The sequence below is a fragment of the Terriglobus albidus genome, from assembly GCF_025685425.1.
Taxonomy (GTDB): domain Bacteria; phylum Acidobacteriota; class Terriglobia; order Terriglobales; family Acidobacteriaceae; genus Terriglobus; species Terriglobus albidus.
In genome coordinates, this window is sequence record NZ_JAGTAS010000026.1 from 1 (window position 1) to 57,671 (window position 57,671).

The window sequence follows — 57,671 nt, forward strand, 5'->3', positions numbered from 1 at the left end:
ACGCACTGTCAAACGGGCATGATGGTGATAGTCCATCTGGCCTCCGAAGATTTTGGATTGCTCTCACAATCAGCTTCTTCGTTCTCGGTCAGATGGACAATAACCTATTGAAACTTCACATTTAGCCGCTGAGGGCTCTGCCTGGGAGAAGCAGATTTCTCCGCTCCCTTCGGTCGCTGCGAAATGACAAACAAAAAATGCTTGAACCGTCGTGTGCACCCATGGTTGGCTTCTCCGAAGCAGGCGACTACCATAGCGCCATGAAGAGAGCGCTGCTGCCTGCGGTCTTATTGCTGCCGTCCTTCGTTCACGCACAGAACGGTATTCCCGCCGCGGAACGCAAGGGATTCGATCGCATCACGCAGAGCGATTTGCGCAGAGACCTGGCGTATATCGCGAGCGATGCATTGCGCGGCCGGTTGAGCCTGCAGCCGGGTGACGATCAGGCCGCTGAGTGGGTCGCGAAGCAATTCGCCGCCGCGGGACTGAAGCCGATTACGAAAGAACCGGGAACGCGCGGTTACTTCCAGCCATTTCAGTTGGTCGAGTATGCTCCGGACCGCGCAGCAAGTTCGGTTACGCTCATGCGCGCAGGCAAAGAGACCATCTTCCATGCGCCGGAGGTGACGGGAGCGTTCAAGCGCGCGGTCGATCTCACTGCTCCGGTGATCTTTGCGGGCTTCGGCATTACCGCGCCGGAGCTCGGATATGACGACTACAAAGGCATCGACGCGCAGGGGAAGATTGTCCTGGTCTTTGACCATGAGCCGCAGGAAGACGATGCTCATTCGGTCTTCAACGGCACCGGCAATACACGTTATGCGACCACGCGCGTGAAGCTGAAGAACGCGCAGGCTCATGGCGCTGTGGCGCTGCTGGTTGTTGCCGAGCCGAATCGCAAACATCTCACCAACGCGGAACGTTCCGCCCGCATCGGTGGCAGCGTGACACGTACGCAGCCGCTTCCATTGCAGGCGATTCAGGATGACGAGGTTGATATCCCGTCGATCCTGATTCGCGATGAGGTGCTGCAGCAGTTGCTGGCTACAGCAGGGGCCACGGGCAGTGAGCTGCAGATGGCGATCGATCGCGATCTGAAGCCGCAGAGCCGATTGCTGCCAGATACGCAGGTCACGCTACATCTGCGCAACACCAGGGAGCACGTGGGGACGACGTTGAATGTCGCCGGTCTGCTGCAGGGCTCCGATCCGAAGCTGGCGGCGGAGACCATCCTGATCACGGCGCATCATGATCACGACGGAGCAACTCCCTGCGCCGCAGGTAAGGGCGATCTGGATGAACAGGGAAAGCCGACGCCCGCGGGTCCGGAGTGTCTACAGGTCTGGCATGGAGCGGACGACAACGGCTCCGGCACGGTAGGTGTGGTGGAGCTGGCGCGTGCGTTTGCGGCGAATCCGTCGCGGCCGAAGCGGTCAATTCTGTTTGTAGTGTTTGCCGCGGAGGAGCGCGGTCTACTGGGAGCGTACTGGATGGCGGCTCACCCGGTGCGTCCGCTGGCGACAACCCGCGCACAGATCAACTTCGACATGATCGGGCGCGATGAGAAACCTAGTCCGCAAACCGATGGGTTGATCGAGATTCCGGCGGATACATCGAACCGCCTGAACCTGATCGGCGCGCTCTACTCTCCGGAGTACAAACGCGTGGTGGTGGAAGAGAACAAACAGGTTGGGCTGGTGTTGGATGATCGTTTCGATCATGAGTCAGCGTTGAACGTCTTCTTCCGCTCCGACCAGTTTCCCTTCGTGCTGCACAACATTCCGGCGTTCTGGTGGTTCACCGGTTTTCATCCGGACTATCACCACACGTCGGATACGGCAGAGAAGATCGACTACGTGAAGATGGAGAAGATCCTCAAGCTTGCGTATCTCTCGGCGTGGAGGTTCGGCAGCGATGTGAAGACGCCGGAGTTCATCGCGTCGCCGAAACCGTAAAAGCGCGGGATCAAAATAAGAGAAGCGGTGTCTCTTAGAGAGACACCGCTTTATGCTCCGACGAGAGTTTCTAGGTTCGTTTGCTGCGTCTCTTGTGGCTCCGGTTCTTCCCTTGAGCCGAGGCGAGAAACTTGCACAGGCGGCGCGGGCGCAGATCGGCGTGACGATCAGCTATGACCCCAGCTATGTGCGGCTGGTGTATCCCAACGGTGACGTGCCACGCTCGACCGGCATCTGCGCCGATGTGGTGGTGAGGGCATGTCGTGATGCGATCGGCCTCGACCTGCAACAGTTGGTGCATGAGGATATGGTCCGCGACTTTGCGGCGTATCCATCGCGACAGACATGGGGGAATAAGAAGGCGGACTCCAATATTGATCATCGCCGCGTGCTGAATCTTGAGGTCTTCTGGCGGCGTGCCGGAGGGCTTCTGTGGGCTCCGGCGGAAAAGAGTGCCGGCGACGCATTCCCCAAACCCTTGCTGCCCGGCGACCTTGTGACCTGGATGCTGAACGGTCACCTGCCCCATGTCGGAGTGATCAGTACCGCAAAGCCCGGGTTGGAGACGGTGGTGCATAACATCGGACGAGGTGCGGAGGAGACGCCTCTGGTCGCATTCGCACCTCACCCGGCGCACGGTCACTTTCGCTGGCCTTCGTAAGGGATTTTGGAGTTGCACAATGCATGGTGCAACCTGATTTCACGCCTGATCCCCCATTTGCACCGGGCCCTAAAGTGGGGTAAACTTTCTAAGTTTGGCGATGCGGCCGTTTGTCCTGGGGCTGGAGTCCTGAAGAGTGGACCTGGTGAAGGATAGAAGGCGGCTTGGAAGCAGGCCTGTTTCGCCCCTTGCAATACCAATGAGATTCCGGGCAGCGTGCCATAGGGTGCGACTGTCTGTGGAGGGTTTGACATGTACGCAGTGATCCGCACCGGCGGTAAGCAGTACCGCGTTGCTCCCGGCGAGACCGTGAAGATTGAGAAGCTGGCCGCCGACGGCGCAGTTGAGTTTTCTGACGTTCTGGCTGTTAGCCCGGAAGAGGGCAAGTTCGAGAAGCTGGACGGCGCCAAGGTGCTGGCCGAGGTTGTCAGCGAAGGTCGCGGCGACAAGATTCTGGTCTTCCACTACAAGCGGAAGAAGCAGTACAAGAAGCTGCAGGGTCACCGTCAGAGCTTCGTTGAGGTCAAAATCAACGAGATCCAGGTGAACGGCAAGAGCTTCAAGGCTTAAGATTTGATTTCGGCCGGAAACGCCCGGCCCACGAACGAGGTTCAAGGCAATGGCACATAAAAAAGGTGGCGGTAGTTCTTCTAACGGACGCGATTCAAACGCACAGCGGCTTGGCGTCAAGGCATTTGCCGGCCAGGTTGTGACCGGCGGCAGCATCATCGTGCGTCAGCGCGGTACACCGCTGAAGGCCGGTCTGAACGTCGGCCGCGGCAGCGACGACACGTTGTTTGCCAAGATCGGCGGCCGCGTGAAGTTCACCGACCGTGGCCGCCTGGGACGCTTCGTCTCGATTGAGGCTGTCTCGGCCTAAGCAGGTTCGCAGTTAAGCAAAGCCCCGCTCTGCGGGGCTTTTGCTGTTTAGGGATTTTTCGCTTCGGCCACCTTCTCCGCCACATCCAGCGGGGGAGAGGTATGGCGGTTCCTGAGCCATTCCACGGTGACGCCCTTGGCGGAGCGCTTCTCCGGCGGCAGATTCTTGAGGTTCGGCATGTAGATCTCCACACCGGCCTTCTCGGTCATGCGGGTGGTTCCATAGACAAGTTGAGCCTGATAGTTCGCCAAGTCGAGCTCGAACCAGGGATCATCGGTGGCATCGATCATGGTGAGGTCGGCCTGCCGCATGCTGAGCTTGCCGAAGTCGAGCGAGCCGCCCACCAGCCGCAGAAAGTTATGCCACTGAGCCAGCTTCTGCTCGTCCGTGTCTGCATTGCCATAGATCACCTTCAGTTCATCACCAGAAGGCGACACGCTGCTGATCTGCCCATGAATGTGGGGCGGTGGAAGGAAGCGTTGCGTATCCAGGTAAAGATCGTTCTCAGAGACCTGGACACCGGCTACACCGGTGCTGGGGACGAGATCTTCGGCGTTGACATGGAAGATGCGGAGCAGGCCCTTCATCGGGATCTTCAAGACGCTGATCTTGGTCAGATGAAACTTCAGGCGCCCGTCAGGAAGAGGGGATGGAACGCCCTGGAGCTGTACCGGAAGCGGCATCAGCTTGTGCAGCGTTCCGTGGACATGGAGTTCTCCGTCTTTGTTCTCAATGGAGATGCCGGTCAGCGGCGACTTTCCCGTCTCTCCAGAGTTGAGGTAGTCGGCGATATCCGCGAGTTTGACGTTGATGACACCTTTCTCGATCTCCAGGAGGAATGACTCCGGCAGATCGAAGGAGGGGTTCTGGTCCTTGCGGGTAGAGCGCATTTGCCCACGAATCCAGCGCACGTAGACACGGAAATGCGGGCCCTTGCGAAGGATGAGGTTGTGCGCGTAGAGGCGCGTAGGCTCGTGACTGTCCATAGCGGGCAGTGTGCCGGAGGGAACTGCGGCATCCGGGTGCAGAACGTATGCCCGGCTTTGCCGTCCCAGCCAGAAGACGATGGCGAACGCTACCAGAGCGATCAGGCCCCACGCGATGGGGCGCGGAGGAGGGCGCAGAATCATCCGAAGATAGATGCGGAGATGGAGTTTTCTTTTGGTTTCGCCCACATGAAAAAAGCGACTCGAACAATAAACGATGCAGTGTTGTGTCGGCTGGTGGTCATTGCCGCGGTCGCTCCTGTACCCTGCTGGGCATGGCCATAAAGACGTTTGTGGCGGCGCTGGCCGCCCTACTCCCCCTGTCTGCGGCGGTGTACGCCCAGAATGAACGGAACCCGGCAACTCCTCTCATTGCGTTTGATCCTTACTTCAGCGTCTGGTCGATGGCTGACCATCTTACGGACCAGAACACAAAGCATTGGACCGGGACGGAGATGCCGATGCGTGGCTATCTCCGCGTCGATGGCACCTCCTATCGCTGGATGGGACGGAGCCCGGGATCGATCGCGGCGATGGAGCAGAAGGCTCTGCATGTAACACCGACGCAGACGGAGTACACCTTTGAGGGTGGTGGAGTCCGGCTGCGGGCGATCTTTCTTTCCCCAAGTCTGCCGACAGATCTGGACGTGCTGGCGCGTCCGGTAACCTATCTGACCTGGCAGGTTTCTGCCGTGGACGGCAAGCCGCACGCGGTTGAGCTTTATCTTGGCGTCGATACGCGTATTGCGGTGGACACCTCCGATCAGCAGGTAACGTGGCAACGCGCCCGCGTGGGCGGGATGGATATATTGACCACCGGTTCCGTGGAGCAAAGAGCTCTGGCGCGTGCGGGCGATAACCTGCGCGCCGATTGGGGTTATTTCCATCTTGCTGTGCCTGCGGAGGCGCAGGTGGTGACCTCGCTCGGAGCCGACAGTGCGGCGCAGTTCCTGAAATCGGGCAGCCTGCCGCAGGATGATGATCTGGATCAGCCGCGTGCCGCCGGGCGAGCGCCGCAGCTTGCGGTGGAGATGAAGCTCCAGGTCTCCGCATCGCAGGTAGCCGAGCGCCACGTTGGCCTCGCCTTTACGCAGCCCCTCGCAATCGAGTACCTGAACCGTCGTCTCAAGCCCTATTGGGCACGTGACGGTAAGACGCCGCAGGCAATGTTGACCCAGGCGATGCAGGAGTACGCGTCGGTGATGGCACGTTCAAACGACTTCGACGAGAAGCTGACTGCGAAGCTCGTGAAGGATGGCGGTCCGGTGTATGCGCGTCTGGCCACGCTGGCCTTCCGGCAGACGCTGGCCGCCAATGGGCTGGCTGCGGATCTGGATGGTTCGCCGCTGCAGTTCCCGAAGGAGAACTTCTCCAACGGCTGCATTGCAACGGTGGATGTGCTGTATCCATCCTCGCCGTTCTTCCTGTACTTCAATCCGGCTTTGCTGGAGGCGCAGCTCAAGCCGGTGATGGAGTATGCCGCGCTGTCGCGATGGAAGTTTCCATTTGCGCCGCACGATCTGGGAACGTATCCGCTTGCCAATGGACAGGTCTATGGCGGCGGAGAGCGCACCGAAGACGATCAGATGCCGGTGGAGGAGAGCGGCAACATGCTGCTGATGATCGCCGCGATGGGCCGCGCGCAGGGCGACTGGCACTTCGCCAAACGGTACTGGCCCCTGCTGGTGAAGTGGGCGGCGTATCTCAAAGACAAAGGCCTGGATCCGGAGAACCAACTCTCAACCGATGACTTCGCCGGCCACCTGGCGCATAACGCCAATCTGTCCATCAAGGCGATCGATGCTCTGGGGGCGTTTGCGGAGATGGCCAAAGGCGTGGGCGACGACAAGCTGGCAAAGGAGTATGCCGGAGTTGCGGCGGAGATGGCGAAGAAATGGAACGACCTTGCCCGCGAAGGCGACCACTACAAGCTGGCTTTTGATGCGGCCAATACGTGGAGTCAGAAGTACAACCTGGTGTGGGACGACCTGCTGGGACTGAAGCTCTTCCCGGCGTCGGTGAAGAATGCCGAACTGGCGTTTTATAAGACGAAGCTGAATCAGTATGGACTTCCCCTCGACAGCCGCAGAGACTACACCAAGCTGGACTGGGAGCTGTGGACAGCCACGCTGGCCGATGACGACGCGACCTTCCACACGCTTGTCGATCCACTGGGGAAGTGGCTCGATGAGACTCCAACCCGCGTTCCGCTAACCGACTGGTACGACACGAAGACCGGCAAGCAGGAGGGCTTCCAGGCCCGGTCGGTCGTGGGCGGAATCTTCATCAAGTCCCTTCGCGAGAGCGGGTTAGGACATAAGTAGGCGGTTTGTTGCGAGCATGACAAAGCCCCGCTCGACGCGGGGCTTTGTCATGTTTCGAAGAAAACTCATTCTGTAAGGAATTTGGGTATAACCTGCCCGCCCTAGCGTTGCGAGCGTTCACCCCAACGAACAAGTTCGTCGGGAACCCCGAGGGTGGGCGCCCGGGACAATAAAAACTCCAGCCGGAATCAGGCTAGTTGACCTTCAGATTGATCTGGAAGGCGTTTTTGCTGTCGAAGGAGCTGACCGTCTTGGTGTTGCTCTTCTTGCCGTCGTGTACGGCCCAGAGCTCGTAATCGGTGTTCTGCGAGAGCTGGCCGAAGCGGTAGGCTCCGTCTTCGCTGGTGATAAAACTCTTTACGGACTGGGTGCGGGTGTCCTTGAGATAGACCACGGCCCCCTTCAGGGCGCCGTCAGAGCCGTCGATGACCTTGCCCTCGACGGTGCGCTGCTTTTGCTGCGCCACAGCAGCGGTAGGCGTTGCGATCGGCAGAGCAGCCGCGGCGGTGAGGCCGGCGGCGACGACAAGGCGAATTAAGTGCAGACGACGCATATCACTGAGTATAAACACCCGGTAAAGCGGGAAGATGCGGTGAATCGTACCGGATAGCCGGCCGGCAGAAGAGCTCCGGGGAAGGCCGGGACGGGGGCCGGGCCGCTGTGATGAAATGGAGTGCATGCGCAGCACCGGACCCATCACGCTGAACCTGCCCCACTTTTCCGGCGCGACCCGCAAGCTGATCCTCGTCCACCTGGCGTCCTTCTTCGGCTTCCTTGTGCTGGGATGGGCAGCCCGGGATATCGCACACCTGCTAACCGCATATACGGTGCTGGTGCCGCAGGCTGTCTTCCACGGCTACATCTGGCAACTGCTGACCTACATCTTCCTCCCGATTGGCTTGCTGGGGATGATCTTCGCGTTGCTCTCGCTGTGGTTCCTGGGCGTATGGATGGAGGGAACCTTCGGCAGTCGTCGCCTTGTGGAGCTCTATCTGTTCACTGCTGCCGGCGCCGGCCTGCTGGCTTCAGCGATCTGCTACACGCATATCTTTGGGTTGCGTCAGGATCTTGCCACTCTGGGGCCATGGCCCGCGGTTATGGGGCTGATGACGGCATTTGCGTCGCTGATGGGCGACAGCGAGATGTATGTCTTCTTCGTCATCAAGATGAAGGCCAAGTATGCGGTCGCGATCTTTATCCTGTTGCAACTGGCAACGGTGATCCAGGGTGGCGATCGCCTTGGTGCGCTGGCGGAGCTCTGCGGAGCTTTGTGCGGTTGGCTCTACTTCAAGTTCGCGCCGACGCGTGGATTTGTCTTTGGCGCCAGCGAGCGTTACTTCGGTCTGCGCAATGGCTACTATCGCTGGAAGCGCCGCCGGGCCGCGCGTAAGTTTGAGGTCTACATGCGCAAACAGAATCGCGTGGTGAAGTTCGATGAAGAGGGCCGTTACATTGCGCCTGATGACGAGCGCCGCGATCCTCGCGACAGAAAGTGGATGAACTAGGAGAACGTTGGGATGGAGAAGAAGCAGCTCGGCCGCTCAGGCCTGATGGTTTCACCGATCTGCCTGGGTGGCAATGTTTTCGGTTGGACAATCGATGAACAGAAGTCCTTCACCATCCTGGATGCATTTGTCGATCGCGGCTTCAACTTCATCGATACCGCCGATGTTTACTCGCGCTGGGTTCCGGGCAACAAGGGTGGCGAGAGTGAGACGATCCTCGGCAACTGGTTTGCCCGCACCGGCAAACGCGACAAAGTCGTTCTGGCTACCAAGGTCGGCATGGAAGTCGCCGAAGGGAAGGGCCTGCGTAAGGCGCACATCATGACGGCCGTCGAGAAGTCGCTGCAGCGGTTGCAGACCAGCTATATCGATCTCTACCAGGCACACAGCGACGATGTAGAGACACCATTGGAAGAGACACTGGGAGCCTTCGCTGCGCTGGTGCAGGCAGGGAAGGTGCGTGCGATCGGAGCCTCAAACTACACCGGCAAGCGTCTTGCCGTTGCTCTGGATATCGCGAAACAAAATGGTTTTCCGAGATACGAGTCGATCCAGCCGCACTACAACCTGGTTGTTCGTCAGGAGTACGAAGAGGGCGTAGAGCCGGTGGTGGACAAACACAACATTGGTGTGATTCCTTACTTCTCACTGGCTGCCGGATTTCTTACCGGAAAATACAAGTCGAAGGCAGATGCAGAAGGCGCGGCGCGTGCCGGTTATGTGACCAAGTACTTCGATGAGCGCGGAGAGCGCATTCTAAAGGCGCTTGCGGAAGTGTCGGCATCGACCGGAGCAAAGCAGGCAACGGTCGCGCTGGCATGGCTGCTGAGCCGCCGTACTGTCACTGCTCCCATTGCGAGTGCGACGAGTCTTGAACAGTTGAATGAAGTGCTGGCTGCGGCGGAGTTGAAGCTGCATCGCGATGACACGGTGAAGCTGTGTAAGGCGAGCGCTCTGTAGAGCCGTTGCTGGTTGCTAGTTCCTGGATGCTAGTTGGTAGATTCGGCACCATACACTGGGTGCCCCATTCACCGGGTCTCCAACGAACGTGGCGTTGACTTACGATCTCATTCGGCCTATGCATCGTTTAACGATGCATCGGTAAACGATATGCCGAGACGAAAACTTGATCCGCTGCCGACGGTTGCGTTCCATATCCTCCTCGCCCTGGCGAATGACGAACTCCATGGCTATGCCATCATGCGCGGAGTCGAAGAGCAGACCGAGGGGCGGATGCGTCTGGGGCCCGGGACTTTGTACGGATCACTCAAGACGATGCTTGAGGCGGGTCTCATCGAAGAACTCGACGAGCGTCCCGACGAAGAAAACAGCACGGAGCGTCGTCGCTACTACCGGCTGACCGCCGCCGGGCGAAAACGAGCACAGTTAGAAGCTGAGAAGCTGGTCGATCTGGTTCGTCTTGCCCGCACTAAGCGCATTCTGAGGGGGCTGCATGTCTGAGAAGATCTACGCCTGGCTCCTAAAGCTCTATCCGCGTCCCTTTCGCAAGGAGTATGCCGCTGCCGCTCTGCAATTGTTCCGGGATCGGAATCGAGTGGAGCGAGGCCCATTAGCGCGCGTTCGCTTGTGGGTGGATATCTTGATGGATCTCGCCCTGTCACTTCCCAGAGAACACTGGCGGCGAGATTCCGATTGGACGGAAGTGGAAGGAGCTTTCCATCTCTCCGAAGAAGCCGTCTGCAGGCTAGCCAAACGGGACCTTGTACACTCACTCCTTATTAGTCTTTTCATTGCGCTCGGCATGACTGCGGGCTGGCTTGGAAACGCGAACCGTGTGTGGCTCTTCAGTGTGTATCTTTCATTCGCGATGATTGCGATCTGGAGACTCGTCTGGATCCCGCGGAATGAGCGGCGGTGGCGGGCCTATCGACTCATTGTTGGCACCGATCGGCTTCAGCAAATGCAGCATGGCAATGACGTCACCATTTTCAAAAACCAGATCATCAAGATTAACGAGGACCAGTACGGCTTGCGCATTTTCGGCCTTCGCGAAGGCAGCCAAACTGCGATTACCTTCCCACTTGATCATCACCGCATTCGGCAGACTGCTTCGTCGATCTGGATCCCCGTTGGGTTGGCAGGTTACGAACAAGCCAGAGCTAAGATTTTCGGGTGGACCAATCGAATTGGCACGTTGAGGGCGCCGGGGTTTCAGGATATGAAGCCCGTCTTCTTCTGCGCTGCAAGCTTGCTGCCTGCAGTCCTGCTCGTGCATCTCACCTCATGGCTCCTAGTAATTGTGGCGGCTTACTACGGGCTTGTGCTGTTTGCGGTGGGAGCCGATTTCAGCAGACCTCTTCGACGGCCCTCCGCCCACGAGCAGCGACATCTCCTCCGGTCCTGTTGTAACCTCCCATTTCTCGTTCTTCTGATCTTGCCGATGATTCGGATATTTCTACCGCTGTAGAAGTCAGGGAGAATCAATTGCCAGGTTCATTGCCCCGGCGGGCATTACCCGAGCTGCGCGTTTGATGAAAGGAGTTCAGATGCTTGAAACCTCTTCGGAATTGCGGCGCTTCTTGATGGCGTAGTTCATCACCGCGCCAAAGACGGACATCTCAAAGCGGATGGCGCTCCTCCTCGCGGTAGACCGACGCACTTTGCTGGCGGCGCGGATCGTAGCTCTGACTCCGATCCCGTAGGGATCTGCTTTTATGTTTTGGGGTCAGTAAGAAGCATCGGTAGAGAAGCAGATTTCTCGCTCCGCTACGAAATGACAAACAAAAAGACGATCCGAGCTTCGCTCGAACGTCCCAGCCATCGCGTTATCACCCCAACGAACAAGTTCGTCGGGGACCCCATGCGATGGATGGGGCACCCAGTTCCGTGATTGAAATGAACTTGCACGATTTTCCCAGAAATGCATAATAGACAACTAAGCAGTACAACGGAGCAGATGTTTTGAAGACCTATCTTCACAACAAGGCGATGAGTGCAGACCGGAACACAATGTTCCTGGTGTCCGCACGCGTTTTGCCCGTTGCGCCCACGTTCTGTGGTTGTTGCCTCCCACGATAGCTTTCCCGATCGACGGGAGTGTGAGCGCGTGTCTACGCATGCTTCATGCCGTTGATCACCCTCTGACAATCTGAAGCGATTTGTCGCGGAGTCTGTCTTCCGCCATGTCGCATCGTCTTCCGGTGTTGTGTGCGCCAGTGTGCGCGTGCAGCCCAGAAAAGGTCATGGACCAGATGGCACGGTTGCGTCTGCCTGTTGTGGTGTCGTTGTTGTCGGTTGCGTTGTTCGCCGTAAGCGTTGGAGCATGGAGCGCGCGCGGACAGATCGCTGTGAAGCGTCAGGGATATATCCCCTATACGGATGCGCCGATCCATTATCTGCAGGATGAATTGCATGATCCCGTAGCGGAGCTCGAGAAGAAGCTCGAAGCGGGAACGGTGAAGCTAACGTATGACGATCGCCTGGGCTATCTGCCTTCGGTGCTGAAGGCGCTGCACATTCCGCAGGACTCGCAGACGCTTGTCTTCTCCAAGACCAGCTTCCAGTACAAGAAGATCTCGCCGGAGCATCCGCGGGCGCTCTACTTCAACGACGACGTGTATGTCGGTTTTGTCCATGAGGGCAAGGCGCTGGAGATCGTCTCGTTCGATCCGAACCAAGGTGCTGCTTTCTATCTGCTGGACGCCAACAAGGCGGACCATCCGAAGTTCGAGCGCGCCGAGCTGGACTGCACGCAGTGCCATATCGCACCTGGTACACGCAACGTTCCCGGTGTGCTGGTGCGTTCGATCTATCCTTCCCCGACGGGCACGTTGGCGAACTCGACAGAATCGTTTGTCACCGGTCAGGAGACACCGATCGCAAAGCGCTGGGGCGGATGGTATGTCACCGGCTCAGCCGGCAGCGAACGAACGATGGGCAACGCGATCATGCCGGCGGGATACGGCACCGCCAATGGACCGCACGGCGATCCCGATCAAAGCCTGCAGCCGCTGGAACAGAAATTTCTCAATGCGGAGTATCTGAATCCGCAGAGCGATATTGTGGCGCACCTGGTGCTGGCGCATCAGACGCAGATGCACAACCTGATTACGCTGACGAACTACAAGACGCGCATTGCGTTCTTTGAGCATGCGAAGAAGAACAATGGTGTGGAAAGTCCGCTCACGCCCGAGGAGCGCGCCACGTTTGAGAAGCCTGCGGAAGAGCTGCTGCGGTATCTGCTGTTTGCCAACGAAGCTCCATTGCCAGGGCCGGTGGCAGGAAATAACAGTTTCGCGCGGACCTTTGCCGCGGCGGGTTTGCGTGACAACAAAGGGCGTTCGTTGCGCGACTTCGATCTGAAGACACGGGTCTTCCGCTATCCCGTCAGCTATCTCATCTACTCGGATCAGTTTGACCAATTACCGCAGGAGGCGAAGACCTATGTCTATCACCGCCTCTATGAGGTGCTGAGCGGAGCGGACCAATCCCTCGCATTCCAGAAGATCTCCGCGGCCGATCGTACCGCCGCGTACCAGATTCTGCTCGCGACCAAGCCACGTCTACCGGAGGAGTGGCGACAGTCGGCTGCTGCAGCAGCACGGGCAGAAAGGCTATCCCGCCGAAGGGCGGGATAGCCAAACCCTTACTCATCGCCCGTATGGCTGCAGTTTGCAACGACAACCTTTCGCAACAGAAATTCAGGAGAAGCTTCGCCATGACATTCCGCAATCGAACCATCGCACTTGCTGCCGTGGTCCTCAGCAGTTCTGCCGTCTTCGCACAAAACTCACTCGCAGGCCGTTGGGACGCGGCCTTTACGCTCAATGGAACGGAGATTCCGTTCCGTCTCGACATCTCCCAGGATGGCCAGCAGATCAAAGGCACGCTCTTCAACGGAGACAAGGAGACCGAAACCACAACCAGCGCAAAGCGCAACAACAATGAAGTCGTACTCGACTTCGAGCACTATCTGACAACGATCTCTGCCAATGTGAATGGCGACACGCTTACGGGTAAGTTGCGCGGCCGCTTTGAGCGCGAGAAGTACATCGCCGATTATCCCTTCCACGCAACTCGTCACACCGATGCCACAGCAGCGGCCTCTGCGCAGGCGCCGAACATCGCGGGCAACTGGGAGATTCCGCATGAGACCGCAAAGGGCGAGAAGGCGTGGCGCTTCATCGTGAAGCAGAACGGCGCGGAAGCGCAGGCGTCGATTTTACGTGTCGATGGCGATACCGGAGCGTTGACCGGTACGTACAAGAACGGAAGCTGGTTGCTGAGTCATTTCGATGGAGCTCGTCCTCTGCTGGTGCGGGTGACGCCGAAAGAGGACGGTACGCTGGAGGTGAAGACCGAAGGCGCATACACACCGACGGAGGCGTTGATTGCGTATCGGCCGGAGGTGGCGCGCAGCAAAGGTTTCGCGGAGCCGGAGGACTACAGCAAGCACACCACCGTACGGGATGCGAACGAGCGGTTCAGTTTCAAGTTTCCGGATGTGAATGGCAAGCTGGTTTCCAGCGACGATGCCCGGTTCAAGAACAAAGTAGTTCTCGCAATCGTGACTGGAACCTGGTGCCCGAACTGCCATGACGAAGCACGCTACCTGGTCGAGCTCGACAAGAAGTATCGCGATAAGGGGCTGGAGATCGTTGCCCTGAACTTCGAAGAGCCCGAGCAGCAGGACTCTCTCGCTCGCGAGAAGGCTTTCATTCAGCACTATGGCGTGAAGTACACCTATCTGCTGGCCGGCGCTCCGGCAGAGATGTGGGAGAAGGTGCCGCAGGCGGTGAACCTGAACACCTGGCCGGCAACGTTGTTTGTTGGCAAGGACGGCCGCGTGCGGTTGGTGCACTCCGGCTTCGCTTCGCCTTCGAGCGGAGCCTTCAACGATCAGCTCAAACAGGAATTCACTGCGGAGATAGAAGCGCTCCTCGCAGAGAAGGACGTCAAGAACCTCGCGGACAACGGGACTGCACCGTTGTCTCCGCACACGACGGCGTCGACAAACCATAACGCTTCTTATTAGACCCCTCACGCAGGCAGCGGAGGCCGCGACACCTCCGCTGCCGATTTTTATGGGGGATTGAAGAATTGAATGATTGAAGGAGTGAATAAGAAAGGCACCAGCTCCGCTGCGGCGGGGCTTTGTTATTTGCCGTAGGATGAGGTCGTGCAGAAGTCGGTGCTGGTGATCGGAAGTCTCAACCTGGATCTTGTTGTGCATGCGGAGCGCATTCCGCTTGCCGGGGAGACCGTTCGTGGCAGTGGATATGATTCCCTGCTGGGTGGTAAAGGCGCCAACCAGGCCGTGGCAGCCGCGAAATTGGGAGCACAGGTGCGTATGGCAGGTCGTGTCGGCAGCGATAGTTATGGCGCAGCACTCCTGGAGGGGCTGGATGAGGTTGAGGTGGATGTGGCCGGTGTGCAGGTGACTGAAGGGCCGTCAGGCCTGGCGGTAATTACTCACTCCTCCGACGGGCAGAATGCAATTGTCGTGCAGTCAGGCGCGAACGGTCTGGTAACAGCGGCGGATGTCAGTGCGCTGGAGTTCGCGAATGCAGGTGTGGTGTTGCTGCAGCTGGAGATTCCGATGGATGCAGTGGTGGCCGCGGCGCAGGCATCGCACAAGGCCGGGGCAGTGGTGATCCTCGATCCTGCTCCGGTTGCTGCGTTGCCGGAGGAGTTGTTGCGTGCGGTGACTTGGCTGACTCCGAATGAGACGGAGGCAGCGCAGCTTGTTGCAGGCTCGATGGAGCCGCGGCAGACAGCCGAACGCCTGTTGGCGATGGGATGCCGGAATGTGGCGCTGAAGTTGGGCGAGCGCGGAGCGTTTCTGATGGGAGCTGATTGTGAGCCGACGCCAGTGCCTGCGTTGCCGGTTAAAGCAGTTGATACTACGGCCGCAGGGGATTGTTTCAACGGAGCGTTTGCGACGCGGTTGCTGGCAGGGGATTCGCCGGAGGTAGCGGCGCGGTATGCGAATGCTGCCGCGGCCATCTCGGTGACGCGGCTGGGTGCACAGGTGTCGATGCCTTCGCGGAACGAGGTTGAGGGGTTGTTGGGGCGTAGTCCGCAAATACCTTTGGTGTGAAGAATGAGACAGTCCCAGAGCTGGGTGGAGCAGCGGGCTTCAGCCCGCTGATAAAGGCATAGAAATGAATGGGCTTTAGCCCTGGGACTCTTCTGTCAGTCAGGAAAAAGTCCAGGGCTAAAGCCCATTTCTACATTGAACCAATAGACCGTGGGCTAAAAGCCCACGGCTCCCACCTATTGCTACGCAATGGATAGGGCACCCAGTTTTGTGGCTCATGAAGAAACCCGCCCTCATGGGGCGGGTTCTTGTTGTTTGCGGTTCGATTTACGTGCGCACGGTGGGACGCAGATGAAGTTCCTTCAACTGCATGTCCGTGGCGTGGCTGGGAGCGTCGACCATCAGGTCGATGGCCTTCGCTGTCTTTGGGAATGCGATGACTTCGCGCAGGCTCTGGGCGCCGGCCAGCAGCATGACGATGCGGTCGATGCCGAGGGCAATGCCGCCGTGCGGAGGTGTGCCGTATTCCAGCGCATCGAGGAAGAAGCCGAAGCGCTCCTTGGCCTCCTCATCGCTCATGCCCAGCGAACGGAAGATCTCTGCCTGCACGTCCTTGCGATGGATACGGATAGAGCCCGAACCGAGCTCGAGACCGTTGAGCACCACATCGTAGGCCGAGGCCCGGACCGCTCCCTTGTCGTTGAAGAGAGCGCCGGAGATGATGTCCTCTTCATGCGGCGAGGTGAAGGGATGGTGCGCTGCATCCCAGGTCTTCTTCTCCTCGTTCCACTCGTACATGGGGAAGTCGGTGACCCAGAGGAACTTGTAGTCCTCGGGCGTGCCCTTCTTTTCGAAGAGACCGTGCTTGTCGGCGTACTTCTTCGCCAGTTCCAGGCGGAGTTGGCCGACACGCTTCCAGATCCACTGGCGGTCGAAGTTCCACATCTCCGGCGTTTCCAGCTTGGGCGTGACGACGACAGCGAGATCGTTGGTCGTGAGGCTCGACCCATTGAAGGCTGCGAGCTCCGCATTCAGCTTCTCGGAGATGGCATCGGCGAGCGGAACAAACTGCTCGGCGGTGCGCAGGCGGACGAGGTCGAGCAGGTCGAGGCCGCTGTCTCCGAACGAGGCCCGAACCTCGCTGAGCAGCGACTTGCGGGCGGTGCCGGAGAGCTCGCCGACGGACGGGATCACAAAGCCAAGTACGGGCAGCTTCTGCTCGATCTTGAGAGTGGTGCGAAGCTCAGGCGTCAGCACCTCGGTCAGATCGGCCATCGCCGGCAGACGCATGTCGGGCTTGTCGATACCGTACTTGCGAATGGCTTCGTCGTAGCTCATGCGCAGGAAAGGGGTATTAATGGTCTCACCCACTGCCGCAAAGGAGGCGGTGAGGAAGCGCTCGACGACGGCAAAGACCTGGTCCTGCGTGGGGAAGGTCATCTCCAGGTCGATCTGCGTGAACTCCGGCTGGCGGTCGGCACGGAGGTCTTCGTCGCGGAAGCAGCGGGCGATCTGGAAGTAGCGATCGAAGCCGGAGATCATCAGGATCTGTTTGAAGATCTGCGGCGACTGCGGCAACGCGTAGAAGGTGCCCGGGTGGACGCGAGAGGGAACCAGGTAGTCACGTGCACCCTCCGGGGTGGAGCGCGTCATGAACGGTGTCTCAATCTCGAGAAAGCCTTCATCGGAGAGGGTCTGGCGAATGGCCTGGTTGACCTTATGGCGCACGAGGAAGTTCTGTTGCATCTCGGCGCGGCGCAGGTCGATGTAGCGGTACTTCAGCCGCATCTCTTCGTTCTGAATGGCGTCATCGGCCGGCGAGAAGGGCGGCGTTTTGGCGTCGTTCAAAATCAACAGTTCGGTGGCCAGCACCTCGATCGCGCCTGTCGGCATCTTGGGGTTGACCAGCGACTCATCGCGCAGGCGAACCTTGCCGATGGCGGCGATAACGTACTCAGGGCGTGAGGCCTCGGCCTTGGCCAGAGCGTCGTGGCCGGAGAGCGACTTGTCGAGCACCACCTGGGTGATGCCGGTACGGTCGCGCAGGTCCAGGAAGATCAGGTCGCCATGGTCGCGGCGGCGATTGATCCAGCCCATCAGGACTACGGGTTTGCCGGCATCTGCGGCGCGAAGCTCTCCGCACCGGTGTGTGCGGGTAGTAGAACCTAGAAAATCCAGTGTCACGATAGGGTCTATTGTACGAATTCGGAGGAGTTAAATCGAAATGGCCCGCAGATTCGCGGGCCATTTCAGGCTAATGGACAGAATTACTTCGGTTCTTTCTCGAACTCCAGCGATGCGGAGTTGATGCAGTAGCGAAGACCGGTGGGGCGGGGACCGTCGGGGAAGACGTGGCCAAGGTGGCCGCCACAGCGGGCACAGGTCACCTCGATCCGGCGCATGCCGTAGCTGCTGTCCTCATGCGCCTCAATCACATCTGCCGAGATGGGCAACCAGAAGCTGGGCCAGCCGGAACCCGAATCGAACTTCTTGTCTGAAGTAAACAGCTCCGCGCCGCACCCTGCACAGCGATAGATGCCATCTTCGTGGTTCTGATACAGGGCGCCGGAAAATGCCGGCTCTGTGCCCTTCCGGCGCAGAATATGGAACTGCTCCGGTGTGAGCAGCTTGCTCCACTCTTCTTCGGTCTTATGGATCTTGCCGCCGGTCGTCTGCACGTCGAGCATAGGGGTTTCGGCCATCGGAATCTCCTTTTACGTATTAGACGCCCACCGTGCTTAAGCGGATTCCTTGGCAATCACCTCGATCTCAACCAGCGCGTCTTTCGGCAATGCTGCCACCTGGATCGTGGAGCGGGCCGGAGCCACAGTGCCGGCGGGAGCGAGATACGTGGCGTAGATCTCGTTCATCGCGGCGAAATCCTTCATGTCCTTGAGGAAAACGGTGGTTTTGACCACGTGCACCATATCCAGGCCGGCGGCAGCGAGAACAGCTTTCAGGTTTTCCAGCACTCGGACGGTCTGCTCTTTGATGCCACCTGGGATCAGGTTGCCGGTGGCGGGGTCGAGGGCGACCTGGCCGGAGGTGAACAGAGTGTCACCCACGCGGATAGCCTGCGAATAGGGGCCGATAGCGGTAGGAGCTTCTTTGGTGGAGACGGCGGTCTTATTGGTGTCGCTCATGTTGTCGAGTTTACTGTGCCCCGTTTGGTCCGGCCCAGTAACTCTGGCGGGCGCGGAGTTTGGCGTCGGGGTAGTCGGGGATGGAGATGGTGATACGGTGCAGCCCGGGTTCCACGTTCGCGGGCGGCTGGAAGCTGAGCAGATAGTAGTCGTGGATGTGGTTCGAAAGCCGCAACATGCCGTTGTCGAAGCCCTTTTGCGTGGTGAAGTTGATGTATTCACCGCCTGAGAGTTCGGATAGCGTCTTGGGGACGTTTTTCTTCAGGGCATTGACCGCCATGACCAGGAGACCGAGTGGCCCGGAGCCCATCTGGCCGTGAAAGAGGCTGTTCACGATCTCGGTTTTGCCGGGGTTGAAGCTCACGGAGTCGACGACGACGTTAGAGCGGCCGAGTTCTTCGATCACAGCTTCGGGTTTGATCTTGCTGCCATGGTCGCGTGTCTCTCCGACGAGCAGAATGGCGCGCCGGTAGCGGCTGGGGCGCTGGCCCAGAGCCTCCGCGGCATATTTCACCGCATCAAGCGTGTTGGCGCCGCTATCCTCGCAGGGCTTGAGGGCATTCAGCGTCATCGTGGTCTTTTCCATGTTGCCGGTGAAATCCTGCAGCAGTTCCGGGCCGGAGGCGTAGCGGGCCACAGCGATGAGTTTGGGGGCGCCACCGATGATGCTTTCCACCATGGTTGCCAGTCCGCTGATGTTGCCGAACTGCATCATGGATTCGCGGCCGCACTCTACCAGGACAAACAGAGCGATGCCCTGCTGATCGGCGTCTTCATCGAGACGGATCTTTTGCTCGACGCCATTATCCTGCACCACAAACTGTTCAGGCCTCAGGCCATAGAGCCGCTCGCCCTTGTAATCGACTGAGACCGGCACCTGCACCAGGTTGGTGTTGACGCGGATGGTCGGGGTTTCCTGCGCATGGGAGAAGGTGACGGCGAGGAGAAGCGCGGCGAGGAGGCTCTTCTTCATGGATGTTCAGAATAACCTGTTTCGCATTTTGCCGTTGTTTTCGTGGCATAATGTTGGTATGAATACCGCATTAGTCCAGATCGGCGATTGGCTTGGTCTCGGTGCTCCGGTGACCGAGGCGGCTGTCCTGAAGATCGTTGAAGCGCGGCTCGCGCCGACGGTGGTTGGGCGCCTATCGGAGCTTGGACTGGAGCGGGCGGAGATCGATGAAGTTGTGATCCCGTCGCGCACCCTGCAGCATCGCAAAGCGAAGCGGGAGAAGCTGACGCTGGAGGAGAGTGACCGGGTGCTGCGGGTGATCCGGGTGCTCTCGGCGGCGGAAGCAACCTACGGCTCGCGCGAGCGTGCGTTGGCGTGGCTGCGCCGGCCGCACACGCGTCTGGATGGGCGAGCTCCCTTGTCCCTGCTGAAGACGGACACCGGCAGCCGGATTGTGGAAGAGATGCTGGTACAGATCGACGAAGGCTTCTTCGTCTAAACAAGTGATTCTCTGGCGCATCAGCCGTTTCAAAGACCTGAGGGGTGTCGGCGGACAGCGTGCTCCCGGGCGCTGGCATTTCGCCGGCCAACCGGTCGTCTATCTGGCGGAGCACCCAGCGGCTGCCCTGTTGGAGGTTTGTGCGCATACGGCGGCCAATGATGTCCCGCCGGAGTTCACGCTGTTGCGCATTGTGGGTCCGACGGTGAAGCTGGATGAGGTTCGCGCATCACAGCTTGGCACGGGATGGCAGCATGATCTCGAACGCACACAACGTCTGGGAACCGAGTGGCTGCGCAAGGCGGAGACGGTGCTGCTGAAGGTGCCGAGCGCGATCGTGCCGGAGACGGCGAACTATCTTTTCAATCCACTGCATCGCTCAGCGAAGCGATTCCGGATCGCAGAGAGTTATGCGTATCCATTTGATGAGCGGTTGAAGCGATAGTGAATTCTCTTAGCCGGGGGCCCCACCTTCACAACGTGAGGGTGGGCAAGGAAGCCACAAAAGCTAAAGCGGATCGAGCTCCGCTCGATATCCCACATCTCGGCTGCGCCGAGATACGGGGCACCCAGTGCATGGGCTGCTACAAAGCAGGTCCTTCCCTAGATCTTGTTCACGCGCTGGACGTCGCGGACACCGTGGACACGGCGGAGATCGTTCACCAGTTTGTTCAGGTGTTTTAGGTCGACGGTCTCGACGACGAACTCTACGGTGGCGGTGCCATCGTCGTTCGAGCGTGACTCCACACTACGGATGTTGGTGTCGTCGTCGGAGATGATGGCAGTGAACTCCTTCAACATGCCGGTGCGGTCGTCGCAAGTGAGGATGAGTTTCACCGGATAAGTGGTTTGGCGGGCGTTTGCCGATGGAGTTGCCGACCACTCCACATTAATGCGCCGGTCGCTCTCGTAGAGCAGGTTCTGCACGTTCGGACAGCTTCGTGCGTGTACAGCCACGCCTTTACCGCGGGTGACATAGCCCACGATCTCTTCGCCGCGAATGGGATTACAACATCGTGCGCGGTAGACAAGCAGGTCGTCCTGGCCCTCCACCTGCAACGAGTCCGATCCTTTGCCGAAGAAGACGCGCTTCACTGTCTCGGACATCTGCCCGGGCGTGGGAAGGGTTGGTCCCGTCTCGGTTTCAACCGGCATGGTGCTACCCGGCTCCAGCTTGTTAAGCACCTGGCGTGCTGAGAGCTTGCCGAAGCCGAGGCCGGCGTAGAGGTCTTCTCCATTGCCGAGACCGTACTCATTGGCAACGCGAGTGAAGTCGGCATCGGTCAGCTTGGTGATGGCCACCTTGAACTTGCGGCCTTCGCGGTCGAGGAGCTTGCGTCCGATCTCGACGGCGCGCTCGCGCTGGTGCACGTTGATCCAGTGCTTGATCTTGTTGCGAGCGCGGGAGCTCTTGACGAAGCTCAGCCAGTCACGGCTGGGTGTGTGGCCGGTTTGGGTGGAGATCTCGACGATGTCGCCGTTGTGCAGTTTGGTGCGGAGAGGAACGATACGGCCGTTCACCCGGGCGGCGACGGCGGTGTTGCCGACGTCGGTGTGAATGGTATACGCGAAGTCGATCGGTGTGGCGTCCTTCGGGAGCACCACCACTTTGCCCTTGGGGGTAAAGGTGTAGACCTCCTCGGGGTACAGGTCGATCTTGAGCGTCGACATGAACTCGTTGGGGTCTGTCATCTCGCGCTGCCACTCCATGATCTGGCGCACCCAGGCGAGACGCTGTTCGTCCTTATCGGTGACGGACTCGTTGGCCTTGTACTTCCAGTGCGCCGCGATGCCTTCTTCGGCGATGCGGTGCATCTCCTCGGTCCGGATCTGCACCTCGAACTGGTGCCCGCCCTCGGCGATGAGGGTGGTATGCAGCGACTGGTACATATTCGGCCGCGGCATAGCGATGAAGTCCTTGATCCGGCCTGGGACAGGACGCCAGGTGGAGTGCAGCAGGCCGAGCATGGCGTAACACTCACCAACGGTTTGGGTGATGACCCGAACGGCCAGCAGGTCATAGACCTGGTTCAGCGGGAGCGTCCCATCCTGCAGCTTCTGCTGGATGGAGTAGAGACGCTTGATGCGGTACTCGACACGGCCGTGGATGTGGTGTGAGGCGAGCTTTTCTTCCAGGATCTTAGCGATTCCCTGCAGGAAACGTTCGCCCTCGTCGCGGACCTGGTCGACCTCTTTCTCGACGTTCTGATAGGCGACGGGATCGACGTAGCGGAAGGCAAGGTCTTCGAGCTCGCCGCGAAGTTTACCCATGCCCAGGCGGTGGGCGAGGGGGGCGTAGACGTCGAGAGTCTCTCGGGCGATCTTCTGCTGTTTCTCGGGCCTCAGGTGCTCCAGCGTCCGCATGTTGTGCAGGCGATCGGCCAGCTTGATGAGCACGACGCGAACGTCGGTGACCATGGCGAGAAGCATCTTGCGGATGTTTTCGGCCTGGTGGTCTTCGCGATTGGCGAACTTGATCTTGTCGAGCTTGGTGACGCCCTCGACGATGTGGGCGACCTGATCGCTGAAGCGGGTCGAGATCTCGTCGGCGGTAACGTCGGTATCTTCCACGGCATCGTGGAGCAGGCCGGCGGCGATGGCCGTGGCGTCCAGCTTCATCTCCGCCAGCAACTGGGCGACCTCGAGCGGATGGATGACGTAGGGCTCGCCGGAGGCACGTTTCTGGTCGGCGTGGTTCTCCAGGCAGAAGATCCACGCCTTGCGGATGACCTCCAGGTCATCACCGGGGCGGTATGTCCGAACGGTTTCCAGCAGGTGAGCGAACTTTACATCAATGCGCTGAGCCGAGGCGCTATCCAGCCAGGTCAGGTAGGGTGTGACGGACGTCGGTTTGATGGCCGGAGCTGAGGGTTTTTCCGCCAGAATGCCGCTGGGAGAAGCCAGAGAATCATGGACCGACGAATCTTCCGGAGCTTTAGGCACAGAGATTGACTGCTCCAGATCAACGCCGTTGGCGGCGGAGACTGCGCTGGAGGTGATCTCGGGAGGCGTCAATCCGGACCCAGCCTGCGTGGAAGCAGGCCGCGCGATAGCCATATCTGATTCTAGAGCGTTTTCCCTGTTGCGGGGTATCCCGGAATGGACGTGCGTGGCGTTTTCATCGCGGAAAACGCCCACCGATGCGGGAACCCTGGTCTATACCTGCAGGAAAACGCTCTATCCCCTTAAAGAAAAGAGCGGAGAGCCGTTTCCGGCTCTCCGCAAGGTTGGTTACTCGTGCTTCGGTTAGAGCATTTTCCCTGTTTCTGGGTACCCCGAAAAAGGCGTGCAGCGGCGTTTTCATTGCGGAAAACGCCCATAGATGTGGATGCTCTGGACTACACCTACAGGGAAAATGCTCTACTGTCGTGGAGACAGGCCGATGGTGAAGGAGACCATATAGCTGCGTCCGGGCAGGAGGCCCAGGGTGTCTCCTGAGGCTGGCGCGAAAGCGTAGCCGGTACGGTTGAGCGGAACCGAACCCGACGGGTTCACGCTGGTGATGTTGTGCTGGTCGAAGAGGTTGTTGACGCTGAAGCGGAGTTTGGTCTGATCAAAGATGGAGCCGCGGCGCACGGTGAAGTTCACGTACATGTTGGTGACGTTGAACGGATCGATCGGCACTGCCTGGTTGGCATTGGTGCCCAGGACCGGGTTCAGTTGCGGACCGGTCGTTGAAGTCGGAGCGGCGTATTTGCCGTCATTCCACATCGGGCCGATACGCTTGTTGAAGATACCGAGGTTCAGGTACTTGTCCTGGAAGGTCATACCCAGGCTCTCGGTATTGGACGGCGTACTGGCGACCCAGAGGTCATAGTTGGGATTCGGCTTGCCGCCAACCGTATCACTGACGTACTTCGCGGAACCTGCCGTTCCGTTGGCAAAAAAGCTGATGCCTTTGCCGAAGTAGAGATTGGTCTCTCCCTCGAAGCCCTTCGTGACCGAGTCGCCCTGCGAGGTGTAGTTCACAAAATTCGGATCGCTGGGGGCCGAGTAGGCGTTGCCAAAGCGGACATAGTAGACATCGGCATTGAGCGTAACCCGGTGCAGCTTAAGGACCGAACCGGTCTGGTAGCTTTTGGCGTAGCTGGGATCGGGCAGCGTCTTGAGCACGGCGGCGGCGGAAGTGCTGGTCGAGGTCTGGTTGATGTCAAAGACGCTGCTCGGCGGAATCACGCTGCCGGTGGCGAACTGCCCATAAACCGACCAGTTGGGACGGATACGGTAGTTGGCGTCCACCGAGGGAAGCACGGAGTTATAGCTGGCGTTGTTCCGCACGTACGGAGCGCCGTTCAGATTGCCGACCGTGTTTCCGTTATCAGCGTATTGCTTCAGATCCATGGTGTAGTGCGCGAACTTCAGGCCGCCGGTGAGTGTGAGCTTACTGGTGGCGTGATACTCGTATTCGGCATAGGGCTGGTAGGAGTTGGTCCAGAACTGCTCGTGGAAGTTAGGCAGCGGGCTGTCCGCCTGGGTAATGGGATCCTGTGGGATCTGGTAACGGTCGGTCGTTGCCCACTCGTACCACATACCTACCCGGAAGATGCCGAAGCGCGAGACCTGGCTCAGGCTGGTGATTTCACCGTATTTACGATAGCTGTTCAGCTTATCAGTGCCGCAGGGCAGAGCTCCGCTGACAGGTGTGGAGCAGTTCGGTTCGCTGACCGTGCCCTTCTTCGGTGTAGCCGCGTAGTTCTGCTTGTTGTTGTAGCTGTAGGTATACGGTTTGGTATCGAGCGACCAGCCATGACCGAGCTGCTGCTTGTAGCCGACGTACTCGAAATCCGTAGGCACATGGTAGAAGTTGTACTTGTAGTAGTTGGCCTGCGTCGGGTCAGTGTTCTGCAGCAGGAAGTTATCGCCGTACTGGGCTACCTGCGCGCGTGTGGGGCCCTTGATGTTGGGTGTGTTGGAGTCCAGCCAGAGTACGCTGGCAAAGCCCGTCAGAATCTTGTTCTCAGAGAACTTGAACTGGTACTTCAGAGCGCCGGCATTGCGTGTCTGGTAGTTGAAGGTCTGGTAGCCATCGGAGTCCATGTGGTGGACATCGATAAAGACGTTGTTCCGCTTCGATGCGCCGCCGAAGTTACCCGAGTCATAGTTCACGTCGATCAGCTTGGTATTGAACGAACCGTAGCTGATGCCGCCGCGGATGTTCTGGACGTCGGGCATCTCCTTGGAGAGCAGGTTGATCGAGCCGCCGAAGGGGGTGGGTCCGACGGTCGAGGCCGAACCCGGAGAGCGATCGAAATCTACGCCGCCGAGAAACTGCGATGGGAAGAAGGCCCAGGAGTGGTGCGAGGGCGAGTTGGTGTCGTTCCACGGAATGCCGTCGAAGGTGATGTCATAGTTGCCGTCCGAGAAGCCGCGGAAGAACATCTTCGCATCACCCAGACCTACGCCATTCGCATTCAGGCTGTAGGTACCGGGTGCATTCTGCAGAACTTCGGTGTAATCGGCAGTCGGTGCGACGTAGTTCTGGATATAGGTGGAGTTGACCTCGGTGCGGGCACTGCGGGCATCAAGCACGCCATCCATCACGGCGTAGGCGGCAGCGATGGAATTAGCGTTGGCGGCATCCACGGTGATCTGCTCGTTGGCGCCGCCGACCTTCAGGGTCAGTGTGACGTCCTGCGTGTTGCTGGCGGTGAGCTGTACGCCCTGGCGCGTGGTGAGGGCAAAGCCTGGTGCGGATGCTTCTACGGTATACGTTCCCGCGGGCAGGCCGCTGGCGTTGAAGTGGCCTTCCGCATCGCCGCGTATATTGCGGACAACCTTCGTCGTTTCATTGCGCAGCACGATGGTTGCGTTCGGAATGGACGCACCAATGGCGTCTTTCAGGTTTCCAGAGAGAGTTCCAGTCTGCTGCGCGATGGCAGGCAAACCAAGGGAAACGGCGACAAGCGCCACAGCAAAGGCAGCGCGCGTACTGGCTAAGAGAGAATGTCGAAGCACGAGAGTATCTCCTGATTTTTTGTTGTTACTTGGGCCGGAAGGTGCAGGTGGAACATTAGTGCGTGTTGCCTGAGGCGAGGCGCAGCTCCTCGCGTGCGGCGGCGAGGTCTGTCTGAAACTTCGGATTGGCAAGCATGTTGCCGAAGGCGACATAAGCGATACGGCGGCTGGCTTCGGTATCGGCGCGATAGTGAACGCCGCATACCAGTCGGTTGTGCGCATACTCATCAGCGCGCGCCAGAATGGCATCGCGCTTTTCGGGAACCAGCTCCGCGAGAGTGAGCGCCAGCATGTAGCCAGAGAGGGAATGGCCGCTCGGATAAGAGTTATGCACCTCGGTCAGTTTGCAGACCGGATGCAGCGTCTTATCGGACTGATAAGGACGCGGGCGCTGGAACAGCGTCTTCAGCTCTCCGCCCAGAAAAGATTGGTCGCCTTTGACGTGGGTTGAAAGCTCCGCGATGAGCGGCAGCTTTGCCGCCGTGAACGACGGACCCATAACAGTGCGGAAGACGAAGATGTCCTCTTCCTCATCGTCCGCTTTGGCGGCTGCGGCCTGTGCCGGCGTCCGAGATGTTTCGATGCGATGGACTTCAGCGAGTTCGGCGCGAGTCTGTGGATCGTTATCCGACGGCGGCGCCGGAATCAGATCGGCAATGTGCAGCATCTGCGTGTTGACGTAGTAGGGGGTATGTTTCGCCGGTGCGGGTGCCGATTGCGCACCTCCGCCTGCCTCCAAAGACAGCAGAATTGCCAGAGAAGAGACCACTATTCTGTTGTTCACAATGGGCTGAAAGTAGCCAAGAAATGTGAATAGCAGGTGTGCCGTTTATGAATGGAAGGTTGATTTGCCCTGCTTTGGCTTGATTTCTGTGGAACTTAAGTCTGGCTTAAGTTTGGCTGACAGAATCGGATGACAAATCTTAGAGCATTTTCCCTGTTGCCAGGTATTCCGGAGAGGAGTGCAGCGGCGTTTTCATTGCGGAAAACGCCCATAGATGCGGAACCCCTACACGACACCTACAGGGAAAATGTTCTAACGCAGCAGACCTGCCTGAGGGATCTTTTTCTGGTGGACCCACAGCAATAACTGATCGAAGGCGCGGCCGACTTCATCGGCATTCATGGTGCAGTGGCCCTCGCGATGAACGTAAGTTTGCACGTAGTTGTTGCCGAAGCCTGCCTCTTCCACCATGCGGCCGTACAGCGTCATGGGAGTTGCCGGTACAAGAGGATCAAAGACAGTGTGGAGCGCCAGCATGGGACGGGTGAGCTTTCCGGTTGGGGTATACCAGGTGGCGACCCATTTGCGCGCCTTGTCGTCGGCGGCGTAGCGGCGGACGCCGTCGTTGAGGGCGTAATCGGTGTGAGGGTCTTCGCTGGAGCGGGTATAGATATAGTTGCGGTTCTCGAAAGGGTTGCCGCCGGCCTTCCTCTGGAAATCAGCCATCTGCCAGGTGATGTACATCATCAGATTGGCCACCTGCAGATCGGTGTGTTCGTAGGTGATGTCGCGCATACTTGCGGCGGCCGCGGGATTTGCCTTCAGGGCGGTGAGGATCTTCTGGCGAAGGCCGTCATTCTCAGTGAAGTTCTGCGGTGTCGGCACCAGCGGAGGGAAGATGCCGGGGAAGTAGTAGTCGAAAGCGGCGCGCCAGGCAAATCGCCGCGAGGCCCACTCGTAGGTAGGTTCCACGGCTCCGCAGAGATCGAGACCTGCGACGTACGGCTTGGGATTCAGCTCCAGAGTCATCATGGTGAGAGCTCCTCCCATGGAGCCGCCGGCGACGAAGGTCTCTTTCGGCTGACCGTACTTCTTGGTGAAGTACTTCCGCAGACGTTCGGTCTCAGGGTAGGCGGCCTGCAGGGCCCAGCCCGTCTGGGAGTAGCCACTCTGGATCACGGCGAAGCCACGTTGGAACATGGGTCTGGCCTGATCGTGCAGCTGCGCGTCAGAGCGGTAGTGAAATGACCGCTCGCTGTAGCCGTGGTAGAAGACGACCAGCGAGTGGTTCCAGTTTGCCGGAACATCGATGCGATAGGCTGCATTGCCCATGGAACCGGTCTCAACGGTGCCGGCCGGGGTCTTCAGGATGTTCGGTGGCGTGCTCGGACCCTCTTCGGCCTCAGGGGGGCGCTGGGCAAATCCCGTGGTTATCAGCCAGAGGCTGGAGATGAGAAGCAAAGCAACTGGGCGCATGGGTGAAGCCATTGTAAGTCGAAGAGACGTCGCGCGCTGCGCCAGGGTTAGAGCATTTTCCCTGTTTTGGGTATCCCGGAAGAGGAGTGTAGCGGCGTTTTCATTGCGGAAAACGCCCATAGATGCAGAAGCCCTATGTTACACCTACAGGGAAAATGCTCTATCCCTTTTCCTGATGGTCCAGCAGGAAACCGGTCAGTTCCGGCAGGAACATCGGCCTGGCCAGCAGAAAGCCCTGGGCGGCATCGCAGCGCAGATGGCGCAGCAGGTCGAGCTGCTCGGGCAGTTCTACGCCCTCCGCTACGACCTTCAGGCCGAGTTGATGGGCCATGCGCAGGATCGACTCTGCCAGCGCCGCGCTATCTTTATCCACCTGGATATCGGTGACGAAAGCGCGATCCATCTTGAGTTTGTCAATAGGGAAGCGTCGCAGATAGCTGAGGGAGGAATACCCGGTGCCGAAGTCATCGATGGCAGTGGCGATACCGTGCTGGCGCAGCAGACGGAGAGAGTATGCTGCTTTCTCCGGATCATCCATCAGGGAGCTTTCCGTGATCTCCAGCTCCAGGTTGCCGGGAGTGACCTGATACTTCTCCAGGGTGGAGACGATCATCTCCACGAGATTGTCCTGCTGAAACTGGCGGGGAGAGAGGTTGACGGCAAAACGTGGACTGTACTCGAGGGTGGAGCGCAGGTCGCTGAGCTCTCGACATGCCGTTTCCAGAACCCATTGGCTGAGAGGGACAATGACGCCCGTCTCCTCAGCGACAGGAATGAACTTCGCCGGAGAGATAAACTCACCGGTCGGCTTACGCCAGCGCAGAAGAGCTTCCATGCTGACGACCTCGCCGGTCTGCAGGTCGAACTCAGGCTGGTAAGCCAGCAGGAACTCGTTACGCCCGAGTGCATGGCGCAGATCGTTTTCAAGCGCCAGCCGCTCCAGCAGGGCTTTGTCGACCTCGGGATTGAAGATGCGGAAGTCCCCTCGTCCCGCGGCTTTGGCGCGATCCAATGCGGTGTCGACCTTGCGGAGCAGCGTGGATACGTCGGTGCCATCGTCCGGATAGACGGCTACACCGATGCTGGAGGTGATGTGGATCTTATGGCTGCCGACGGTGAGCGGCTCCGAGACTGTGTGCAGGATCTTCCGGCAGATCGCGGAAAGAGCGCCTTCCTGCTCGATCTTCGGCAATACGGCCAGAAATTCATCGCTGCTGATGCGGGCGAGGGTTTCGCGTGGACCGATGGCGGTACGCAGGCGCTGCGCTGTCTGTCGCAGGATCAGGTCACCCACCTCATGTCCGAGCGTATCGTTGACACCTTTGAAGCGATCCAGATCGACCAGAGCTATGGCAAACCTTCCATCCGGGCCACAGCGACGGATGCTATTGCGGATGCTGATCTCCAGTTGTGACCGTGTCTGCAGGCCGGTCAGGGCATCGATGCCGCTGGCAGACTTCCTGCTGGCTTGCTTATCCAGCAGCAGAGCGACATTGCCCACGGCGAGTCCGCAGCCTAACATGGCGACGATCAGCGAAACCGCCAACATGATGTTCGGGTGCCGTACGCCGATACTGCCGGCGGGAGAGAAGGATGTCAGATGGTAGAGAGACCATATGGCGCAGGCAAGCAGGGCGCCGCCGATTGCAGCCAGAATCTGACGTCTCCGCGGAGTCAGATCGGCGCGCCGGGCGCTCACGCGTAGCAGCCAGCATGCGAACAGCAGCGGGGCGAGCACCAGACCAGCCCAAAGCAACATGATTGCTGTCGATCGGCTTTCAGGCATTCGGGCTCATCCCGTTTTTGATCTCCACATCAAAACTGCATTGGCACATTTGGACCACGCGGCTAAGGCTCTGCAGGATACGGAAAGGCGACTGCCCACCAGATTAGACCGCCTTCCGGAAGATACTATCGGGCCGGCGGCTCTCATCATATGTTATTCCCGGATCAAGAGAACCTTGAGAACCAAAATGGGTTTCCCTGAAGCGGATTACCAAACTGGTACTGGAGTGAAGGACGCGTGCATTGCTACAATCTCGCTGTCCGCGATCCGCGTCCTCACCACCAGGCTAGTTTCTCTGAGTGTGGCCGCTCCTGCCATGAATACGTACAATCTCCTGCTGATCAACGCGCTTACCATGCTGGTTTATGCCGCGGGGCTCTGCTCGCTGCACATCAGCTACCGGCGCGCGCGGGGCATCTGGTGGTTCATGATGTCGTGCGTGGCCGCGGGCGCCTCCAGCGCTTTGATTGCGGGACATGGTCTTTTTTCGAGGAATATCCATCTCGGTCTCAGCATGCTGCTGCTGCCGGTAAGCCTCTGGCTGCGCCATACGGGCTTTGCCGAGTTCCTGCATGTCAAAGCCCGTCATCTCTGGGCGAACGCCGCTCTGGTCGCGGTCTATGCAGGTTTTCTGACGTGGTTTGCCGTTCTGCGGAATGACCCGGCACATGGCTTTGAGTTGCTTTCGGTGGTTCTGGCCATTCAGACCGCTCTGAGTGTCGAAGTGCTGCTGCGGTTCGGTATCGAAGAAAATCGTCTGCTGCGCATCATTGCCAGCATTGTGATCACGTTGGTAGCTGTCTTTCGGCTGCTGTGGCAGGTGGTTGAGATTCGTTCGAATGTCCTGGGAATCTCCGGCGAGTCCATCGCTCATGCGCAGTGGCCGGTCAATATGCTCTTCAATGCGGCGACGCTCTTCTGCTTCGTCGGTATCTTCGTTAGTCAGATGGGGCTGGATCTGCGGGAGATTGCCAGCACCGATGCGCTGACCGGAGCCCTGAACCGCCGTGCCCTGGAATCCCAGGCTGCACGAGAGATGGCCCGCTGCCGCCGCTACGGCTTCCCGCTGTCGGTCATCGTCATGGACCTGGATCACTTCAAGCTGCTGAACGATACTCACGGCCATAACGCCGGGGATGCGGCGCTGTGCCTGGTGGTGCGAGACCTGCAATCGGCGCTTCGCGGAACAGACCTGTTATGCCGCTCCGGCGGCGAAGAGTTCCTGATTCTGCTGCCGCATACGGACCATGCGACTGCGTTGCACCTGGCCGAACGCCTGCGTAAGCGCATCTCGCAGATTGTGGTGCCGGTGGAAAGCAAGAAGGTCGGCGTTACCGCCAGCCTGGGCGTGGCTAGCTGGAATGGAGCTGCGGAAAGCTGGACGACGATGGTCAAGCGCGCCGATGCCGCTCTCTATCTGGCGAAGAACGCCGGACGGAACCGGGTTGTCACAGGGGAAGAGCAGTCTTCGTCTGCTGAGACCAGCACCCAGTTGGCATAGAGCATTTTCCCTGTAGGTGTAGTCCAGAGCATCCACATCTATGGGCGTTTTCCGCAATGAAAACGCCGCTGTACGCCCCTTCCGGGGTACCCAGCAACAGGGAAACCAGCAACAGGGAAAACGCTCTACGTCATACATCCGTTTCTGGACCTGCCTCATCCATGATTTTGGGGGACTCCTGAGAGATGAGGCGGCAAGCTGTGGCGTCCGAAGGCATCGCCTCGATCGGCTATGACGAGAGCCGGAACGAGCTGGAGATTGAGTTCCGTCAGGGCGGATCGGTATATCGATACTTTGAGGTACCGCCCGAGGAACACTTCGAATTCATGGCAGCCGAATCGAAGGGGACCTATCTCAACCAGGTATTCAAGCTCAGGGAGCACCCGTATCTTGTGGTGCGAGATGGCCGCCGAACGTAGCAGCAGCACTTCTTTGATATTTTGCATCGCGTAGCCAAAATGGCTACGCTCATGTTTAGAGGAACAGTTCCTATGCGACAGGTATCCTTACGGGAATTCCGCACGCGAGGCTCAAAAGCGCTCAAAGAGGTGCCGAACGGGGAGACGATCCTCCTGGCGGGGCAGGATGGTCCTGTCTACTTTCTCGTACCTGTGCTTGATGATGTGATCGCGGAAGATCGCGAGCTCCGTAGGGCGTTGGCCAAGGCGAGCCTGCGTAAGAATTGGCGACTCGCTGAAAAGCCCGGCGCTTTAAGACTGAGCGAGGAGGAAATTGAGCAGGAGATCAAGACTGTTCGTTCTCGCCGTATTCAGCGAAAGAGCAAATGAGGCTGATCGTCCTCGATACGAATCTCGTAATCTCCGCCGGCATTAACACGGGTGCAGCCCCTGCACTGGTGATGGATTGGGTGCTGGAGGGACTGGTTCAGACTGTGACTAGTCCGTGGACGGTAGCCAAATATCGAGAAGTCGCCCAGCGAGAGAAGTTTCGTCGTTACGGCTTTCCGCCATTCTGGCTGGAGTTCCTGATTGCTGAAAGTCTGCATCTGCCCGACCCACCGGCTTGGCCCCTTCCCATGCCAGATCCAAAGGATGCTCCATTTCTTTCACTTGCCCATGCAGCAGGCGCTTGGCTTATTGCCGGTAACTTGAAAGATTTTCCCATTTCAGCCCGGCGCAGCGTTACAGTGCTTTCTCCGGCAGATTATCTGAGCCAGTTAACCGAGGGTTAGAGAGAAATTCCGTTTAGCGGAATTATTGGTGCAAGTTATTTGCATCGCTGTGCCGTGGCCAGGGTTCATCATTGATATCAAGTTGTGGTGATATATTTCTGCAGAATCCGATATGAGACTCAGTTGATGAACAGCGGTATTTCCGCCGAACTATGCGCGGAACCAACTGTGAGACCGCTGTTTGCTTCGGACAAGGGCCAAAAACAAATATCCCGTTATCTTGCGGGATGCAACAGGTGAAGAGGGATTTAGATGGAATTCGCAAGGCATAGGCAAGTTGGCGTTCTGGTTGTTTGTTTACTCCTAGGCTCGGCGTTTTCCTTTGGTCAAACGGCCCATCCACAGACGGGCAGTTCAGATTTCAACACGGCTCCGCCAAAGGATGAGGCGGTTACGGCCGGAAAGGTTACGGGTTCGGGAAACGGGGCAAGGTCACAATCAGGCAGTCCGGATCGGACCGTGGGCCTGCAGAAGGATGGCTCGATTGTCGCATCGGACAACCAGACGTTGACCCCGGCAGGCAGGATTGTTGAACTCGGCTCGCCTGTACGTGCCAAGGCGATTGCGCTCAATCCGAATCGAGCGACTCACAGCGCGGCTGTGCTGCTTATGGGGTCACCGCAGCCAATCATCGTGTTCAACACCGCAACCGGGAAAGTTCTGCAGCGGTTCATTCCGGCGGATGCGGCAGCGTCTCAAAAAGACCTGACAGTGGGGTCGTTCACGGGTGTCACGTACTCGGCCGACGGCACGAAGCTACTTTTCAGCCAGGACAACAATTATGTCGTCATCGCGAAGGTAAATCGGCAGACAGGCTTGCTGAGCAACGCGCAGAGAGTCGGGCTGCCTGCGCCCCCTGCCGACGGCCGTCCTTATCACAACGCGAAGTCGATCAATCCTGGCGGCATCGCCTTTTCTGAAGACAATAAACACGCCTATGTGGCGTTGAACGTTACGAACACGCTCGGCGTGATCGACCTGACGACATCTCCCGCCAGGCTTATCGGCCAGATCCCTGTCGGCAATGTTCCCAATAGCGTGGTGGTTCGGGGGAACTACGCCTATGTCAGCAACGAGGGTGGTCGACCAGCAACTAGTGCCGACTTCACAAACTACTCTGACGGCACGCCAATCGTTGTCGACCGCAAAGATTCCTTCACGCTCACCGGTACGGTCTCCGTCGTAAATCTCACGCAGGGAAAAGAAGAGAAAACGATCTCCGTTGGTCTTCATCCGGCCGGCATGACGATCTTCGGCTCCAACCTGTACGTCGCCAATGCCTATAGTGACAGCTTGTCGGTGATTGATCTCAAGACCAACCAGGTCGTCCGCACGATTGATCTCAGTGTTCCGATCGCGGGCGGCGTATTCGGCTCTGGGCCTAATGGTGTTGCCGTAACCACCGATGGGAAAGCATATGTGACGCTGGGCCAGGCGAATGCCTTGGCTGTCATTAATCTACAGACCCGTGATGCGCATCCAGTCATCGGTTATATTCCGACGGCCTATTTCCCAACTTCCATCACGTACGACGCAGCGCAGAAGCAACTTGTGGTGGCAGACGACAAGGGTCTTGGAGCGCGGGAAATCGCGAACATGAACGATGGGATCCCGCATTACAACACCCATGCCGACATGGGTGTTGTGAATCTGATTCCCGAGCCGAATGCCGGCGAGTTGGCGAAGCTCAGCAAGCAGGTCTTTGAGAACAATCACTGGAATCTGACGACGAATATCGAAGTCGGAAAAGAATACATCGATCCTCATGCTGTAGCAGTGGCGGTTCCCAAACATATCGGGGAGCCTTCACTGATCAAGCACGTCTTTCTCATCATTAAAGAGAACCGTACTTACGACCAGATCCTGGGTGATGTCGCATGGGGCAACGGCGCTCCCGCGCTTGCGGTTTTCGCCTCTGCGGTGCCGAATCAGCATGCCTTCGTGAAACGCTTCCCGCTGCTCGACAACGTCTACGCGCCAAGTCGCCAGTCCGCGGACGGCCATCCGTGGATCGGGATGTCAGGATCGTTCTATTCCAATGACATCCTGTCTCCCGATTGGATCCGTTCTTATCCAGGTGGTGGGGCGGAGGACCCTCTCACCTACACGCCAAAAGGCTTCTTATGGACAGCGGCGGAAGCGAAGGGACTTACTTCGAAGCTGTATGGCGAGTGGAGCAGCGGCACTACCATTGCCCGTAAAGCGGATGGTTCTGCCTACACCTGGACCGATTTCTACAACACCTCGCTGTGCAAAGAAGGTAAGGCGCCGGCGGAGAGCTGCATCGTTCCGGATGACGCCGTCAAAGTAACTTCCTCGATCCCCTCGGCGGCGAAGATCATGGATCCACACTATCCGCCGTTCAATCTCGACATTCCAGACCAGTACCGCGTTGACTACTGGATCAAGGATTTCCAGCGGCTGGATGCAGCCGGTCAGGTTCCCAATCTGACGATTCTTTGGCTTCCCGATGATCACACCGCGGGCACCTCGCAAGGCCATCCTTATCCCATCAACTACCAGGCTGATAACGATCTGGCTCTCGGCCGCATGGTTGAAGCCATCAGTCATAGCAAGGTTTGGGGCGAGTCGGCCATTTTTGTCGAAGAGGACGACTCGCAGGGCGGCGCCGACCATGTCGATGGTCACCGCCAGCCGGTCTATGTGATCAGCCCCTACGCTGCGGCTCCAAAGGAGCCTGGGCAGGGCAAGACGATTCACACGACCTACACGGCTGAGAACATCAACCGCACGATCGAAAATATTCTTGGTACGCAACCTCTCACGCAGTTCGATCTGGTGGCTTCGCCGATGTTTGACGCGTTCCAGAACACGCCGGACCTGACGCCTTACGATGTCCAGCCCGCGGTGATTGCTCTGGACGAGGGACCCGGTTTGAAGGCCGGCCGGGACGCTTCGGAGACTCCGATGCAGAAAGCCTGGTTGAAGGCCACTGCTGAGGTGATGAAAGGCAAGTACGACAAGGCAGATTCGGTCGATCCGAACTTCCTCAATCACGTGACCTGGTATGCGACAACAGGATGGGATCGTCCTTATCCCGGTGACGAGAGGGTATTGATGCCAGGCCCCTTCGTCAAAGCCGCGAAAAAATATCACGACAACGACGACTAGCGGAAATGGAGACATCGTTACGACGGGAATCCGGGAACGGATAAGAAAGGCTCTGTTCCCGGCTCCGCTTTGTGCTGAACAAAGATTATTGACAGCTTGTGCTGATCATCTTGAGGCTTGTCACCTGTACGTCCGCAGTTTCGCCGCCGCCCGCTTCCTCTTTTTCTCCTTTCTCGGCTTTGGTCATTCTGCCCATCACGGTTACCTTGTGACCCAGGTGGTCGGACAATTTAACTGTTGTGCTCCTCAGTCCATATTTCTTCCCATCTTGAGTGATGGCGAATTCATCCGCTTCATCGCCCTTCTCGAGGCAACCGGTTATCGTCATCATCTTCCGGTCTTTCTCTTGTGACTCTTTCGATTGACTCTGTGACTCTCTTGATTGATTCCAGGCCTGAGAGCTAATCGGTGCCAGACTGAGAATTGCCAGCAACACCAGCAGATGCCGAGTTCTATTTTCGTTCAGGTTCATGATGTACCTCCGTTGAGTGACGATCAATCGATCATTCACTTGGTAGTTGTGCGGCAAATGCCGCACAAACCCTTGAGCATTTCCCGGTAGGTGCAGCCCCAGAGCATCCACATCCGGTGGGCGTTTTCCGCAATGAAAACGCCGCCCCACGTCGCTTCCGACATATTCAGCCAGAGGGAAAATGCCCTAATCCTCGCTGAAAGCGAAACCCGTCTCAGTTTCCCGGGGGACAACCTCCTGCGAGTCCACAGACAGGCCATCCGATCTGCGTTGACCTGAACGATTGAATGGGGAAGATCTGCCGCATCTTCATCTTCTATGAATAGGCGTTCGCAACGGGTCGCATCTAGAACGCGTGTTCATCTGCCTGATTAACAGCGATCGGCGGTCCATCCATTCGAGAACTTGCGACGCGGAAATTGGATTCGCAAATACTCTCAGGCGTTGCATCCATTGCGGATAAGAGCAGGAACCTTCATTGCTCAACGAAATAAAACATGGTCGCTCGTCTGGGAATCAGCATTCCTTCACCTCTGCCAAAAGTGTGCAATTGCTTGCACACTTGACAACGGACAGGTTTGTCCCCAATATCTTGAGGCTTTCCGGCGGCCAATTTCATGCCTCCCCCGCGAAAGCAGAAGTAAGTTCTCAGATGAATGTCCGCATGCGTGCACCGCGCAGGGGCGAGATCGGCGATGCCGGGAACGGCCCTGTACAAGAACGGATTTCATCGCTGTTGATGGATCCGAGATTCCGGAGCAGAAACATGAGAACAAAATGGATCGCTGCATCTCTTCTGTTCTGCATCGTCGAGGTGGTTGCCACTTTGCAGGCGTCTGCGTTTGCACAGGCTACGCAATCGTCCAGTGATTACACTGCTGCTTTGCCTTCCGTCGAGAAGGTCAAAGCACAACTCAAAGGCACGGATCCTACCGATACCGTTGCGCGCCGGGTCGCCGTCTTCACTTATCTGCAGACCTATATCACGCGCATCGTATACGCACGCCACTACGGCGGTCCCTTCACAGCCGGCGAGCAGAAACTCATGGGCGACTATGCCCAGGCCGCCTATCAGCTCTCGCAGGATTTCACCAGGACCCATACCCCTGCTGAGGTCAAGAGCTTCCAGCAGGTGGAAGGTACATACGAAGTCATGAATGCGTTGGACTGGATCAAGCAGCTTCAAGGTCAGCAGGCTGCCGACACCTATAAAGGAACTGAGGCCTCTCTCGCGCAGAGCTACAAGCAACACGAGGAACGTCTGCAGCAGCAGATGAAACAGGATCAGGGCGGTGGCCGCTCCTCCATTGCAGGTGATCCCGTACTGGACCCTACGGGAATGTTTGCACGAGCGGAGGCGAACAGGGTAAACGATCCGGAACTGCGGCGTTGTCTGGAACTTGGCGCGAGCCTGGAGGCGTGCGAGGGTGTCGGCGCCATTCAGGGTATGGCAAGCATTCTGGTGCCGTTCGCAGAGAAGCCCAACGCGAACGAGCCTCCACCGGCCGCAGGGGTTGTCTTTGTTGGCGACTATCAGGGCAGATCGGGGCTTGCCAGCATCAACTTCGGCTCAGATTTGGGTGGCGCTCCGGTTGCGATCGTACGAGATTGCGGATCGCTCGTTACCACTGTGTTTGATGGACACGAATACACTCTGCGCAAGTCGGGCGGCACGGTGCAGCTCGTACTCGCCAACGAACCCAATCCCATCGTTATCACCCTGCAACCCGATGGCTCTATCTCCGGTCCTGGATCTGTTCTCGTCAAAGGTCGCATCGTCACCGGCTACACTACGACCACGAAAACTGTAATGGTGGATGGCGCACCAGCCGGTCCGCAGGGATATTACTGTAATGGTCCATGCAGCACCAGCTCTTCCATTCCAAACTACGCTCCGAAGATCGAGCGGTGCACGCTTGGCTCCATGGCCTTCACCGCTTCGAAGCCGGCTGCTGTGCCCAAGACAGGCATCGGCTTTGTCGACGCAACGACCACGAGCGCGCCGATTGTGACCGGCTTCCGGATGGTGGGTCGTTATCTTGACAATGCCGGATTGACGCTCGAGTTTCAGAATGATGGTGTCATCCTCGATTGCGGCAAAGCTCATGCAAAATCGCCTTACGTCGTAGAGAATGGTCCGGCCGGCTTTGTCGTTCGTGTACAGAACGGTGGTGGCGCTTTCCTTCTTAACGTCGCGCCTGACAACACGCTCCGCGGCTCCGGGACAACGAGTGTGAACGGCAAACTCGTCGCTTCAATCCGCGGCGACATGGTCAACTTCACCCCGCACTCTGAGAGCTGCAATGTCGGCACGTTCGTTGCCAGAAGCAAACGGAACACGATGCGCGCCTCAAGCGGTCCAATTCCGGCGGCGCCGCCGGACAATTCATCGACGGCTGCTTCGGCCGTAACACCGATGGCGCAGCCTGCTTCGAGCGCAGCCTCCGTGGAAGCCGCCGATCGGGCTGGTGATAGAACTTCAGACCAGCGCACTGCGTTTCGTGTCCTGCTCGATTCCTCCTTCTCAGGAGCCAACCCGCTTGCGGGACAAACAGTATTCGTGATGCGTAAATCCATCGGTAGCGTACTCCGCGAACTCGGAGTTGCAGTTCCCGCCAATGCCGGTCCCGGCGAGGCCATGAAGTCGCTTCAAACTTTGTGCCATTCGCCGCAGGGATGCACGTCGGCCGTTCAGGGCATGAGCCGCTACTACGTTACGGCCACAAAACTGGATGCGTCAGGCAGGGCGATGCTCTCCGCACATACTGAGACGGGCACTTACTTCTTCTTCGCGATCGTCCCCAGCTCGGGTGGTTCGCTTGTGTGGGACATCGCCGCAAATCTTGCAGCAGGCGATAACAATGTCGTGTTCAGTACGGAGAATGCGCAGCAGATCCACTGATGCTGGGTATACGGCAGCGAGAGCAAATAGCCTTGCCGCCGTAAAGAAAAGCATGTGCATTAAGAAGCCCGCACCTTGGACTCAGGTGAAAGAGAGGTTGATTGTATGCAATATATGATCACGTGGAACGAACGCTCGCAGGGCTCGCCCATCGAGTACGAGAATGCACAAAAGCGAATCCTTGAAGTCTTCAGCCCATGGAAGGCGCCAGCCAATTTCAAGATCCATTCGTTCGTCCTTCGTGTGGGGGACTGGGGCGGGTATATGTTGATGGAATGCGATGACCCGCTCGAAGTGCATAAGTTCTGTTCGATGCTGCCTGCTTTTGCATTTGAGGCTCGCCCTGTTGTTCCCGTGGTTGATGCGATTCGTGTGGAACTCGAAGCGATGGCCTACCGTGATGGACTGAAAAAGTAGGGAAGCCAGCCTCGCTCGAATGCCCACCCATCGAATCACGATGATGGGCACCCAGTGTATGGGCGGTCGCGCGAATCGCCTTTTTGTTTGTCATTTCGAAGCGTAAGTGGAGAAATCTGCTTCTCTGCCGCTGCTTCCTATTAGCCCAAACATAAAGCAGATTTCTGCGAGATGAAAAAATGTCATCCGAGCTGATTGTTCATCAGAAGCGGATGACACGGCGATAATCGTCAACGGCGGCTGGCCCAAGCCAGCCCGTCGGGCTCACCTCCAGCGTCAATATGCCCCACCACCTGCCACATGGTGAGATCGACGACGGCCACATAGTTGTCTGGTCCACAGGAAACGAAGGCGCGCTTGCCGCCCGGCTCGACAAGAATGCCAGCAGCGCCGTGACCGATCGGCACACGCTTGAACTCCTTGCGCGCGGCCACATCGTAGACTACCAGATCGCCGCGACCCAGCAGGGAAATCAAGGCGTACTTGCCGTCAAGCGTAAACTTGAGCCGGTTTGCGCTCTTCACGTCGGCCTGCAAGGTTGCCACATTCTTCTTTGCAGCTATATCAATCACCGAGATCGTGCCGTCCTGCGCGTTCGCGGTCCACAACTCGCGCCCATCGGGAGTTACATCAAAACCCTCATCTCCCGGACCGACGGGAATCAGAGTCTGTTCCCACATCGTACGCGGCCGGCCCATTCCTGGAGGCGATCCTGAGGGTGCTCCCGGAGGTGGCCCTCCAGCATTGCCTGCAGGCATTGGCGGAGGGCGAAACGCCATCGGTTTCTCTTCCAACGCGCTCACCGTGGCTGAGGACACATTGGTTGTATAAATCTGCTTCTGATCCGGAGTGACAAAGATCATGTGCGTGCGATCCTGCCCCGTGCCCATGATCCAATCGATCTTCTCGGTCGTAGGATCAAGCCGCGCAATCGCCTTCGCACCCTCTGCGGTAAACCAGAGCTTGCCGCCTATATAAGTCAGCCCGTGCGGGCCGTTCAGCGCGCCTGTGTCTATATCCTTGAGCGGTTTTCCGCTCACGAGGTCAATCACATTGAGCACATGGTAGGCGCCTCCGCCATAGATGGAGACGTATGCTCTTCTGCCATCGTCAGAGGCAATCACCTCATGAGGATCGGCGCCTACCGGAGCGCTGGCCAGTACCTTCAGAGACGTCGGATCAATGATCGAGAGAGTGTGGTCTCGTTTCGAAAGCACCAGCAGCGACTGCTGTGGCATCTGTGCAGTAGCTGTCCAGGCTGCAGTGGCAAGAACGATACCGGCTACCAGAGATCTAGAGTAAAGCGGGAGACGCCGCATTGTGACCCCTCCTGGAGATGGGCAGATTTTAGAGCATTTTCCCTGTTGCCGGGTATTCCGGAAACTGCGTGCAGCGGCATTTTTATCGGGGAAAACGCCCATAGATGCGGAAGCTCTACACTACACCTATAGGGAAAATGCTCTAGGAGCGATCGGTTATTTCGTCGTGAAGCGCCTCTCGATAGCCCGGGATCTCAGTCCGTTGCAAGCTGACCTGCTCGCAGTTGTGGCATGTGTCATCGCTTTGCCGCTTGCCTGGGAGCTGGATGCGCCTTCCTCCTGCCTGCTGCTTGCGGTTATGGTCAGCAGCCTCTATGGCGGCCGCCGTTCCGGATATATTTCGGTCGTGCTTGGGGCTGCGCTCTTTTATGTTTTCTTTCTTACGCCGCAGTTCAGTCTGTTTCACCAGCGGGGAGAGTTTCTGCGCCTGCTTGTATTCATCGTGGCCATGGTGCTGGCAACAGAGCTGATTGCGGCGAGGCATCGTGCTGAGGAGTCGCTTCGTCAGACTCAGACCAAACTCGCACAGGCGACACAGACGGCCACGATAGCCGAGTTCTCCGCCTCAGTGGTTCATGAAATCAGCCAGCCGCTCAGCGCGGTCGTGGCACATGGGCAAGCCAGCTTGCGGTGGCTGCAGGCCGATCCTCCGGATTTCGTAAACGCTCAGGCTTCAGTCGAACGCATCGTTCGAGACAGTAAAGACGCCGTCGGTATCATTAAGGGCCTGCGGACGCTCTTCCGCAGATCGCCGCTGCAGAAGATCCCTATCGATCTGCGGCCCGTCGTCAGCGAGGTCATCTCGCTGGTGCGTAGCCGTGCGGAGAAAGACGGAATCCTTGTCGAGGTACAGCTCGCGAAAGATCTGCCATTGATCTTTGCCGATCGTATTCAACTGCAGCAGGTGCTCATGAACCTGGTATTGAATGGCATCGAATCCATGCGGGATGTCACCAGGCGGCCAAAGTCATTGACGATCCATTCGCGAGAGCAGGATGGCATGCTGTTGGTGGAGGTTCGGGATCAAGGGATCGGCGTCCAGAACTTCGACAAGGTCTTTGAGACCTTCTTCACCACGAAAGAAAACGGAATGGGGATGGGTCTCTCCGTCTGCCGCTCGATCATTGAGGCTCACGACGGTCGTCTGTGGGGAACGCCGGGACCAATTGTCGGAACGGTCTTCAGCTTTACCATTCCGGTTTTTCGGGAGCAGGTTGGATGAGCAAAAGCGCGCCAATCGTCTATGTTGTCGATGACGACTACAGAGTCCGGGAGGCTCTGCATGCGCTGCTCGCATCGGCGGGCTACGAGGTTGCCGTCTTTGACTCAGCCGCGTCCTATCTGAACTTCAAGCGTCCGGACAGGGCCGCATGTCTCATCCTCGATCTCGATCTTCCCGGCATGAATGGCCTGGAACTGCAACGAGAGATCGCCGGAGAAAATACGCCTCCCATTGTTTTTCTTACAGCGCACGGAGATATTCCCTCTACGGTCAAGGCGATGAAGGCAGGCGCAACCGAATTTCTTTCAAAGCCCTTTGATCAAGATGAGTTGCTGCGAGCGATTGATGCCGGCATTCAACTCGATGAAACGACACGAGCCAGACTGGCTGAGCTTGATGCCATTCGGAAGCGGTACGCTTTGCTGACTCCGCGCGAGCGCGAGGTACTTCCCTTCGTAATCGCGGGACTTCTAAATAAGCAGACCGCATGGGAACTGGGCACCAGCGAGATTACGATTCGCATCCATAGAGGCCAGATTATGAAGAAGATGGAAGCAGAGTCCCTCGCAGACCTCGTTCGGCTCGCCGCCAGGCTTGGAATAGAACCCGCGTCATCTAATACAAAACGATAATTGTTGGCCGCCACCGGATTTCCTACGATGAAACTCGATCGCAGGAGATTGCATGGCCGCAGGAAAACCATCCCGTATCGTTGCGGTCGTCGATGACGACTATCGCGTGCGCGAATCGCTGGAGCAACTCTTTCATTCTGCAGGCTTAGAGCATGTCCTCTTCTCCTCAGCGGAGGAGGCGCTTTCCTATGAGGAGGCGCAACAGATCGGTTGCCTGGTCACCGATGTTCGCATGCCGGGCATGGACGGCTGCGAGCTGCAGCGGCGGATTGGAGAGAAGCTGCCGGACCTGGCCGTTATCTTCCTCACGGCTCATCAGGATGATGCCGTGTACCGTCACGCCCGGCAACATGGAGCTTTTGCCCTGCTCTACAAACCATTTGATGGTGAAGAACTTCTCCGCCTTATAACACTGGCCCTGAGGTGGAACCGCACACAGGAGGCTTTCGATGTGGATTGTTAGGCTGGCGCTTTCGCGCCCGTACACCTTTGTCGTTCTCGCACTTCTACTCTTCCTTATCAGTCCGGTAATGCTGATGCGGACACCGGTCGATATCTTCCCTTCGATCAATATTCCGGTCGTAAGCATTATCTGGACCTATAACGGCCTGGTGCCTGCCGAGATGGAATCGCGCATCACTTCCATCTACGAGCGCGCTCTAACCACGACGGTGGGCAACATCGATCACATCGAGTCGCAATCGCTCAACGGAGTCTCTGTTATCAAGGTCTTCCTGCAGCCGCAGGCGAATGTGGATGGAGCGATTGCGCAGGTCACGGCCGAGGCACAGGCTACGCTGAAGCAGCTTCCCTCCGGCATCACCCCGCCACTCGTGATTCAGTACAGCGCCTCCACGGTGCCTATTCTGCAACTCGGCCTGAGCGGAAAAGGGCTTTCAGAACAACAATTGAATGATTTTGGGGCGAACTTCATCCGTCCACAGCTTGCCACCGTTCCCGGCGCCGCGGTTCCCCTGCCGTTCGGCGGCAAGGTTCGCCAGATCATGGTGGACATCGATTCGGCGCAGCTCACCTCCAAGGGGCTCTCTCCGGTCGATGTGGTCAACGCCATCAATGCACAGAATGTGATTCTGCCCTCGGGCTCAGCCAAGATAGGCAAAACTGAATACACTGTGGGCCTGAACGGCACACCGGTCACGGTCGACCAGCTCAATGCGCTTCCAGTAAAGACCATCAATGGCGGATCCATCTTCATGCGCGATGTCGCCAACGTCCGCGACGGGTTTGCAGTGCAACAGAACATCGTTCGCCAGGACGGCCAGCGTGGCGCCCTGCTTACGATTGAAAAGGCGGGCAGCGCCTCGACCCTTGCCATCGTCGCCGGTGTCCGATCGGTATTACCTCGTATCGCGTCAACGCTTCCACCGGAGTTGGTGATGCGTCCGCTCGCCGATCAGTCCGTCTTCGTCAGAGCGTCGCTGAACGGAGTTTTACGCGAAGGCATGATCGCTGCCTGCCTCACCTCGATCATGATCCTGGCCTTTCTTGGGAGCTGGCGCAGCACGCTGATTATCTGCATCTCAATTCCGCTCTCGATCCTTACCTCGCTCCTCATTCTCAGCGCGCTTGGCGAAAGCATCAACATCATGACACTCGGCGGCCTGGCGCTTGCAGTCGGTGTGCTGGTCGACGATGCGACCGTGGAGATCGAAAACATGCAGCGCAACGTGGCCATGGGGAAAGATCTTCGCCAGGCCATTCTCGACGCCGCGCAGGAGATAGCCGTACCCGCCTTTGTCTCGACCATCTGCATCTGCATCGTCTTCGTGCCGATGTTCTTCCTCACTGGCGTTGCGCGCTATCTGTTCGTTCCTCTCGCGGAAGCCGTTGTCTTTGCACTATTGGCCTCTTACTTCTTCTCACGCACTATCATTCCCACGCTGGTGATGTTCCTGCTCCCCAAAGAGGTGGAGGAACACCGGCATCCCGCGTCAGACGCCAGGCCTGGCCGCTTCGCCCGGCTCCATCAGCAGTTTGAAGCTGCCTTCGACCGGCTGCGCGATCGTTATACTCACCTTCTCTCGCAATGCCTGGAACATCGCATCATCTTCGCGGCGTGCTTCGTTACCTTCTGCCTCGGGAGTGTGTTGCTTATTCCCTTGCTGGGGCGCGACTTTTTCCCCTATGTCGATGCCGGACAGATCCGTCTGCACGTCCGGGCAAAAACCGGTACTCGCATCGAAGAGACCGCGCGTCTGGTCGACGAGGTTGACCGATATGTAAGGACCCAGATCCCCACAGAGGAGATGGATGGAATTCTGGATAACATCGGTCTGCCGACCAGCGGCATCAACCTTTCGTACGGCAACGGCGGCACCATTGGAAATGCAGATGCCGAGGTGCTGATCTCACTCAATCAGAAGCACCATCCGACGGCAGAGTACGTGGCACACCTGCGCGAAGAACTGCCGAAGCGGTTTCCAGGAACATTGTTCTTCTTCGAGCCTGCCGATATCGTCAGCCAGACGCTGAACTTCGGTGTTCCTGCTCCAATCGATATCCAGATCGCCGGCAAGGACTTCGAGAGCAATTTCGCTCTTGCCTCTCAAATCGCAAACAAGATGCGATCGGTTCCCGGAGCGGTGGACGTTCATATCCAGCAGCAGATCGATCAGCCGCGACTGCAATACGACATTGACCGTACTCGTATTCAGCAGGTGGGACTGACGGAGCGTGACGTCGCCGGGAACGTGCTCGTCTCCCTCAGCTCCAGCTTCCAGACGACGCCAAACTTCTGGCTCAACCCCAAGAACGGCGTCTCCTACAACATCGCCGTACAGACGCCGCAGTACAAACTCAGTTCCATCGACGCCATCGGAAATATTCCCATCAACTCACCCAGCGCGCCCACGCCGCAGCTCTTCGAGAACCTGGCCACGATGAGCCGGACCTCTGAACCCGCGGTAGTGAGCCACTACGATGTGCAGCGCGTCATCGACATCTATGGCAGCGTGCAGGGGCGCGACCTCGGCGGGGTTGCCAACGATGTACAGAAGATCGTGGATGACGCATCGCATCATCTTGTTCGCGGCAGCCGCATCATCACCCGCGGACAGGTAGCGACGATGCAGGCATCCTTTACAGGACTCTTCGCCGGTCTGGCATTCGCCATCGCGCTGGTCTATCTGCTGCTGGTCGTGAACTTCCAGTCATGGACTGAAGCCGTCATCATCATCACGGCGCTGCCCGGCGCCCTGGCCGGTATCTGCTGGTTCCTCTTCCTGACGCATACCTCGCTCAGCGTCCCGGCACTGATGGGAACCATCATGAGTATCGGAGTCGCTACGTCGAACAGCGTACTGATCATCACCTTCGCCAACGAACACTTCCAGGAGAACAAAGATGCTATGAAGGCGGCCATAGAAGCGGGGGCGACCCGTCTGCGGCCGGTCATCATGACGGCGATGGCCATGATCATCGGCATGATTCCGATGGCGCTCGGCTTAGGCGACGGAGGCGAACAGAATGCGCCTCTCGGACGGGCAGTAATCGGTGGCCTTCTCTTCGCGACCGTTGCAACGCTGTTCTTTGTCCCCACGGTCTTCGCGCTGATTCGTAATAAGCGCAGCACAAATTACGCCCTCACGTCGGGCAATGCATAGGGAGATCAACCATGACTGCACACACCCCATCTATTCCAGTTTCACCTTCTTCCAAAGGCAGACGGCTGCTGTTCTTCCTTCTGGTTCCAGCGGTGCTCTGCATTGCCGGAGTTCTGACACTCAGCCTGCGAGGGCGACAGACGAGAGCCCTCGCAGCAACCACACGCGCCTTGGAATCGGAGCCGGTCTCTGTCATCCACGCCAAAGCGGGCGCCCCTAACAGCGACCTCACGCTGCCCGGAACCTTACAGGCCTACTCCGATTCGCCGATCTATGCCCGGACCAGCGGCTACGTCTCGCACTGGTACGCCGACATCGGTGCCCATGTGCGCCAGGGGCAACTCCTCGCCGAGATTGACTCGCCTGAGATCGACCAGGAGCTGAATCAGGCGCGTGCGACCGTAAACCAGGTACAGGCGAACCTTACCCTGGCGAGTGTCACGGCGAAACGCTACCAGGAACTGATCCGGACGAACGCGGTTTCGCAGCAGGAGGTGGATCAGAACAACCAGAACCTCGAGGCGCAGAAGGCGAACCTGCAGGCAGCCGCCGCGAATGTGAACCGGTTGCAGCAGATGCAGAGCTTCGAGCGTGTCGTGGCGCCCTTCGATGGCGTCATCACACAACGCCGGACGGATATCGGCGACCTCGTCAATGCCGGTAACGGAGGCGCGGCCTTTGAACTCTTCCGTATCTCGAAGATCGACACTGTCCGCATCTTCGTTCCGGTGCCAGAAGCTTACAGCCAGCAGATCACTGACGGGCTGAAGGCAACTCTGGAGCTCACAGCGATTCCGGAAAGACAATGGATCGGCAGCGTCACCCGTAACAATCACGCAATCGACGCCGCTTCACATACGCTGCTTACAGAGATCGATGTACCGAACCCGAAGAGTGAGCTTATGCCCGGCGCCTATGCCACGGTGCGTCTCCGCGTCTCGCAACCGGTCTCGTCTCTGATCATCCCGTCCGGATCTGTTCTCTACCAGGCAACCGGACCGCAAGTCGCCACCGTGACCGCGCAGAACACCATCCTGCTCAAGAAGATCACTGTGGGACGTGACTTCGGCGACTCCGTGGAGATCACAAGCGGCATCTCGGCCAACGATGCAGTCGTATCCAGTCCGCCGGACTACCTGATCGATGGCATGCACGCAGACATTCAGAACCAGACGGCAGGCCAAAACTAAGAGGGGACTATGCAGATCAAGCAGCGTTTCACTTCAGCCGGTCTCGCCAGCGCCTTCACCGTAGTGTTAGCGGGTTGCATGGTTGGCCCGAACTATAAGAAGCCTGTCGTCCCGGTACCGCCAACGTTCGCCGGTGCAACCGCGTCCGCCGACAATTCCCAAAGCCCTATTGCATATACCAATTGGTGGAAGGTCTTCAACGACCCTGTACTTAGCGACCTGGAGACCCAGGCCGATCAGGCGAATCGCGATATCAAAATCGCTGTCGCTCATGTCGATCAGGCATCCGCCTTTACCCAGGGCGTGCGCTCGCAGTTGTATCCGACCATTGGCATCGGCGCATCCGGGCTTCGCGCACGTGAAGCGCAGAACCGTCCCAACAACGGCAATACGGCAGGACATGCAGCCACGTATAACGATACGCAGCTATCTCTGGCGGCCAGCTATGAGTTCGATGCCTGGGGACGCATCCGGCGTTCGATCGAATCTGCCCGGGCAACACAGGAAGCGTCGCACGCGGACCTTCGCTTTGTAACGCTTTCTGTCGAGTCCGATGTTGCGGTGACGTACTACAACCTCCGGCAGACAGACCAGGAGCTGCAGATTCTTAGCAACACCATCGATACACTCCGTCAGAGCCTGGACCTGACGACGAGCTTATTCCAGAAGGGCTTGAGCAGTGAGTTGGAGGTAAAGCAGGCACAGACGCTGCTCGATCAAACCACAGCGCAACAACATGCCGCCGAGTTGCAGCGAGCGCAGATGGAGCATGGCCTGGCGGTACTGCTGGGACGCACGGTGGAAAGCTTCTCCTTACCTGCTGCGCCGCTGCAGTCCCTTCCTCCACAGATCCCCATCGGCCTCCCGGCCAACCTGCTCGAGCGACGCCCTGACATCGTGGAGGCCGATCGCTCCGTCGCTGCTGCCACAGCACAGATCGGCGTTGCAAAGGCTGCCTACTTTCCGCAACTGTCGCTTACGGGCCTGGCTGGATATGAGAGCAGCAATGCAGCCCATCTGCTCAACTGGCAGAACAGTATCGCCTCCCTTGGAACTTCTGTGGCCGCGCCTCTCTTTACCGGCGGCAGACTGAAGGCCGGTGTGGAACAGGCGCAGGCTGTGTACAGACAGTCATTGGCGCAGTACGAGAAGACCGTCCTTGGCGCCTACCGCGAGACCGAAGACCAGCTATCCGCGCTTCATTTCCTGGAACAGGAGGCCGACGCACAAGGCAGGGCGGTGCAGGAAGCACAGCAGGCACAGGCCATTGCAACAGCAAGATACAAGAGCGGCCTTGTAAGTTATCTCGATGTCGTCGTCGCGGAGCAGACGGTGCTGGCGAACGAGCGTAGCGCCGCCCAGATCGCCGGAGAACGCATGGTCGCCTCAGTCGTGCTGATCAAGACCCTGGGCGGAGGATGGAATGGGACGGCAACTCCATAGAACAAAAAACCTGCAACTCGGTGCATCTATCCAATAGCGGAATGAAATTGACATGGAAGGTCCGGAGGGGAAGACCAGTTAGTGTGCGTGACGAAGCAAATAATTGCAAAGTAGAATGCTATATAGGGTACACTTTCCAGGTGATCGTGGGCCCTTCTCAAAGGTTCGCTCTATTCAGATGCCGGGCCAAAGAGGAAGCTCAACCGGGGCCGTGATGGAAGGTAAATAGCTGACGAGCCTCGATCCGGAGAAAGGTGCTTATGATGGAGCGTCGTTTGATCCTTTCCTTGTTCATGCTGGTTGGTTTTCAATCGGCAGCTAACGCGCAGGTTCTGACTGCCCAGTACGATAATTCCCGAACCAGCGCAAACCTTCACGAGACGATTCTGAAACCATCGAATGTCAACTCTCGTGATTTCGGGAAACTATTTTCCCGGACCGTAGATGGGGATGTCTATGCCCAGCCTCTGTACATGCCCGCGGTTGCGATTCCTGGAAAGGGAACCCGCGATGTGGTCTTTGCCGCGACGGCGCACGATAGCGTGTATGCGTTCGATGTGAACGGTACGAGAGATGCTCCCTTGTGGAAGACCACTTTTATTGACCCTCGACGTGGCATTACGACCCTGAGCGAAGGCGATGCATCCTGCCCGTTCATCACCCCCGAGGTGGGAATCACTCCGACCCCTGTCATCGATGCAAGAAGCAAGACAATGTACGTACTCGCGCGGACCAAGGAGCATGGCGCATTTGTACAAAAGCTGCACGCGCTCGACATCACCAACGGAAAGGAACGCGCGGGCAGCCCGGTCGTGATCTCGGCGACAGTGCCGGGCTCGGGCGTTGGAGCTGTGAATGGCAGCGTTAGCTTCGATCCCCTCATAGAGAATCCCCGTGCCGCGCTGCTGCTCGTCGGTGGCAAAGTATATATAACCTGGGCTTCATCCTGTGACGTCGGCCCTTATCACGGCTGGATGATGGCATACGATGTCCGCACGCTGCGACAGCGCGCCGTGCTGAATACATCTCCGGATGGTGCGAAGGCTGGAATCTGGCAGTCCCATGCGGGTCCCGCGGCGGATGAAGAAGGCAACATCTATGTTGCCACTGGCAATGGTGACTTCAACGCGGCGAAGGCGAATGGCCGGAATTTCGCCGATAGTCTATTGAAGCTGCGTCTGGAGGGTCCGAACCTTGTGGTGCGGGACTACTTCACACCCTTCAATGAGAGGATTCTGGATTCCAAAGATCAGGACCTTGGAAGCCAGGGGCCTGTCTTACTTCCGGTGCAAATGGGAGCTCATCCGCATCTGCTCGTAATCGCCGGGAAGGAGGGCAAACTCTACATGCTCGATCGTGACAAGCTCGGAAAGTTTCACGAGGGGTCTGATACCGACGTTGTGCAGACAGTCAACGTAAAAGGCGCGTATGGAGCTGCGGCATATTGGAACGGCCATATCTTTTTTACAGATCGAAGCTATGTAACCCACGACTTCGCGCTCCAGGGAGGCCATCTCCTTCTGAAGGGCGTGACAGCCAAAATGCCGTTCCTGGCAGCAACACCTACCGTCTCGGCTGATGGAACGAAGGATGCAATTTTATGGGTCGTTTCCACAAAGGAGTGGAACGAAGCACACATGGACCGGCCAGCGGTCCTGCATGCATATGATGCGAACGATATTTCGCATGAGCTCTACAACAGCGAACAAAATAGTAAGCGCGACCGTGCCGATATGACCGTTCGCTTCTCAATACCTACGGTTGCGGATGGCCACGTATTTATCGGTGCACGCGGCCGGTTAGATGTCTATGGATTGCTCAACAAAAGTACTCCTCCTGAGAAGTAAGCTCCGAGGTCGTGATTTCTCAGGCTCTTGATATGCGTACGCTCTCCGATTCGGACACTTCGGGTGAATCGATCCTTCAATGTTGTGACGGATCGACTCGCCGGGCCCCAGCTGAACCTGCAGGGGTGTCCGGTGTTTCAAAAATTCCGATGCGCGATGTCGCATCCGTACTATTGCCGGGCGAGTACGGTGGTTACTGTCTCTCCTATGACAGACAAAACTCTCAACCGCCGTACCTTTCTCTCCGCCGCTGCTGCCGCGACGGCCATGCACGTCAATCCTCTTCTTGCCCTCTCACCCGGTGTACAGGAAGGCGCTGAAGCCTTTCTTAAAAGCTGGGTCACCGCCTGGAACCGTCATGATGCTCGTGCTCTTGCGTCGCTGCACACAGAGGATGCCATGACTATCAATCGATACGGCACCCTGATCCGGGGACGCGCCAGCGCGGAGGAAGCGCTGTCGTTTCTGCTCGGGCCGCAGGGACCGTTCGGCGACACAGTGTTTCCTCCCATGAAGATCGTTGCATTGCGTGAGATAGCTCCCGGCGTGGCTATCGTTCAGTCGAGCTGGGGCGCCCCGGTGCTGGGGGCAAACGGAAAAACAGTTCCCGGGCAGTTCAATGAGATGATTCTGACCTACACTCTGGTAAAGCGCGGAGCCGACTGGAAGACGACTCAGATTGACGGCCATAACGTAGAGAAGATGGATCTTCCATACTCCAGCCCCGATCAGAAGAAGCAGTCCTAGCCCGAAAAGTAGACTCGATCCACGGAGAGCAGGATGCTGACCGTTCACAATGCGCCTCCCGACCGCCGGCTTCGACCGTTCATCCGTTCCTACGTGCAGCGCGAGTCGCACCTGAAAGGAACCGAGCTGGTCGAACCGGTGGTGGCTCGGCTGGGGGCGGTACTTGAGTTTCAGTTCGCCGATCCCTATGAAGTTCCGATCTACGGAATCGACAAACCGAATCCTTCAGCTCCCATCACCCTCATTGGCCCGATCACCTGGCGCAGAGCCCGAATCCTCATTCGCGGTCATGTGGAAGCGTTGGCTGTCCTCTTTCAACCGCTTGGCTTCCATGCCCTCTTTGGAGTGCCTGTCTCTCCCCTGGCGGATGAGGGCACGGAAGGACAGGGCCTGATTGGGCCATCCATATCAGCATTAAACGAACGCCTGGGAAATACAGCCAACTTTCAGGAGCGCACGCAGCTTCTCGATATCTTCTTTCTGAATAGATTGACGCAGGTTCGACCGCTCGGTTCCGTCGGCATGGCGCTCGAGCGGCTGATTGCTCCTGGCCGGCAGGTCGCAGTCTCCGACCTTGCCCGGCAGGCCGGTATCAGTCCACGACAGTTGGAACGGATCTCTCTCCAGTACGCCGGGATGCCCCCGCAAACGATGATGAGGATCGCCCGCTTTCAACGAGCGCTACGTTTGAAGGTTGAAGATAAGCTCTCGTGGACGGAGGTCGCACACGCCACCGACTATCACGACCAGATGCACATGATCCGCGACTTTCGCGCCTTTGCAGGCAACTCGCCGGTTCGTGCATTCGAGCAATTCAAACCAGACCATCTCAGCAGATTGGCGCTATGATGTTCTCGCCTTTTCGATGAGTGCTGTTGCCTGCTCATCTTTGGATTTGGGAGTCCATAGCAAAATGTTGTCATCCTGAACGTAGTGAAGGACCTGTTTTTTCAACGCTCGGATAGCAAAAGCACTTCATGATTTATGGCATGAACTAATGACTCAGGACACTAGAGCAGGGTTTGTTTTTTGTTTGTCATTTCGCAGCTATCGGGGTCCCCGGCCAGCTCTGCTGGCTGGGGTAAAAGATAGCGGAGAAATCTGCTTCTCTACCGACACTCTTCCGGTTAGTGAAAAAGATGGATCGCGCGTAGCGGCATAAGCGCGTTCATCGGTAAAAGCCGTCCTGATGGGATGGTTCCTTGCTACTTCGCAGTGTACTGCGGGGAAGACAGTTGCTGGAGGGCTCGATGAGCTGCCAATGAACTGGGTGGGAGATCTCGCGAAGCAAGATTGCTTTTCTCGTCTTGGATTCACGAAAGTATGGGTGGAGAAGCAGATTTCTCCGCTCCCTTCGGTCGCTACGAAATGACAAACAAAAAAACCGTCGCGCATAGCGCTGCTCTGCTCTTGTATTGCCATCGAATGATGAGGATCACCACATTTGGGAGGTCTATCATGGCGAGCATCAATATATATCTTCATTGCTTGATCTCTTGAGGACAAGAACTCTCTTCACAAGGCGGGTGTTCCAAATCAATCTATAAATAAGTTATTGACAAGGGCATTGAGCCATGTGAGACTGCCTCCCGCACTCAACGAACCCAAATAGACGGTCGCCTAATTCGAGCCACAGTCCTTTCTGGATTTCGATGATTTTCCGGTGTGCTGGTACACAGTGTTGAGGTGGGATATGCCTGCATTTTTGTGTGTTACCGGGCCCTTGCTGGTTAGATTCAAATATCTGGGGAAGAGAGTGGTCTATGTTGTTCTCTCGCTCATAGCCGTTTTTTGGGCTACTTTTGCGGCCAGAGCTCAATCCATAGCGATACCCACGTTCTCTCCCGCGCCGGGAATCTATACCACGTTGCAACTCGTAAGCATTAGTGACGTAACAGCCGGCACTACGATTTACTACACGACTGACGGCACATCACCGACAAGCGCGTCGAACCGGTACACCGGACCGATCACAGTAGCCACGACCGAGACGCTAAATGCCATGGCTATCGCGCCAGATTCGTCAAGTTCGAACATCGCCAGTCAGGCCGCGAGTGCCAAGCGCCCTCTTCCTTTTTCAGCTCCAGGCCGTCTTGACGTGATCGCGCCTCAGCATAGCCTTAGACTTGCCGAGGAAAATGAGATTACACTCCGCCCCCGTGTGGCGGGTTTGACGGAGGTGGAGACCCTGCAGGTTCAATACATACCGGACCGCATGGCATCCCAGCCACGGGCCGTCTTTCCCAAAGAGGGATGGGCAATACTGCCCCTCTTGTACCACTCAGACGGAAGCGCGTCGATCAGGGTGATCCCACGATCGCTTGGGCGGCTCGCACTTCGGATCACCGCGAGATTTCCGGATGGCGGTGAAACAGAATCAGAAATCGCGTTCGATGTCCGCCTAACAGAACAATCCCCAGAGAAGATCGTTGTTGGAAGTTGGTTCGACCCAACTAGAGAGGCTAGTTGGGAGTTCACCTACCTTGATCCAAAGGAACTTACTCGCGGACTCGCCATAAGCGCTTCCTATAAGGATGTAAAAGGAGAGTTCAACATCGACCCGTCCTTCGCATCCTTTCATGTGAGACCTGAAAATAATGCCAGGCCGGCGATTGATATCGATGGTACAAAAGGCGCGATTAAGCCGCTACATGTTGGAGAAGCATTGGTCGAAACGAGTTTTGGTGGGTGGACAAGCCTGACCTGCGTAATCGTCAAAGATCACAATGACTCTAATTTCCGAAACCAAGGCTGTAAATCGTTGCTTCGTCCTGGTGAAGAAATTGGACGGTCAATCCGAAAGTGACGGAAGTTTCCCGGCAGAAGATGGGGATTGAGGGGAGATGATAACGTGTTGAATTCAAGTGTCATCAATGCTGCAGTGCTGTACGCATTACTAACAAGCGGCAGCGAACCCAATTGCGTCAAGCCCCTTCCAGAAAATCCCATGCAGCCGCAGATTCAACAGCAACAAGTACAGAGCCAGGCACTCGCCAGCCAGGTCGCGACTCCCAAGCGCCCTATCCCCTTTTCAGCTCCCGGTCGTCTGGATGTAGCCGCGCCAGCGCATAACCTCAAACTCGCTGAGGAAAATGAGATTACGTTTCGGCCCCGCGTGGCCGGCCTGACGGAAGTGGAGACGGAGCAGTTACGATACGTAACGGAACGCAACTCGTCGGTAACGCTGCCTTTCCGTCCTGAAGGGGGATGGGCAAAGGTGCCTCTTTTGTATCATCCGGACGGAAGTGCCTCGATCAAAGTAACACCACGATTGCTTGGACGGCTTGCACTTCGGATCGTTGCGAGGTTCCCGGATGGTGGGGTAACGAATTCAGAGATCATGTTGAACGTAGAACCACCAAACCGATCACCTGAGAAACTCACCGTCGGCGATTCTCCGTGGGTAAGAACATTTCTAGGTCCTAAGGAGCCCGTTCGCTTTCTCCCCATATCTGCCATTTATAAAAATGTGAAAGAGGAAGTCACAATCAATCCTGCGTTCGCGTCCTTTCACGTGAGGTCCGAAAATAACGCCTCCCCTGCAATCGCTATAGATCCCGCGAGGGGAATGATCAAGCCACTAGGCGCTGGAGAGGCATTGGTCGAAACCAGTTTTGGTGGATGGACAAACCTGACCTGCGTAATCGTGAAAGAGAACAGGGAGTCTAGTTTCCGGAACGAAGGCTGCAAATTGATGCTTCGTCCTGGAGAAACAGTAGGCATGTCAATTCGAAAGTGATCGCTGTTTTCGTTGGGGGAAGTCCGAAGCGATATTATTAGTGCCCTCTACTCCGGAGGATGATACGTGTTGGATTCGAATGTCATAAATGCTGCGGTGCTATGCGCACTGCTAACAAGCAGTAGCGAGCCGTATTGCGTCAAGCCCCTTCCAGTAGATCCGGTGCAGCCGCAGATTCGGCAAGCGCGAGTTTTAGCGCCTGCGAATCAGGCTGCTCCATCAAAGAAACCTCTCCCGTTTTTCGCTCCTGGTCGTGTCGACATACTTACACCATCGCATAGCATCAGGCTGGCTGAAGAGAACAAAGTTTTGCTTCAAACGCATGCGCCTGGATTGACGGCGGTCATAATTGAGCAGGTGAAATACGACCCCGATGACATGGTGACGCGGACACGCCCTCGCTTTCTAAAAGGAGGATCCGCATCGGTTCCTGTTCTTCATCAACAAAATGGGCGTGCTTCGATCATGGTGACTCCCCGGGCGCTTGGGCAAGTTGTACTTCAGATCCACGCACAATTCGCCGATGGCGGTTTCACAAATTCAGAGATGGTTTTGAACGTCCAGCCATCAGGGGAGATCCCTGAGAGGCTGGTTGTTGGAGCGTGGGGAGCTCCATCGAGCCAGGCACGATGGGTAACTGTATTTTTGGACCCCAAGAAGCCAGCTCGTGGACTAACCATAAATGCCTTTTATAAGAACGTCGAGGACGACGTAGAAATCGATCCAACCTTTGCGTCCTTTGAAGTAAGAACTGCGAATTCGTTGCCGGTCATATCGATGGACAAGGCGACAGGGGCGATCAAGCCGCTCCGTGAGGGAGATGCTTTGGTTGAAACGATCTTCGGTGGATGGACAAATCTAACTTGCATCGTGGTGAGAGATCACTTTGATCCTAATCCCCGAAACACATTTGACTGCAAATCCTTACTCCGTCCAGGTGAACAGATAGGCAGGTCAATCCGAAAGTGACCGCTGTTTTCCTTTGGCGGGGAGCCGAAGCGATATCATTAGTGCCCTCGACTCCGGAGGATGATACATGTTGGATTCAAATGCCATAAATGCTGCGGTGCTATTCGCGTTACTAACAAGCGGTGGCGATGCCCTCTGTGTTTCTCATATGGCTCCAGTACAGTCGCAGATCCAGCAAGCACGGGGCATAGCACTTCCGAGTCAGGCCGCTCCATCAAAAAAACCTCCTCTTTTTTCAGCTCCAGGGCGCCTTGACATGGCCGCGCCATCGCATGACTTCAAACTTGCTGAGGAGAGTGAAATTACGCTCCGGCCCCATGCTCCAGGACTGACTGCGGTGGAAACCCAACAGATTCAATACCAGCCGGATGATGTTGCGTCACGTCAACGGCCTCATTTTCCTGAAGGGGGAGCGGTAACGATACCCATCTCTTATCATCCGGATGGAAGTGCCACCATCAAGATCGTTCCACGATTGCTCGGACATATCGTATTGCGAATTAATGCGATATTCCCTGACGGCGGAACAACGACGTCAGAAATAACGTTGAACATCCGACCATCAGATCAATCCCCTGAGAAACTCATTGTTAGCGATTTTCCGTGGATAAGGACCTTTCTGGATCCGAAGGAGCCAGTTCGCAGCCTGACCGTACGTGCCATCTATAAGAACCTGAAGGAAGAAGTCACGATCGATCCATCCTTTGCATCTTTCCACGTAAGGAATGCAAATAATTCCGCTCCTGTCATTTCGATGGATGCGACAAAGGGATTGATCAAACCGCTGCGAATTGGGGACGCCTTAGTCGAAACCAGTTTCGGTGGATGGACAAATCTGACCTGTATCACAGTGAACGATCACTATGATCCCAATCTCCGAGACCCATTTGACTGCAAATCCCTGCTACGTCCTGGAGAAAAAGCAGCCATGTCAATCCGAAAGTGACGGAAGTGCCAGGCAGAGTAAGGCAAATCTATCACGTGGCAGGACGTCCGCAATCGAAGACGATGCTCTATTGCCGCAGAGTTGGTTGCGTTAGGACAAAAACACTGTAGTACTGGTTCTGATGCATAAGTTTTGGATCCCGTCCGATACGTTCCAGATCGGGTATAAGAGTCGGGAAGAAAGGCTCGTGGATGATGAGATAGCGACTTCCGGTCTCCTCCGCAAGTTGAGAGATGGTGTTATTTAGGAGCTTGCCTGCGCTCGGGAAGGTGAGTTTTCGATTGAGAGGGACCGCGGCAGGTGTCTTGAGGCCGACCATATCGACAAGCCGGAAGTGAGTGCGATATGCAATATATCCGGCGTCATGGATGAGAAGGGTGGAGTTCGCAGGGACGTTGTGTTCGCACCAGGCGGCTATATCTTCTTCGGCGTTTTGCATCGATTGACAGTCGTCCGCGTATAGGTGAACGGCAAAGACAGCGAAGAGTGCTGAATAAAGCAGCGAAATAAGGAGAGCGGGACGAGCCTTTCT

48 protein-coding genes and 1 pseudogene (1 of these 49 running past the window's edge) are annotated in these 57,671 nt (G+C 57.5%); 35 read left to right on the forward strand and 14 right to left on the reverse strand.

Annotated elements, in window-relative coordinates; all coding sequences use genetic code 11:
• The first annotated feature begins 260 nt into the window (after positions 1-260).
• The 4 genes from OHL21_RS04245 (at position 261) to rpmA (ending at position 3,496) form a co-directional block, all read left to right on the forward strand.
• Positions 261-1,955: a M20/M25/M40 family metallo-hydrolase gene (locus tag OHL21_RS04245; protein ID WP_263416004.1), complete on the forward strand. Its 1,695-nt coding sequence runs from the start codon at positions 261-263 to the stop codon at positions 1,953-1,955.
• 52 nt (positions 1,956-2,007) lie between these two features.
• Entirely contained in the window at positions 2,008-2,616 is a 609-nt protein-coding gene (locus OHL21_RS04250) for a DUF1287 domain-containing protein (RefSeq protein WP_263416005.1), read from the forward strand.
• Between the two features lie 252 nt (positions 2,617-2,868).
• Positions 2,869-3,186, forward strand: coding sequence for a 50S ribosomal protein L21 (gene rplU, locus OHL21_RS04255; protein ID WP_263416006.1), 318 nt, complete (start codon positions 2,869-2,871; stop codon positions 3,184-3,186).
• 49 nt (positions 3,187-3,235) lie between these two features.
• A complete protein-coding gene (gene rpmA / locus OHL21_RS04260; protein WP_263416007.1) occupies positions 3,236-3,496 on the forward strand; it encodes a 50S ribosomal protein L27 in 261 nt (86 codons plus the stop codon).
• Between the two features lie 47 nt (positions 3,497-3,543).
• On the opposite strand, the gene OHL21_RS04265 is transcribed toward rpmA, so the two are convergent.
• Positions 3,544-4,626 (reverse strand): hypothetical protein, encoded by a 1,083-nt coding sequence (locus OHL21_RS04265; RefSeq protein ID WP_263416008.1) that lies wholly within the window; start codon positions 4,624-4,626, stop codon positions 3,544-3,546.
• Positions 4,627-4,757: 131 nt separating this feature from the next.
• Between OHL21_RS04265 and OHL21_RS04270 the strand changes: the two genes are divergently transcribed.
• Positions 4,758-6,806 (forward strand): glutaminase family protein, encoded by a 2,049-nt coding sequence (locus OHL21_RS04270; RefSeq protein ID WP_263416009.1) that lies wholly within the window; start codon positions 4,758-4,760, stop codon positions 6,804-6,806.
• Positions 6,807-6,999: 193 nt separating this feature from the next.
• On the opposite strand, the gene OHL21_RS04275 is transcribed toward OHL21_RS04270, so the two are convergent.
• Entirely contained in the window at positions 7,000-7,359 is a 360-nt protein-coding gene (locus OHL21_RS04275) for a carboxypeptidase-like regulatory domain-containing protein (RefSeq protein WP_263416010.1), read from the reverse strand.
• A gap of 124 nt (positions 7,360-7,483) precedes the next feature.
• Between OHL21_RS04275 and OHL21_RS04280 the strand changes: the two genes are divergently transcribed.
• The 7 genes from OHL21_RS04280 (at position 7,484) to rbsK (ending at position 15,371) form a co-directional block, all read left to right on the forward strand.
• Positions 7,484-8,311, forward strand: coding sequence for a rhomboid family intramembrane serine protease (locus tag OHL21_RS04280; RefSeq protein WP_263416011.1), 828 nt, complete (start codon positions 7,484-7,486; stop codon positions 8,309-8,311).
• Positions 8,312-8,323: 12 nt separating this feature from the next.
• The gene (locus tag OHL21_RS04285) at positions 8,324-9,271 is read left to right on the forward strand and encodes an aldo/keto reductase (protein ID WP_263416012.1); all 948 of its coding nucleotides are present in this window, start codon (positions 8,324-8,326) and stop codon (positions 9,269-9,271) included.
• A 150-nt stretch (positions 9,272-9,421) separates the two neighbouring features.
• Positions 9,422-9,772 carry a PadR family transcriptional regulator gene (locus tag OHL21_RS04290; RefSeq protein WP_263416013.1) on the forward strand — a complete coding sequence of 117 codons (351 nt, stop codon included), beginning with the start codon at positions 9,422-9,424 and terminating at the stop codon, positions 9,770-9,772.
• Positions 9,765-10,739 (forward strand): hypothetical protein, encoded by a 975-nt coding sequence (locus OHL21_RS04295; protein ID WP_263416014.1) that lies wholly within the window; start codon positions 9,765-9,767, stop codon positions 10,737-10,739. Before OHL21_RS04290 ends, OHL21_RS04295 begins: the two co-directional genes overlap by 8 nt.
• A gap of 775 nt (positions 10,740-11,514) precedes the next feature.
• Positions 11,515-12,909: a hypothetical protein gene (locus tag OHL21_RS04300; protein WP_263416015.1), complete on the forward strand. Its 1,395-nt coding sequence runs from the start codon at positions 11,515-11,517 to the stop codon at positions 12,907-12,909.
• An 80-nt stretch (positions 12,910-12,989) separates the two neighbouring features.
• On the forward strand, positions 12,990-14,306 hold the full coding sequence (locus OHL21_RS04305; protein ID WP_263416016.1) for a peroxiredoxin family protein: 1,317 nt from the start codon (positions 12,990-12,992) through the stop codon (positions 14,304-14,306).
• A gap of 144 nt (positions 14,307-14,450) precedes the next feature.
• A complete protein-coding gene (rbsK, locus tag OHL21_RS04310; protein ID WP_263416017.1) occupies positions 14,451-15,371 on the forward strand; it encodes a ribokinase in 921 nt (306 codons plus the stop codon).
• Between the two features lie 267 nt (positions 15,372-15,638).
• On the opposite strand, the gene aspS is transcribed toward rbsK, so the two are convergent.
• The 4 genes from aspS to OHL21_RS04330 form a co-directional block, all read right to left on the reverse strand.
• Entirely contained in the window at positions 15,639-17,495 is a 1,857-nt protein-coding gene (aspS, locus tag OHL21_RS04315) for an aspartate--tRNA ligase (RefSeq protein WP_263416018.1), read from the reverse strand.
• 83 nt (positions 17,496-17,578) lie between these two features.
• Entirely contained in the window at positions 17,579-18,013 is a 435-nt protein-coding gene (gene msrB, locus OHL21_RS04320) for a peptide-methionine (R)-S-oxide reductase MsrB (RefSeq protein WP_263416019.1), read from the reverse strand.
• Positions 18,014-18,049: 36 nt separating this feature from the next.
• Positions 18,050-18,454 (reverse strand): RidA family protein, encoded by a 405-nt coding sequence (locus tag OHL21_RS04325; RefSeq protein ID WP_263416020.1) that lies wholly within the window; start codon positions 18,452-18,454, stop codon positions 18,050-18,052.
• Between the two features lie 10 nt (positions 18,455-18,464).
• The gene (locus tag OHL21_RS04330; RefSeq protein ID WP_263416021.1) at positions 18,465-19,427 is read right to left on the reverse strand and encodes a VWA domain-containing protein; all 963 of its coding nucleotides are present in this window, start codon (positions 19,425-19,427) and stop codon (positions 18,465-18,467) included.
• Between OHL21_RS04330 and parS the strand changes: the two genes are divergently transcribed.
• A complete protein-coding gene (parS, locus tag OHL21_RS04335; protein ID WP_263416022.1) occupies positions 19,426-19,905 on the forward strand; it encodes a type II RES/Xre toxin-antitoxin system antitoxin in 480 nt (159 codons plus the stop codon). The genes OHL21_RS04330 and parS overlap by 2 nt on opposite strands.
• 4 nt (positions 19,906-19,909) lie before the next feature.
• Complete coding sequence (locus tag OHL21_RS04340; RefSeq protein ID WP_263416023.1) at positions 19,910-20,350, forward strand: RES family NAD+ phosphorylase; 441 nt, start codon at positions 19,910-19,912, stop codon at positions 20,348-20,350.
• A gap of 158 nt (positions 20,351-20,508) precedes the next feature.
• Here OHL21_RS04340 and OHL21_RS04345 read toward each other — a convergent pair whose 3' ends face one another.
• The 5 genes from OHL21_RS04345 to OHL21_RS04365 form a co-directional block, all read right to left on the reverse strand.
• Positions 20,509-22,962 carry a RelA/SpoT family protein gene (locus OHL21_RS04345; protein ID WP_263416024.1) on the reverse strand — a complete coding sequence of 818 codons (2,454 nt, stop codon included), beginning with the start codon at positions 22,960-22,962 and terminating at the stop codon, positions 20,509-20,511.
• Positions 22,963-23,265: 303 nt separating this feature from the next.
• The gene (locus OHL21_RS04350; protein ID WP_263416025.1) at positions 23,266-25,860 is read right to left on the reverse strand and encodes a TonB-dependent receptor; all 2,595 of its coding nucleotides are present in this window, start codon (positions 25,858-25,860) and stop codon (positions 23,266-23,268) included.
• Between the two features lie 55 nt (positions 25,861-25,915).
• Positions 25,916-26,644 carry a phosphatase PAP2 family protein gene (locus tag OHL21_RS04355; protein ID WP_263416026.1) on the reverse strand — a complete coding sequence of 243 codons (729 nt, stop codon included), beginning with the start codon at positions 26,642-26,644 and terminating at the stop codon, positions 25,916-25,918.
• A gap of 252 nt (positions 26,645-26,896) precedes the next feature.
• Positions 26,897-28,060, reverse strand: coding sequence for an alpha/beta hydrolase (locus OHL21_RS04360; RefSeq protein WP_263416027.1), 1,164 nt, complete (start codon positions 28,058-28,060; stop codon positions 26,897-26,899).
• 160 nt (positions 28,061-28,220) lie between these two features.
• Positions 28,221-29,846: a putative bifunctional diguanylate cyclase/phosphodiesterase gene (locus tag OHL21_RS04365; protein WP_263416028.1), complete on the reverse strand. Its 1,626-nt coding sequence runs from the start codon at positions 29,844-29,846 to the stop codon at positions 28,221-28,223.
• Positions 29,847-30,162: 316 nt separating this feature from the next.
• Between OHL21_RS04365 and OHL21_RS04370 the strand changes: the two genes are divergently transcribed.
• The 5 genes from OHL21_RS04370 (at position 30,163) to OHL21_RS04390 (ending at position 35,671) form a co-directional block, all read left to right on the forward strand.
• Positions 30,163-31,347 carry a GGDEF domain-containing protein gene (locus OHL21_RS04370; protein WP_263416029.1) on the forward strand — a complete coding sequence of 395 codons (1,185 nt, stop codon included), beginning with the start codon at positions 30,163-30,165 and terminating at the stop codon, positions 31,345-31,347.
• Between the two features lie 185 nt (positions 31,348-31,532).
• Entirely contained in the window at positions 31,533-31,766 is a 234-nt protein-coding gene (locus tag OHL21_RS04375; RefSeq protein ID WP_263416030.1) for a KTSC domain-containing protein, read from the forward strand.
• A gap of 72 nt (positions 31,767-31,838) precedes the next feature.
• Entirely contained in the window at positions 31,839-32,135 is a 297-nt protein-coding gene (locus OHL21_RS04380) for a type II toxin-antitoxin system Phd/YefM family antitoxin (RefSeq protein ID WP_263416031.1), read from the forward strand.
• Complete coding sequence (locus OHL21_RS04385; protein ID WP_263416032.1) at positions 32,132-32,539, forward strand: PIN domain-containing protein; 408 nt, start codon at positions 32,132-32,134, stop codon at positions 32,537-32,539. The genes OHL21_RS04380 and OHL21_RS04385 overlap by 4 nt, the downstream gene beginning before the upstream one ends.
• A 459-nt stretch (positions 32,540-32,998) precedes the next feature.
• Complete coding sequence (locus OHL21_RS04390; RefSeq protein ID WP_263416033.1) at positions 32,999-35,671, forward strand: bifunctional YncE family protein/alkaline phosphatase family protein; 2,673 nt, start codon at positions 32,999-33,001, stop codon at positions 35,669-35,671.
• 85 nt (positions 35,672-35,756) lie between these two features.
• On the opposite strand, the gene OHL21_RS04395 is transcribed toward OHL21_RS04390, so the two are convergent.
• The gene (locus OHL21_RS04395; RefSeq protein ID WP_263416034.1) at positions 35,757-36,143 is read right to left on the reverse strand and encodes a hypothetical protein; all 387 of its coding nucleotides are present in this window, start codon (positions 36,141-36,143) and stop codon (positions 35,757-35,759) included.
• Positions 36,144-36,909: 766 nt separating this feature from the next.
• Here OHL21_RS04395 and OHL21_RS04400 point away from each other — a divergent pair.
• Together OHL21_RS04400 and OHL21_RS04405 are read left to right on the forward strand one after the other, a co-directional pair.
• Positions 36,910-39,045, forward strand: coding sequence for a hypothetical protein (locus OHL21_RS04400; protein WP_263416035.1), 2,136 nt, complete (start codon positions 36,910-36,912; stop codon positions 39,043-39,045).
• A 75-nt stretch (positions 39,046-39,120) separates the two neighbouring features.
• Positions 39,121-39,462 carry a DUF3303 domain-containing protein gene (locus OHL21_RS04405; protein WP_263416036.1) on the forward strand — a complete coding sequence of 114 codons (342 nt, stop codon included), beginning with the start codon at positions 39,121-39,123 and terminating at the stop codon, positions 39,460-39,462.
• Positions 39,463-39,692: 230 nt separating this feature from the next.
• Here OHL21_RS04405 and OHL21_RS04410 read toward each other — a convergent pair whose 3' ends face one another.
• Positions 39,693-40,781: a YncE family protein gene (locus tag OHL21_RS04410; protein ID WP_263416037.1), complete on the reverse strand. Its 1,089-nt coding sequence runs from the start codon at positions 40,779-40,781 to the stop codon at positions 39,693-39,695.
• A 166-nt stretch (positions 40,782-40,947) separates the two neighbouring features.
• On the opposite strand from OHL21_RS04410, the gene OHL21_RS04415 reads away from it, so the two are divergent.
• The 14 genes and pseudogenes from OHL21_RS04415 (at position 40,948) to OHL21_RS04475 (ending at position 57,139) form a co-directional block, all read left to right on the forward strand.
• A complete protein-coding gene (locus tag OHL21_RS04415; RefSeq protein ID WP_263416038.1) occupies positions 40,948-42,003 on the forward strand; it encodes a sensor histidine kinase in 1,056 nt (351 codons plus the stop codon).
• A complete protein-coding gene (locus OHL21_RS04420) occupies positions 42,000-42,635 on the forward strand; it encodes a response regulator transcription factor (RefSeq protein ID WP_263416039.1) in 636 nt (211 codons plus the stop codon). The genes OHL21_RS04415 and OHL21_RS04420 overlap by 4 nt, the downstream gene beginning before the upstream one ends.
• 52 nt (positions 42,636-42,687) lie before the next feature.
• Positions 42,688-43,098 (forward strand): response regulator transcription factor, encoded by a 411-nt coding sequence (locus tag OHL21_RS04425; protein WP_263416040.1) that lies wholly within the window; start codon positions 42,688-42,690, stop codon positions 43,096-43,098.
• The gene (locus OHL21_RS04430) at positions 43,085-46,258 is read left to right on the forward strand and encodes an efflux RND transporter permease subunit (RefSeq protein WP_263416041.1); all 3,174 of its coding nucleotides are present in this window, start codon (positions 43,085-43,087) and stop codon (positions 46,256-46,258) included. Before OHL21_RS04425 ends, OHL21_RS04430 begins: the two co-directional genes overlap by 14 nt.
• Positions 46,259-46,269: 11 nt before the next feature.
• Positions 46,270-47,448 carry an efflux RND transporter periplasmic adaptor subunit gene (locus OHL21_RS04435; protein WP_263416042.1) on the forward strand — a complete coding sequence of 393 codons (1,179 nt, stop codon included), beginning with the start codon at positions 46,270-46,272 and terminating at the stop codon, positions 47,446-47,448.
• A gap of 9 nt (positions 47,449-47,457) precedes the next feature.
• A complete protein-coding gene (locus tag OHL21_RS04440) occupies positions 47,458-48,891 on the forward strand; it encodes an efflux transporter outer membrane subunit (protein ID WP_263416043.1) in 1,434 nt (477 codons plus the stop codon).
• 260 nt (positions 48,892-49,151) lie between these two features.
• Positions 49,152-50,738, forward strand: a complete 1,587-nt coding sequence (locus OHL21_RS04445; RefSeq protein ID WP_263416044.1) for a PQQ-binding-like beta-propeller repeat protein — start codon at positions 49,152-49,154, stop codon at positions 50,736-50,738.
• A 207-nt stretch (positions 50,739-50,945) separates the two neighbouring features.
• The gene (locus OHL21_RS04450) at positions 50,946-51,485 is read left to right on the forward strand and encodes a YybH family protein (protein WP_263416045.1); all 540 of its coding nucleotides are present in this window, start codon (positions 50,946-50,948) and stop codon (positions 51,483-51,485) included.
• A 33-nt stretch (positions 51,486-51,518) separates the two neighbouring features.
• Positions 51,519-52,334, forward strand: coding sequence for a helix-turn-helix domain-containing protein (locus tag OHL21_RS04455; RefSeq protein ID WP_263416046.1), 816 nt, complete (start codon positions 51,519-51,521; stop codon positions 52,332-52,334).
• Between the two features lie 844 nt (positions 52,335-53,178).
• Positions 53,179-53,472: pseudogene (locus OHL21_RS24450) on the forward strand (chitobiase/beta-hexosaminidase C-terminal domain-containing protein); the annotation flags it as partial.
• A 15-nt stretch (positions 53,473-53,487) separates the two neighbouring features.
• Positions 53,488-54,291: a hypothetical protein gene (locus OHL21_RS04460; RefSeq protein ID WP_263416047.1), complete on the forward strand. Its 804-nt coding sequence runs from the start codon at positions 53,488-53,490 to the stop codon at positions 54,289-54,291.
• Between the two features lie 45 nt (positions 54,292-54,336).
• Entirely contained in the window at positions 54,337-55,224 is an 888-nt protein-coding gene (locus OHL21_RS04465; RefSeq protein ID WP_263416048.1) for a hypothetical protein, read from the forward strand.
• Positions 55,225-55,386: 162 nt separating this feature from the next.
• Positions 55,387-56,193: a hypothetical protein gene (locus tag OHL21_RS04470; RefSeq protein ID WP_263416049.1), complete on the forward strand. Its 807-nt coding sequence runs from the start codon at positions 55,387-55,389 to the stop codon at positions 56,191-56,193.
• Positions 56,194-56,260: 67 nt separating this feature from the next.
• On the forward strand, positions 56,261-57,139 hold the full coding sequence (locus OHL21_RS04475; RefSeq protein ID WP_263416050.1) for a hypothetical protein: 879 nt from the start codon (positions 56,261-56,263) through the stop codon (positions 57,137-57,139).
• Between the two features lie 67 nt (positions 57,140-57,206).
• On the opposite strand, the gene OHL21_RS04480 is transcribed toward OHL21_RS04475, so the two are convergent.
• A protein-coding gene (locus OHL21_RS04480; RefSeq protein WP_263416051.1) for a hypothetical protein crosses the window boundary here: on the reverse strand, positions 57,207-57,671 show its 3' portion. The gene runs 1,035 nt beyond the window's last position; only the last 465 of its 1,500 coding nucleotides appear in the window; its start codon lies off the right edge, out of view; the stop codon is at positions 57,207-57,209.

Excerpts from the sequence above, each read along its gene's own strand:
- OHL21_RS04345 (WP_263416024.1), bottom strand. The coding sequence starts at position 22,962 with ATGGCTATCGCGCGGCCTGCTTCCACGCAGGCTGGGTCCGGATTGACG.
- OHL21_RS04435 (WP_263416042.1), top strand. The coding sequence starts at position 46,270 with ATGACTGCACACACCCCATCTATTCCAGTTTCACCTTCTTCCAAAGGC.
- OHL21_RS04370 (WP_263416029.1), top strand. The coding sequence starts at position 30,163 with ATGAATACGTACAATCTCCTGCTGATCAACGCGCTTACCATGCTGGTT.
- parS (WP_263416022.1), top strand. The coding sequence starts at position 19,426 with ATGGATGTTCAGAATAACCTGTTTCGCATTTTGCCGTTGTTTTCGTGG.
- OHL21_RS04330 (WP_263416021.1), bottom strand. The coding sequence starts at position 19,427 with ATGAAGAAGAGCCTCCTCGCCGCGCTTCTCCTCGCCGTCACCTTCTCC.
- OHL21_RS04425 (WP_263416040.1), top strand. The coding sequence starts at position 42,688 with ATGGCCGCAGGAAAACCATCCCGTATCGTTGCGGTCGTCGATGACGAC.
- OHL21_RS04420 (WP_263416039.1), top strand. The coding sequence starts at position 42,000 with ATGAGCAAAAGCGCGCCAATCGTCTATGTTGTCGATGACGACTACAGA.
- OHL21_RS04365 (WP_263416028.1), bottom strand. The coding sequence starts at position 29,846 with ATGCCTGAAAGCCGATCGACAGCAATCATGTTGCTTTGGGCTGGTCTG.
- OHL21_RS04290 (WP_263416013.1), top strand. The coding sequence starts at position 9,422 with ATGCCGAGACGAAAACTTGATCCGCTGCCGACGGTTGCGTTCCATATC.
- OHL21_RS04285 (WP_263416012.1), top strand. The coding sequence starts at position 8,324 with ATGGAGAAGAAGCAGCTCGGCCGCTCAGGCCTGATGGTTTCACCGATC.
- OHL21_RS04275 (WP_263416010.1), bottom strand. The coding sequence starts at position 7,359 with ATGCGTCGTCTGCACTTAATTCGCCTTGTCGTCGCCGCCGGCCTCACC.
- OHL21_RS04325 (WP_263416020.1), bottom strand. The coding sequence starts at position 18,454 with ATGAGCGACACCAATAAGACCGCCGTCTCCACCAAAGAAGCTCCTACC.
- OHL21_RS04280 (WP_263416011.1), top strand. The coding sequence starts at position 7,484 with ATGCGCAGCACCGGACCCATCACGCTGAACCTGCCCCACTTTTCCGGC.
- OHL21_RS04305 (WP_263416016.1), top strand. The coding sequence starts at position 12,990 with ATGACATTCCGCAATCGAACCATCGCACTTGCTGCCGTGGTCCTCAGC.
- OHL21_RS04460 (WP_263416047.1), top strand. The coding sequence starts at position 53,488 with ATGGCTATCGCGCCAGATTCGTCAAGTTCGAACATCGCCAGTCAGGCC.
- OHL21_RS04245 (WP_263416004.1), top strand. The coding sequence starts at position 261 with ATGAAGAGAGCGCTGCTGCCTGCGGTCTTATTGCTGCCGTCCTTCGTT.
- OHL21_RS04385 (WP_263416032.1), top strand. The coding sequence starts at position 32,132 with ATGAGGCTGATCGTCCTCGATACGAATCTCGTAATCTCCGCCGGCATT.
- OHL21_RS04430 (WP_263416041.1), top strand. The coding sequence starts at position 43,085 with ATGTGGATTGTTAGGCTGGCGCTTTCGCGCCCGTACACCTTTGTCGTT.
- OHL21_RS04445 (WP_263416044.1), top strand. The coding sequence starts at position 49,152 with ATGATGGAGCGTCGTTTGATCCTTTCCTTGTTCATGCTGGTTGGTTTT.
- OHL21_RS04395 (WP_263416034.1), bottom strand. The coding sequence starts at position 36,143 with ATGAACCTGAACGAAAATAGAACTCGGCATCTGCTGGTGTTGCTGGCA.
- OHL21_RS04250 (WP_263416005.1), top strand. The coding sequence starts at position 2,008 with ATGCTCCGACGAGAGTTTCTAGGTTCGTTTGCTGCGTCTCTTGTGGCT.
- OHL21_RS04295 (WP_263416014.1), top strand. The coding sequence starts at position 9,765 with ATGTCTGAGAAGATCTACGCCTGGCTCCTAAAGCTCTATCCGCGTCCC.
- OHL21_RS04455 (WP_263416046.1), top strand. The coding sequence starts at position 51,519 with ATGCTGACCGTTCACAATGCGCCTCCCGACCGCCGGCTTCGACCGTTC.
- msrB (WP_263416019.1), bottom strand. The coding sequence starts at position 18,013 with ATGGCCGAAACCCCTATGCTCGACGTGCAGACGACCGGCGGCAAGATC.
- rpmA (WP_263416007.1), top strand. The coding sequence starts at position 3,236 with ATGGCACATAAAAAAGGTGGCGGTAGTTCTTCTAACGGACGCGATTCA.
- OHL21_RS04410 (WP_263416037.1), bottom strand. The coding sequence starts at position 40,781 with ATGCGGCGTCTCCCGCTTTACTCTAGATCTCTGGTAGCCGGTATCGTT.
- OHL21_RS04300 (WP_263416015.1), top strand. The coding sequence starts at position 11,515 with ATGGACCAGATGGCACGGTTGCGTCTGCCTGTTGTGGTGTCGTTGTTG.
- rplU (WP_263416006.1), top strand. The coding sequence starts at position 2,869 with ATGTACGCAGTGATCCGCACCGGCGGTAAGCAGTACCGCGTTGCTCCC.
- OHL21_RS04380 (WP_263416031.1), top strand. The coding sequence starts at position 31,839 with ATGCGACAGGTATCCTTACGGGAATTCCGCACGCGAGGCTCAAAAGCG.
- OHL21_RS04400 (WP_263416035.1), top strand. The coding sequence starts at position 36,910 with ATGAGAACAAAATGGATCGCTGCATCTCTTCTGTTCTGCATCGTCGAG.
- OHL21_RS04440 (WP_263416043.1), top strand. The coding sequence starts at position 47,458 with ATGCAGATCAAGCAGCGTTTCACTTCAGCCGGTCTCGCCAGCGCCTTC.
- OHL21_RS04375 (WP_263416030.1), top strand. The coding sequence starts at position 31,533 with ATGAGGCGGCAAGCTGTGGCGTCCGAAGGCATCGCCTCGATCGGCTAT.
- OHL21_RS04270 (WP_263416009.1), top strand. The coding sequence starts at position 4,758 with ATGGCCATAAAGACGTTTGTGGCGGCGCTGGCCGCCCTACTCCCCCTG.
- OHL21_RS04450 (WP_263416045.1), top strand. The coding sequence starts at position 50,946 with ATGACAGACAAAACTCTCAACCGCCGTACCTTTCTCTCCGCCGCTGCT.
- OHL21_RS04265 (WP_263416008.1), bottom strand. The coding sequence starts at position 4,626 with ATGATTCTGCGCCCTCCTCCGCGCCCCATCGCGTGGGGCCTGATCGCT.
- OHL21_RS04475 (WP_263416050.1), top strand. The coding sequence starts at position 56,261 with ATGTTGGATTCAAATGCCATAAATGCTGCGGTGCTATTCGCGTTACTA.
- OHL21_RS04360 (WP_263416027.1), bottom strand. The coding sequence starts at position 28,060 with ATGCGCCCAGTTGCTTTGCTTCTCATCTCCAGCCTCTGGCTGATAACC.